The 56,356-nt window shown below is 41.6% G+C and carries 59 protein-coding genes and 8 tRNA genes (1 of these 67 cut by a window edge); 15 read left to right on the top strand and 52 right to left on the bottom strand.

Features of this window, described 5'->3' with window-relative positions:
* The 8 genes from AWH02_RS07145 to AWH02_RS07110 all read right to left on the bottom strand — a co-directional run.
* A protein-coding gene (locus AWH02_RS07145) for a bifunctional folylpolyglutamate synthase/dihydrofolate synthase (RefSeq protein ID WP_060554237.1) crosses the window boundary here: on the bottom strand, window positions 1-737 show its 5' portion. The gene continues 502 nt to the left of window position 1, outside the view; 737 of the gene's 1,239 nt are visible here — the first part of the coding sequence; it begins with the start codon at window positions 735-737; its stop codon lies beyond the left edge, outside the window.
* A gap of 251 nt (window positions 738-988) precedes the next feature.
* The gene (locus tag AWH02_RS07140; RefSeq protein WP_008809966.1) at window positions 989-1,300 is read right to left on the bottom strand and encodes a DUF1292 domain-containing protein; all 312 of its coding nucleotides are present in this window, start codon (window positions 1,298-1,300) and stop codon (window positions 989-991) included.
* A gap of 20 nt (window positions 1,301-1,320) precedes the next feature.
* On the bottom strand, window positions 1,321-1,740 hold the full coding sequence (ruvX, locus tag AWH02_RS07135) for a Holliday junction resolvase RuvX (RefSeq protein WP_012131012.1): 420 nt from the start codon (window positions 1,738-1,740) through the stop codon (window positions 1,321-1,323).
* Complete coding sequence (locus tag AWH02_RS07130) at window positions 1,740-2,006, bottom strand: IreB family regulatory phosphoprotein (protein ID WP_008809968.1); 267 nt, start codon at window positions 2,004-2,006, stop codon at window positions 1,740-1,742. The genes ruvX and AWH02_RS07130 overlap by 1 nt, the downstream gene beginning before the upstream one ends.
* A 111-nt stretch (window positions 2,007-2,117) precedes the next feature.
* Complete coding sequence (locus tag AWH02_RS07125; RefSeq protein WP_060554238.1) at window positions 2,118-2,690, bottom strand: SP0191 family lipoprotein; 573 nt, start codon at window positions 2,688-2,690, stop codon at window positions 2,118-2,120.
* A gap of 145 nt (window positions 2,691-2,835) precedes the next feature.
* A complete protein-coding gene (gene spx, locus AWH02_RS07120; RefSeq protein ID WP_008809970.1) occupies window positions 2,836-3,234 on the bottom strand; it encodes a transcriptional regulator Spx in 399 nt (132 codons plus the stop codon).
* Window positions 3,235-3,320: 86 nt separating this feature from the next.
* A complete protein-coding gene (gene recA, locus AWH02_RS07115; RefSeq protein ID WP_060554239.1) occupies window positions 3,321-4,472 on the bottom strand; it encodes a recombinase RecA in 1,152 nt (383 codons plus the stop codon).
* 58 nt (window positions 4,473-4,530) lie between these two features.
* The gene (locus AWH02_RS07110) at window positions 4,531-5,787 is read right to left on the bottom strand and encodes a competence/damage-inducible protein A (protein ID WP_060554240.1); all 1,257 of its coding nucleotides are present in this window, start codon (window positions 5,785-5,787) and stop codon (window positions 4,531-4,533) included.
* Window positions 5,788-6,056: 269 nt separating this feature from the next.
* Between AWH02_RS07110 and AWH02_RS07105 the strand changes: the two genes are divergently transcribed.
* The gene (locus AWH02_RS07105) at window positions 6,057-6,467 is read left to right on the top strand and encodes a helix-turn-helix domain-containing protein (protein ID WP_060554241.1); all 411 of its coding nucleotides are present in this window, start codon (window positions 6,057-6,059) and stop codon (window positions 6,465-6,467) included.
* Window positions 6,468-6,517: 50 nt separating this feature from the next.
* Here the strand turns inward: AWH02_RS07105 and AWH02_RS07100 are convergent, their stop codons facing one another.
* Genes AWH02_RS07100 through ruvA form a run of 3 tightly spaced genes read right to left on the bottom strand, consistent with a single transcriptional unit; the run spans window position 6,518 to window position 8,339 of the window.
* Entirely contained in the window at window positions 6,518-7,177 is a 660-nt protein-coding gene (locus AWH02_RS07100) for a CPBP family intramembrane glutamic endopeptidase (protein WP_060554242.1), read from the bottom strand.
* 4 nt (window positions 7,178-7,181) lie between these two features.
* On the bottom strand, window positions 7,182-7,736 hold the full coding sequence (locus tag AWH02_RS07095; protein WP_060554243.1) for a DNA-3-methyladenine glycosylase I: 555 nt from the start codon (window positions 7,734-7,736) through the stop codon (window positions 7,182-7,184).
* A gap of 9 nt (window positions 7,737-7,745) precedes the next feature.
* A complete protein-coding gene (ruvA, locus tag AWH02_RS07090; protein WP_060554244.1) occupies window positions 7,746-8,339 on the bottom strand; it encodes a Holliday junction branch migration protein RuvA in 594 nt (197 codons plus the stop codon).
* A 169-nt stretch (window positions 8,340-8,508) separates the two neighbouring features.
* Between ruvA and AWH02_RS07085 the strand changes: the two genes are divergently transcribed.
* Both AWH02_RS07085 and AWH02_RS07080 read left to right on the top strand, forming a co-directional pair.
* On the top strand, window positions 8,509-9,012 hold the full coding sequence (locus AWH02_RS07085; RefSeq protein WP_060554245.1) for a helix-turn-helix domain-containing protein: 504 nt from the start codon (window positions 8,509-8,511) through the stop codon (window positions 9,010-9,012).
* Complete coding sequence (locus AWH02_RS07080) at window positions 8,996-9,517, top strand: RDD family protein (RefSeq protein WP_060554246.1); 522 nt, start codon at window positions 8,996-8,998, stop codon at window positions 9,515-9,517. The genes AWH02_RS07085 and AWH02_RS07080 overlap by 17 nt, the downstream gene beginning before the upstream one ends.
* Before the next feature lie 36 nt (window positions 9,518-9,553).
* Here AWH02_RS07080 and mutL read toward each other — a convergent pair whose 3' ends face one another.
* Window positions 9,554-11,497: a DNA mismatch repair endonuclease MutL gene (gene mutL, locus AWH02_RS07075; protein ID WP_060554247.1), complete on the bottom strand. Its 1,944-nt coding sequence runs from the start codon at window positions 11,495-11,497 to the stop codon at window positions 9,554-9,556.
* Window positions 11,498-11,681: 184 nt separating this feature from the next.
* On the opposite strand from mutL, the gene AWH02_RS07070 reads away from it, so the two are divergent.
* Both AWH02_RS07070 and AWH02_RS07065 read left to right on the top strand, forming a co-directional pair.
* Window positions 11,682-12,122: a LytTR family DNA-binding domain-containing protein gene (locus AWH02_RS07070; RefSeq protein WP_060554248.1), complete on the top strand. Its 441-nt coding sequence runs from the start codon at window positions 11,682-11,684 to the stop codon at window positions 12,120-12,122.
* Window positions 12,119-12,589 carry a DUF3021 family protein gene (locus AWH02_RS07065; RefSeq protein WP_060554249.1) on the top strand — a complete coding sequence of 157 codons (471 nt, stop codon included), beginning with the start codon at window positions 12,119-12,121 and terminating at the stop codon, window positions 12,587-12,589. The genes AWH02_RS07070 and AWH02_RS07065 overlap by 4 nt, the downstream gene beginning before the upstream one ends.
* A gap of 32 nt (window positions 12,590-12,621) precedes the next feature.
* Here AWH02_RS07065 and AWH02_RS07060 read toward each other — a convergent pair whose 3' ends face one another.
* The 4 genes from AWH02_RS07060 to argR form a co-directional block, all read right to left on the bottom strand.
* The gene (locus AWH02_RS07060; RefSeq protein WP_060554250.1) at window positions 12,622-13,929 is read right to left on the bottom strand and encodes an SPFH domain-containing protein; all 1,308 of its coding nucleotides are present in this window, start codon (window positions 13,927-13,929) and stop codon (window positions 12,622-12,624) included.
* 43 nt (window positions 13,930-13,972) lie between these two features.
* On the bottom strand, window positions 13,973-14,704 hold the full coding sequence (locus AWH02_RS07055) for a zinc ribbon domain-containing protein (RefSeq protein WP_223358763.1): 732 nt from the start codon (window positions 14,702-14,704) through the stop codon (window positions 13,973-13,975).
* Window positions 14,705-14,862: 158 nt separating this feature from the next.
* Entirely contained in the window at window positions 14,863-17,406 is a 2,544-nt protein-coding gene (mutS, locus tag AWH02_RS07050) for a DNA mismatch repair protein MutS (protein WP_060554251.1), read from the bottom strand.
* 178 nt (window positions 17,407-17,584) lie between these two features.
* Window positions 17,585-18,022: an arginine repressor gene (argR, locus tag AWH02_RS07045; RefSeq protein ID WP_008809983.1), complete on the bottom strand. Its 438-nt coding sequence runs from the start codon at window positions 18,020-18,022 to the stop codon at window positions 17,585-17,587.
* 128 nt (window positions 18,023-18,150) lie between these two features.
* Here argR and argS point away from each other — a divergent pair, with 128 nt between their 5' ends.
* The gene (argS, locus tag AWH02_RS07040; protein ID WP_060554252.1) at window positions 18,151-19,839 is read left to right on the top strand and encodes an arginine--tRNA ligase; all 1,689 of its coding nucleotides are present in this window, start codon (window positions 18,151-18,153) and stop codon (window positions 19,837-19,839) included.
* Window positions 19,840-20,067: 228 nt separating this feature from the next.
* On the opposite strand, the gene AWH02_RS07035 is transcribed toward argS, so the two are convergent.
* The 4 genes from AWH02_RS07035 to hisS form a co-directional block, all read right to left on the bottom strand.
* Window positions 20,068-21,003, bottom strand: a complete 936-nt coding sequence (locus AWH02_RS07035; RefSeq protein WP_060554253.1) for a YitT family protein — start codon at window positions 21,001-21,003, stop codon at window positions 20,068-20,070.
* Window positions 20,990-22,744 (bottom strand): aspartate--tRNA ligase, encoded by a 1,755-nt coding sequence (gene aspS, locus AWH02_RS07030; protein WP_060554254.1) that lies wholly within the window; start codon window positions 22,742-22,744, stop codon window positions 20,990-20,992. The genes AWH02_RS07035 and aspS overlap by 14 nt, the downstream gene beginning before the upstream one ends.
* A gap of 131 nt (window positions 22,745-22,875) precedes the next feature.
* Entirely contained in the window at window positions 22,876-23,085 is a 210-nt protein-coding gene (locus AWH02_RS07025; protein ID WP_060554255.1) for a hypothetical protein, read from the bottom strand.
* 89 nt (window positions 23,086-23,174) lie between these two features.
* Window positions 23,175-24,455 (bottom strand): histidine--tRNA ligase, encoded by a 1,281-nt coding sequence (gene hisS / locus AWH02_RS07020; protein ID WP_060554256.1) that lies wholly within the window; start codon window positions 24,453-24,455, stop codon window positions 23,175-23,177.
* Between the two features lie 181 nt (window positions 24,456-24,636).
* On the opposite strand from hisS, the gene AWH02_RS07015 reads away from it, so the two are divergent.
* Window positions 24,637-24,978, top strand: coding sequence for a metal-sulfur cluster assembly factor (locus AWH02_RS07015; RefSeq protein ID WP_008809989.1), 342 nt, complete (start codon window positions 24,637-24,639; stop codon window positions 24,976-24,978).
* An 81-nt stretch (window positions 24,979-25,059) separates the two neighbouring features.
* Here AWH02_RS07015 and ilvD read toward each other — a convergent pair whose 3' ends face one another.
* The gene (gene ilvD / locus AWH02_RS07010) at window positions 25,060-26,766 is read right to left on the bottom strand and encodes a dihydroxy-acid dehydratase (protein ID WP_008809990.1); all 1,707 of its coding nucleotides are present in this window, start codon (window positions 26,764-26,766) and stop codon (window positions 25,060-25,062) included.
* A 241-nt stretch (window positions 26,767-27,007) separates the two neighbouring features.
* Between ilvD and rpmF the strand changes: the two genes are divergently transcribed.
* A complete protein-coding gene (rpmF, locus tag AWH02_RS07005) occupies window positions 27,008-27,190 on the top strand; it encodes a 50S ribosomal protein L32 (protein WP_008809991.1) in 183 nt (60 codons plus the stop codon).
* A 15-nt stretch (window positions 27,191-27,205) separates the two neighbouring features.
* The gene (gene rpmG, locus AWH02_RS10725; protein ID WP_001265622.1) at window positions 27,206-27,355 is read left to right on the top strand and encodes a 50S ribosomal protein L33; all 150 of its coding nucleotides are present in this window, start codon (window positions 27,206-27,208) and stop codon (window positions 27,353-27,355) included.
* 218 nt (window positions 27,356-27,573) lie between these two features.
* On the opposite strand, the gene AWH02_RS07000 is transcribed toward rpmG, so the two are convergent.
* The gene (locus AWH02_RS07000) at window positions 27,574-27,960 is read right to left on the bottom strand and encodes a hypothetical protein (protein ID WP_060554257.1); all 387 of its coding nucleotides are present in this window, start codon (window positions 27,958-27,960) and stop codon (window positions 27,574-27,576) included.
* Window positions 27,961-28,206: 246 nt separating this feature from the next.
* On the opposite strand from AWH02_RS07000, the gene AWH02_RS06995 reads away from it, so the two are divergent.
* The 5 genes from AWH02_RS06995 (at window position 28,207) to AWH02_RS06975 (ending at window position 32,485) form a co-directional block, all read left to right on the top strand.
* Window positions 28,207-29,073 (top strand): helix-turn-helix domain-containing protein, encoded by an 867-nt coding sequence (locus AWH02_RS06995; protein WP_060554258.1) that lies wholly within the window; start codon window positions 28,207-28,209, stop codon window positions 29,071-29,073.
* Between the two features lie 636 nt (window positions 29,074-29,709).
* Window positions 29,710-30,345: a hypothetical protein gene (locus AWH02_RS06990; protein ID WP_223358765.1), complete on the top strand. Its 636-nt coding sequence runs from the start codon at window positions 29,710-29,712 to the stop codon at window positions 30,343-30,345.
* A 15-nt stretch (window positions 30,346-30,360) separates the two neighbouring features.
* Window positions 30,361-31,074, top strand: a complete 714-nt coding sequence (locus AWH02_RS06985; protein ID WP_060554260.1) for a hypothetical protein — start codon at window positions 30,361-30,363, stop codon at window positions 31,072-31,074.
* A 251-nt stretch (window positions 31,075-31,325) separates the two neighbouring features.
* Window positions 31,326-31,922 (top strand): TetR/AcrR family transcriptional regulator, encoded by a 597-nt coding sequence (locus AWH02_RS06980; protein ID WP_060554261.1) that lies wholly within the window; start codon window positions 31,326-31,328, stop codon window positions 31,920-31,922.
* Window positions 31,919-32,485: an NAD(P)H-dependent oxidoreductase gene (locus AWH02_RS06975; protein WP_060554262.1), complete on the top strand. Its 567-nt coding sequence runs from the start codon at window positions 31,919-31,921 to the stop codon at window positions 32,483-32,485. Before AWH02_RS06980 ends, AWH02_RS06975 begins: the two co-directional genes overlap by 4 nt.
* A 44-nt stretch (window positions 32,486-32,529) precedes the next feature.
* Here AWH02_RS06975 and purB read toward each other — a convergent pair whose 3' ends face one another.
* From purB to purD, 8 genes are all read right to left on the bottom strand, one after another.
* Window positions 32,530-33,825, bottom strand: coding sequence for an adenylosuccinate lyase (purB, locus tag AWH02_RS06970; protein ID WP_060554263.1), 1,296 nt, complete (start codon window positions 33,823-33,825; stop codon window positions 32,530-32,532).
* Window positions 33,826-33,942: 117 nt separating this feature from the next.
* Window positions 33,943-34,635: an aspartate/glutamate racemase family protein gene (locus tag AWH02_RS06965; RefSeq protein ID WP_060554264.1), complete on the bottom strand. Its 693-nt coding sequence runs from the start codon at window positions 34,633-34,635 to the stop codon at window positions 33,943-33,945.
* 3 nt (window positions 34,636-34,638) lie between these two features.
* Window positions 34,639-34,866, bottom strand: coding sequence for a hypothetical protein (locus AWH02_RS06960; RefSeq protein WP_060554265.1), 228 nt, complete (start codon window positions 34,864-34,866; stop codon window positions 34,639-34,641).
* Window positions 34,867-34,885: 19 nt separating this feature from the next.
* A complete protein-coding gene (locus AWH02_RS06955; RefSeq protein WP_111705913.1) occupies window positions 34,886-35,152 on the bottom strand; it encodes a hypothetical protein in 267 nt (88 codons plus the stop codon).
* Between the two features lie 120 nt (window positions 35,153-35,272).
* Window positions 35,273-36,352 carry a 5-(carboxyamino)imidazole ribonucleotide synthase gene (gene purK, locus AWH02_RS06950; protein ID WP_060554266.1) on the bottom strand — a complete coding sequence of 360 codons (1,080 nt, stop codon included), beginning with the start codon at window positions 36,350-36,352 and terminating at the stop codon, window positions 35,273-35,275.
* Window positions 36,339-36,827 carry a 5-(carboxyamino)imidazole ribonucleotide mutase gene (gene purE, locus AWH02_RS06945; RefSeq protein WP_060554267.1) on the bottom strand — a complete coding sequence of 163 codons (489 nt, stop codon included), beginning with the start codon at window positions 36,825-36,827 and terminating at the stop codon, window positions 36,339-36,341. The genes purK and purE overlap by 14 nt, the downstream gene beginning before the upstream one ends.
* Window positions 36,828-36,846: 19 nt before the next feature.
* A complete protein-coding gene (locus AWH02_RS06940) occupies window positions 36,847-38,040 on the bottom strand; it encodes an ATP-grasp domain-containing protein (RefSeq protein WP_060954916.1) in 1,194 nt (397 codons plus the stop codon).
* A 54-nt stretch (window positions 38,041-38,094) separates the two neighbouring features.
* The gene (gene purD / locus AWH02_RS06935) at window positions 38,095-39,354 is read right to left on the bottom strand and encodes a phosphoribosylamine--glycine ligase (protein ID WP_060554268.1); all 1,260 of its coding nucleotides are present in this window, start codon (window positions 39,352-39,354) and stop codon (window positions 38,095-38,097) included.
* 243 nt (window positions 39,355-39,597) lie between these two features.
* Here purD and AWH02_RS06930 point away from each other — a divergent pair, with 243 nt between their 5' ends.
* A complete protein-coding gene (locus tag AWH02_RS06930; protein ID WP_060554269.1) occupies window positions 39,598-41,247 on the top strand; it encodes a GBS Bsp-like repeat-containing protein in 1,650 nt (549 codons plus the stop codon).
* A gap of 116 nt (window positions 41,248-41,363) precedes the next feature.
* Here AWH02_RS06930 and comB read toward each other — a convergent pair whose 3' ends face one another.
* From comB to AWH02_RS06820, 22 genes are all read right to left on the bottom strand, one after another.
* Entirely contained in the window at window positions 41,364-42,722 is a 1,359-nt protein-coding gene (gene comB, locus AWH02_RS06925; protein ID WP_060554270.1) for a competence pheromone export protein ComB, read from the bottom strand.
* Between the two features lie 9 nt (window positions 42,723-42,731).
* Window positions 42,732-44,885, bottom strand: a complete 2,154-nt coding sequence (gene comA, locus AWH02_RS06920) for a peptide cleavage/export ABC transporter ComA (protein WP_060554271.1) — start codon at window positions 44,883-44,885, stop codon at window positions 42,732-42,734.
* Between the two features lie 454 nt (window positions 44,886-45,339).
* A complete protein-coding gene (gene rpsD, locus AWH02_RS06915; RefSeq protein WP_008810013.1) occupies window positions 45,340-45,951 on the bottom strand; it encodes a 30S ribosomal protein S4 in 612 nt (203 codons plus the stop codon).
* Between the two features lie 265 nt (window positions 45,952-46,216).
* The gene (locus tag AWH02_RS06910) at window positions 46,217-46,939 is read right to left on the bottom strand and encodes an ABC transporter ATP-binding protein (protein ID WP_045504753.1); all 723 of its coding nucleotides are present in this window, start codon (window positions 46,937-46,939) and stop codon (window positions 46,217-46,219) included.
* Complete coding sequence (locus AWH02_RS06905) at window positions 46,939-47,940, bottom strand: ABC transporter substrate-binding protein (protein ID WP_111705914.1); 1,002 nt, start codon at window positions 47,938-47,940, stop codon at window positions 46,939-46,941. Before AWH02_RS06905 ends, AWH02_RS06910 begins: the two co-directional genes overlap by 1 nt.
* A 41-nt stretch (window positions 47,941-47,981) precedes the next feature.
* Complete coding sequence (locus AWH02_RS06900; protein WP_060554273.1) at window positions 47,982-48,734, bottom strand: ABC transporter permease; 753 nt, start codon at window positions 48,732-48,734, stop codon at window positions 47,982-47,984.
* Window positions 48,697-48,987: a thiamine-binding protein gene (locus AWH02_RS06895; protein ID WP_060554280.1), complete on the bottom strand. Its 291-nt coding sequence runs from the start codon at window positions 48,985-48,987 to the stop codon at window positions 48,697-48,699. Before AWH02_RS06895 ends, AWH02_RS06900 begins: the two co-directional genes overlap by 38 nt.
* A gap of 339 nt (window positions 48,988-49,326) precedes the next feature.
* On the bottom strand, window positions 49,327-49,986 hold the full coding sequence (locus AWH02_RS06890) for an HAD family hydrolase (RefSeq protein ID WP_060554274.1): 660 nt from the start codon (window positions 49,984-49,986) through the stop codon (window positions 49,327-49,329).
* 78 nt (window positions 49,987-50,064) lie between these two features.
* Window positions 50,065-50,922, bottom strand: coding sequence for a class B sortase, LPKTxAVK-specific (gene srtB, locus AWH02_RS06885; protein WP_045504765.1), 858 nt, complete (start codon window positions 50,920-50,922; stop codon window positions 50,065-50,067).
* Window positions 50,923-51,009: 87 nt separating this feature from the next.
* Entirely contained in the window at window positions 51,010-51,597 is a 588-nt protein-coding gene (abpA, locus tag AWH02_RS06880) for an amylase-binding adhesin AbpA (RefSeq protein ID WP_045504766.1), read from the bottom strand.
* Between the two features lie 216 nt (window positions 51,598-51,813).
* A complete protein-coding gene (locus AWH02_RS06875; protein ID WP_008810021.1) occupies window positions 51,814-52,779 on the bottom strand; it encodes a ribose-phosphate diphosphokinase in 966 nt (321 codons plus the stop codon).
* A gap of 159 nt (window positions 52,780-52,938) precedes the next feature.
* Complete coding sequence (pcsB, locus tag AWH02_RS06870; RefSeq protein ID WP_060554276.1) at window positions 52,939-54,126, bottom strand: peptidoglycan hydrolase PcsB; 1,188 nt, start codon at window positions 54,124-54,126, stop codon at window positions 52,939-52,941.
* A 99-nt stretch (window positions 54,127-54,225) separates the two neighbouring features.
* Complete coding sequence (gene mreD, locus AWH02_RS06865; RefSeq protein ID WP_045773633.1) at window positions 54,226-54,726, bottom strand: rod shape-determining protein MreD; 501 nt, start codon at window positions 54,724-54,726, stop codon at window positions 54,226-54,228.
* Window position 54,727: 1 nt separating this feature from the next.
* Entirely contained in the window at window positions 54,728-55,543 is an 816-nt protein-coding gene (mreC, locus tag AWH02_RS06860; RefSeq protein ID WP_060554277.1) for a rod shape-determining protein MreC, read from the bottom strand.
* Window positions 55,544-55,610: 67 nt separating this feature from the next.
* Window positions 55,611-55,698 (bottom strand) — tRNA-Ser (locus AWH02_RS06855).
* 10 nt (window positions 55,699-55,708) lie between these two features.
* Window positions 55,709-55,782, bottom strand: a tRNA-Ile gene (locus AWH02_RS06850).
* Window positions 55,783-55,817: 35 nt separating this feature from the next.
* Window positions 55,818-55,888, bottom strand: a tRNA-Gly gene (locus AWH02_RS06845).
* A 13-nt stretch (window positions 55,889-55,901) separates the two neighbouring features.
* Window positions 55,902-55,974 (bottom strand) — tRNA-Phe (locus AWH02_RS06840).
* A gap of 3 nt (window positions 55,975-55,977) precedes the next feature.
* Window positions 55,978-56,051, bottom strand: a tRNA-Met gene (locus AWH02_RS06835).
* A 19-nt stretch (window positions 56,052-56,070) separates the two neighbouring features.
* Window positions 56,071-56,160, bottom strand: a tRNA-Ser gene (locus AWH02_RS06830).
* A gap of 16 nt (window positions 56,161-56,176) precedes the next feature.
* Window positions 56,177-56,250: transfer RNA gene (locus AWH02_RS06825), tRNA-Ile, on the bottom strand.
* Between the two features lie 13 nt (window positions 56,251-56,263).
* Window positions 56,264-56,337, bottom strand: a tRNA-Met gene (locus AWH02_RS06820).
* Window positions 56,338-56,356 lie beyond the last annotated feature (19 nt).

Here is a 56,356-nt window from a genome sequence, read left to right as displayed (position 1 = left end):
GTCCCCGACAAGCCCAGTTCTACATCTAGCCAGGAGAAGTCACGAGCCCGAAGTTCCTTGTTTTCGAGAGAAAAATCTTGGCCATACTCATATAAGTCGATATTCAACTCCTTTGCCCGCTCTCGACAAACTTGTCGTGCAACTTCTGGCAAAGGACCGATAACAGCAGGACTGCCCACTTTAAAAATCCCTGCTTTTTGCTCTGCAATCTCCTCAAGTGTCGCTCCCAAGGTCTCCTGATGATCAAGGCCAATCGATGTAATGACTGAGACACTTCCTGTGATGACATTCGTTGTATCTAGCAAACCACCTATCCCCACCTCAATCAAGGCCACATCCACCTCTTGCTCTGCAAAATACAAAAAGGCGATTAAACTGAGGATTTCAAAATAAGAAAGTTGATCCTGGGGCAACAGTGCGTTTTGCTCCATCTTGCGCACTTGCTCACCCAACCTAGAGAAATCACTCTCCGAAATCGGCTTCCCATTTAAGCAAATCCGATCATGAACAGTTTCCCTATGAGGTGAGGTAAAAGTCCCAACTTTCTTTTGATGTTGATCAAATAAGTTCTGCAAAAAGGCCACCGTTGATCCTTTCCCATTCGTTCCAGTTACATGAATCGTTGGGTAGGCTTTTTCTGGATGACCAAGCAAACGGATTGCCTGCTCCATTCTCCCAAGCCCTGTTCGAAAATTTAGCCCAATTCGGCTGTCCAGCCAGTTTTCTATCTTCTCCATCTTTACTCCTAGTAAAAAGAGAGCCGAGTGAATGATCAACCAGCTCTCTTTTTTCAATTAATCATATAGCTTACGTTTGAGACTCCGAGTTAACAATAAACTATCTGTTTAACAAATTTAAGTATTCGTCCCTTTTAACCAGAACAAAAATTAATCTATCCAGAACATCTAAACCAGCCTCGCTCATTGAGCGAACTGAGGCAGTCTCTAGATTTGCCTTGCTTTTTTATTTGACAAAGACTGAAATACTCTTACTCTTCCATGAAGCTGTTGAAAACTTCTTCAATCATATTCCATTCTTCTTCAGCATCTTCTGGAATAGGCTGAAGGTCACCTTCAGTTCCATCTTCATTTTCTGTGAATGAGTATGCTTGAATTTCAACTTCACCATTTTCATCTTCTTCAGCATTAGCTGGTACAAGAAGTACATAATTTTTTCCAAATTCTTCCATACCGTCAATGGTCAAGAGAATTTCAAACAAGGTTTCATTGCCTTGCTCATCCACCAAAGTAATCAATTCGCGCTCTTCATGTTCGTGGTCATGGTTATGATCATGTGCCATATTCATCTCCCTCAATCTTTCTAATAATTTCTATCTAAATAATTCTGCAAAATCAGCTGGGCCGCTAATTTATCAATCACTTTCTTGCGTTTGTTCCGGCTAACATCTGCTTGCTCAATCAGCATTCGCTCTGCTGCCACTGTTGTTAAGCGCTCATCTTGATACTCAACAGGCAAGCCAAACAACTCTGTTACTTTAGCTCCGTAGGCCTGACTGGCTTCTACACGGGGACCGCTAGTATTATTCATATTTTTAGGAAGACCGATGACAAACTTATCAACCTTGTATTCAGCAACAAGCTCACCAAGGCGCTCAAAACCAAACTCTTCCTGATCTTCATTGATCTGGATAATTTCCAAACCCTGAGCTGTAAAGCCAAGCGGATCACTAATAGCTACTCCCACTGTTTTAGAGCCCACATCCAATCCCATAATTCTCATTAAAGATCGATGCCCTGCCCTTTCAAATAATAACGAACCAATTCTTCAACAATTTCATCTCGTTCATATTTGCGAATCTGATTGCGAGCATTGTTATAACGAGGTACGTACGCAGGATCCCCACTGAGAACATACCCAACGATTTGATTGATTGGATTGTAGCCTTTTTCATTCAGCGATGTATAAACATCCGTCAACGTTTCGCTAATCTCTTTTTTATTTGAATCGTCGAGATTAAAACGTACTGTTTCATCTGTAAATCCCACAATTACACCCTCTTTCGTTAGAATATTATTATTATACCATATTTCAGATCTTTTCACAAATGTTACAAATCAATATCAGCCCATAAAATAAGCAAAAATGACGGTCTTCTACTATTCTTCTTTTGCGCCATTCAAAAGTTGATTTTCAACATACTGAGCTGGATTCATCTTCAGCAGTTCTTTTAGCTTTAAAGCTTTTAAATATTCTGTTTCTGCAGCCTTATCTACATCCAAGGTTTGAAAATCCAGATTAGTCACACGCTTGAGCTCATTCTCATTTAAAATCTGTAAGGACATAGAGAAACCTGGCAAATCCTTTACTTGTCGATAATGTTCATCTGCTTCCAAGGATCTATTGAGTACTGCTTGAGCTTCTTCTACACCATATTCCTTTATCGCTTGCTTTAAATCATCCGCATTTGGACTAACCTGCTCTATACTTAAACTTAAAAATTGCTCGTCTTTATAAGTCACTACCTGCTTTTGCTGTGTGCCATTCTCAGTTTTTGGAAAGGTCAAGGTCTTTGTTACTACTGTGTTCTTTTCCGCATTTGAAATAATCGGCAAGGTTGTATCCAACTTATCCTCAGAAGTTGAAGCGGACGAAGCAGTATGTGATTTTTTCTGACCGCAGGCCGTCAGTGTAAGTAAAACAAGGCCTAACAATAGCACTATCTTTTTCATTTTTTAGCCTCCTACGCCTATTTTACCACACTCATAACTCCTGTCAATGCTAGATTCGTAAAGTAAAAAAGGTCTGAAAACCCGCCCATTCACTATTACTAGCAAATCGGCTTGTTCAGACTCCTTTTTCTTTATAATGGGCTATTTATAGAGCTGCTCTCAAACGCGCCTCTGCATTTTCAACGTTACGAACAGAACGTGGAAGAAAAGCACGAATGTCATCTTCTTTATAGCCTACTTGGAGACGTTTATCGTCAACCAAGATAGGGCTTTTCAAGATACGTGGGGTTTCCATGATAATATCAATCACTTCACTCACACTCAAATCTTCAATATCAACACCAAGACCTTTTGCATAGCGATTTTTAGAAGAGACAATGCTCGCAACGCCATTTTCAGTTTTGGTCAAAATATCTAAAATTTCTTCTTTTGTGATTCCCTCTTTACCGAGGTTTTGTTCTTTATAAGTTAATTGATGGGCATTAAGCCAGGTCTTTGCTTTCTTACAGCTTGTACAACTTGAAACTGTGTAAATTGTAATCATGTAAGGACTCCTTTCACTACCCGATACTACTATCGTAGTCTATTATACCATAAAAACCATCGGTCTTGCGACCTATTTTGGAAAAATTATTCCTCGATCTCTATAGCATCATCTAGTTCAAGAGTTACTTCTTCAATGTTTTCAGTGATTTTTCCTGCAGTTTCAGTCGCAGTTGCTTCTCCTTCTTGATCGTCTTCGATCAAGCCAAAACGGACACGGACTTGACGGTCAATTTCGTCAAAGACTTCTGGGTGATCAGCCAAATATTTCTTGGCATTTTCAGAACCTTGACCAATCTTCTCATCATTATAAGAATACCAAGCACCTGCTTTTTTGATGATATCTAAGTCAGTTGCAATCTTAATCAGCTCTCCTGTCTTAGAAATACCTTCTCCATACATGATTTCCACAAAAGCTTCCTTGAATGGCGGAGCTACTTTATTTTTTACAACTTTAATTTTGGTTTCTTTACCAACATTTGTATCTTTCGCATCACCAGTCCCCTTGATTTGAGTATTTCCACGAACGTCCAAACGGACAGAAGCATAGAATTTCAAGGCACGACCACCTGGTGTTGTTTCAGGATTCCCAAACATTACGCCAACTTTTTCACGCAGCTGGTTAATGAAAATCGCAATCGTCTTTGTTTTGTTGATAGATGCAGATAATTTACGCATCGCCTGGCTCATCATACGAGCCTGCAAGCCAACATGACTATCTCCAATATCTCCATCAATTTCAGCACGTGGCACCAAGGCTGCAACTGAGTCAATAACTACCAAGTCAACTGCACCTGAATCAATCAATTTCCCAGCAATTTCTAAACCTTGCTCCCCAGAATCAGGCTGAGACAGCAAGAGCTCATCGATATTCACACCCAATGCTGCTGCATAAGACGGGTCCAAAGCATGCTCAGCATCGATAAAGGCTGCGATTCCGCCTTCTTTTTGTGCTTGAGCAACAGCATGAAGAGCCACGGTTGTCTTACCAGAAGATTCCGGGCCATAGATTTCAATGATTCTTCCCTTCGGATAACCACCAGCACCAAGGGCGATATCCAAGGCCAAAGAACCTGAACTCATGACTTGAACCTTTTGTTCTGCTCGCTCGCCCAGACGCATAATCGCTCCCTTACCAAAGTCCTTTTCAATGTTCTTCAGGGCGTTGTCCAAAGCTTTTTGGCGCTCGTCTCCAAATTTTTTTGTAATATCATCTAGATTCTTTTGTTTCTTTGCCATTAATTTCTCCTATTTTTTCTAAAAATATCTTTTGGCTATCTTTTAATTATACCAAAAATTAACTATTTAATAAAGTCTTTCGCACTAGGTTAAAGGCGTGCAGAACAGCGATTTTTCGTACATCTCGCCGGCTACGTCCAGCAATATTGACCTTAATAGTTTCCGTTCCTGCAGCACTAGCCAAGCCAATAAAAACAGTTCCAGCTGGATGATCTTCTAGTGAATCTGGTCCAGCCACACCTGTCAGACTGACAGCCAAGTCGCTTTCGGTCAGCTTTCTAGCCTGCTCTGCCATTTTCCCAGCCGTAAAAGCTGAAACAACCCCATGTCCCTCCAGCTCTCCCAGCGGAATGTCCAGCATCCGGCTCTTTTCCTCCATGCTATAGGTGACGAAGCCACCTGAAAAAATAGCTGAAGCTCCAGCAAAATCTGCCAAGGTTGCTTGGAAGAGACCTGCTGTCAGACTCTCTGCTGCTGAAATCGTCTTTCCTTGACCCTTTAGCAAGTCAAAAGCCACCTGAGCCAAGGAATTGTCATCCCCATAACCATAGAAAATCTCTGACAGAGACTGGTCTTCAAAAGTCTTATGTGACAAAATTTCCTTTTCCACAGCCTCAAACTTGGCGTCAGCTTCTGCCTGACTCAAGGCCTTGGTGGACAGTCGTAGCGTAACCTCCCCCGTCTTTGCATAAGGAGCAATGGTAGGGTCACTTTGCTGATCAATCATCTCTGACAAAATAGTCACTAGCTGACTCTCGCCGATACCAAAGAAGCGTAACACTCGTGAGTATAGTTTTTGACCTGTGGATAAGAGGGGAACCAACTCGTTATTGACCATAGGTTTGAGCTCGCTAGGCGGACCAGGCAGAACTACATAAGTCACCCCATCAACTTCTATTAAACCACCAACAGCTAAACCAGTCGCATTTGGTAACGGAGTTGAGCCTTCAACCAGCTGAGCCTGACGCTCATTGTTGGGCGTTCGAGCATAATCAGGTCGGCTGGCAAAAAAACGATCCAACTTTTCCACAGCATCAGGGTCAAAACTCAACTCTCGACCTAAAAACTTAGCCAAGGTCTGCTTGGTCAAATCATCCTCTGTTGGCCCCAAGCCTCCTGTCAAGATAATTAGATTACTACGTCCTTTTGCAATCTCTAGGATAGAGAGGAGACGATTTTCATTGTCCCCTACAGCTGTCTGAAAATAGACATCAATCCCCAGACTAGCCAGTTTCTCAGATAAAAATTGGGCATTGGTATTGACAATCTGACCTGTCAGAATCTCGGTGCCCACAGCAATAATTTCTGCTTTCATAAAACCTCCTACCTTACTATTCGGAATTGGCTTTATTTTATCACAAAAACAAGCAAAAAAGTTGATTTTCATTTTAAGAAGTTAAATAGTTTGTCAACTTGCTTGACAGACTTGTCAACATGTTGTGGAAAACTTTTGGGAAGTTATCTGTTATGGAGAATAACTGGATTGTTAGGGAAATGCTATTGGCAAATGGTTTCATTATTTTTATAATAAAGATGAAAAAAGGAAATCATCTAAATAATTTTATTTGAAGAAAGGAGATCATCATGAAAATTTCACAAGTTCTCAAAGACATTCGTCAACAAAATCAACTCACTCAGGAGGCCTTGGCGGAAAGGCTCAAGGTTTCCCGCTCTGCCATTGCTCGCTGGGAAAGCGAAAAAGGTATCCCTGAAATTGGAAATCTCATCGCTATCAGTCGGGAATTTGATATCAGCCTGGACACACTCATCAAGGAGGACGGGCGTTTGGAGAAAAAGGTCATCGAAGACAGCAAGGCCAAGAAATGGCATTATTTAGTCATCCTCTACCTTTTTTCCATCTTGGTTTATATTGGTGTCTTTGCCTACTTCCACCATATCTTTATGGCTGGCTTCCTCATCTCCACCCTCTTTATGCTATTCTATGAACTGCGCATCTTTATCAAGGAAAAGATTTGGATGCAGAAGGAAGAATGAGGAGATATAGAGAACAACAAAAAACCTAGAGGTCTAGAACTTCTAGGTTTTCATTTATTTATGGTCAATAAGGTAATGATGAAAGCAATGATATTGTTACAACAATGGAGGGTAATTGGATACCAGATATTTTTGTCCTTTCTCAGATACAAGAGCGAGAAAAGAAGACCTGCGGCAATATAGGAAATAGCTGTCACCCACTCTGATAAGGCCCAGCTGTGCATATGAAGGGTGGCAAATAGAATGGTTGTCAACACAATACCTAGCCAGTTGGAGAATTTTGCCAAGAAAGTGCCTAGGAAAAAGCGGCGGAAGAAAAACTCTTCAACGAACGGCCCGATAAAGGAACCGAAAACCAAGATTAGAAAGGGATTTTTCAACAAGGCACCTTGAATATTGGCATCATTCTGCCCCTGCAGTGGCAAGCCCAGACTATACTTGATGAAGGCTGAAAGAAAGTTGCAGGCAATGGACAGGAGGAAAACAAAGACCATATACAAGGAAATCGTTTTTAGAAATTCCTTCTTTTTAGTCAGAATCAAGGCTAGCTGCTCCTTTAATTCTTCCCGATAAGCTAAGATTCCCAAAATAAATAAAAGGAAATAAACTGGGTAAATCAACCAATTTATTCCAATCAGCTGCAAGCCTCTACCTAGAAACAAAATAGTATAGAGGGTAATAAAAATGAGGAGAATTTTTCTTGTTTTCATTGTTCTACTTCCAATCACAATCATTTTCATGGTCATTGATAAGGCCAGCTGCTTCTAAGAATGAATAGACACAAACTGGACCGACAAATTTGAAGCCTTGCTTTTTCAGCGCCTTGGACATAGTTTCTGACAGCTCTGTCTTAGTAGGTGCTTCCTTGTAGTTCGTAATTTGATTGTCAATCGTTTTGAACTCGACAAAGGACCAGATATAGTCGTTAAAAGAGCCAAACTGCTTTTGAACAGCCAAAAAAGCTTGGGCATTAGCCCTAGTTGCATAAATTTTCATCTTGTTACGGATGATGTCGGGATTGCCCAACAAATCATCCAGATCCGCATCCGTCATCTGAGCAATTTTCTGGGCATCATAGAAATGAAAAGCTTCCCGAAAAGCCTGACGTTTATTCAGAATGGTCTCCCAAGAAAGTCCAGCCTGATAGGTCTCCATGCAGAGCAATTCAAATAATTTCTGATCATCATGGAGGGGCTTGCCCCACTCCTCATCATGATAGGCTACATACAAGGGGTTGTTCATTTTTACCCAGCCGCAGCGTTTGGTCATAGCTTTCTCCTATTTCACCAACATCTTAAGAGCAGACTTGATATAGTTTTCTGCTGTATCCGTCGTTCCTTCAAAGAATTTCTTTATTTTCTTTAGCTCAGCAGCCTTGTAACCCAGAGCCAGCATGGCTTCCATGGCTTCTTCCAGTTCTTGGTTTTCATTGCTAGCTTGCACTGTAGCCTTGGCAGAAAGATCGTCACCAGCTATTACCACCTTACCTTCCAAGTCTAGCACCATCTGCTGGGCTGTTTTCTTACCAATCTTAGGAAACTTGGTTAGGTAGGTGATGTTTTTTTGCTCAATAGCTTGTACCAAGCCAGCATTATCATCTGCAGCAATGATAGCCAGGGCAGACACTGGGCCAATACCTGAGACTGAAATCAAGCTGAGAAAGAGTTGCTTCTCCTCCTCAGTCGCAAAACCATACAGCAGCTCCGCATCTTCTCTCACCACCTGGTGAACATAGACCTTGGCTTCCTGATGAAGATGCCCTGAATAAGCATAGGGGTTGGCCACATGAAGAATATAGCCGATAGAGTTGACTTCCAATACGATGTATTTAGCTGTAATTTTACTGATAATTCCTTTAAAATATTCGTACATAATCTTCCTTCTTTTTGTATCATTTTGCCTATCTAGTATACCATATTTTCTGTCTGGAAACTGCAAACAGAAGTGCAACTATTGGTTGACAAAATGTACAGGAAGCTGTATTCTCAAGATAACTAAAAGCTGTTAGGATAGAGTTAGCAAAGAAAAGGAGGCTGTCACAATGAAACTCGCTGATAAATTATTTGAACTAAGAAAAGAAAAAGGCTGGTCACAAGAAAAGCTAGCTGAACAAATCAATGTCTCTCGCCAGAGCATTTCCAAGTGGGAATCTGGCCTAGCACTGCCAGAGCTGGAAAAAATTGTAGAGCTGAGCAAGATTTTCCAGGTGACGACAGATTATCTGCTTTTAGAAGAAAGTGACAAACCAGAAATAAAACCCGTCCTCTCAGAAGACGAAAAGAACCGCTACTACAAGGAAGTGAAATCTTATGGCTTCTGGCAGGTTTTGTATATTTTTGTCTCAGCCCTGGCTATTTTTCTCTTTTTCGCAGGTTCTAGCTTTCCAGCAAAATTCACTGCCCTGGTCTGGTTGGCCTTCTTCCTCTTGATCGCATCAGCAGTAGCTATTAACAAGGCGTTAAAGATTAAGAAAAAGTATTTGGACAAGGTTATCGGGCTTGATGATTCTAAGAAAGAAGGGGCTCAAGATGAAACTAAAAACTGATAATCCCATACCTGTCAAAACTCGTCTGAAAGAGCTGATTGGAGACTGGCTCTTCATCTCAGGCTACCTCATTGCTCTTTTTTTACTAGCTATGGGTTTTTACTATCTGGTTTTAGGAGGCATTCCTGCATTCACTGAAGTCCAGAGCCAACTTCTGGCTTTTTCTACCTCCGTCCTGCCTCTAACTATCATCTTTGCTTGGCTCGACTATCGAAAAGGTAGTTTTGGCAAGCGCTGGGCAGGTTTACAGTTGGTTTACAAGCATAGGAGCTTTGCTCACAGCCTTTTGCGCTCTGCTATCAAGTTTTTTCCTTGGCAACTTGGACATATGGGAGCTATCCGTAGTGCTTATCAAGCAGATGCTCTGTCAATTTTCTTGTCAACTTTAGCAGGGATTCTCTTCTTGATTTTTCTGCTGATGGGACTGCTTCGCAAGGACAAACGCCATCCAGCTGATTTGCTTGCTGGAACGCAAGCTCAGCTCAAACATCAAAAACAGCTCTAGTTCTATAACTAGAGCTGTTTTCTCTTCTATCAGAGTTTAGTATTTCCCCAACTCCCGTAGGCTAGTATGATTTTCCTGAATGCGGCGGAACATTTTTTCTATATCCGACTTGGTAAAGTTAACCAAGACCGGCCGGCCGTGTGGGCAGTTATAAGGATTGTCACACTGGGACAGCTGAAAGAGCAAGTCACGCGCAGAGTAGTCATCCAGACTGTGATTGGCCTTGATGGAGCGTTTGCAACTCATCATAATAGCTAGCTCTGCTCGATATTTCTTGATGGAGACTTCCTTGGTCAAGAGAAGCATATCACACATCTCATAGATGCCGGCCTCAATCTCCTCTTCCTTGAACCAAATCGGATGCTCACGGAGGATAAACTGGTTAGCTCCGTACTCTTCTAAAAAGATGCCTGCATCTTCTAACAGCTCCATCCGCTGCTTGATTCGCAGCATATCGTCTGCTGGAAATTCAAAGATATAGGGCACCAAGAGCTGCTGTTGGCTATTATCCACATCCCCAATCTTCTCCCGATAATACTCATACTTGACCCGCTCTTGGGCAGCATGCTGGTCAATAATGTAAAGGCCACCCTTGCCCTGAGCAAAGAGATAGGTGCCATGCATCTGACCGAAATATTCTAACTCTGGGAAGCTTGACTTCTCTTCTTGTTCCAACTTATCTACAGCTCGCTCCAGACTGACCTGGTCTAGCTCTGGATGGTCTAACTGGTCATAGCTGGCCGGCTTTCTCTCTGCAAATTTGACCGAAGTCGGTTGCGGTTCTGCTTTTTCGTCTGTCGCTTCATGAATAGGCTTTGCTGACTCTTCAAAGGATAACTGCTGCTCTGCCACCTCTGGTTTGAGGAAGAAGTCATTCCGCTCCTTATCGTAGTAGAGGCGATTTTCTTTCAGAGGAAGACTGGTCTGTTCGGGTTTAGTCGCACGCTTAACAGTTGATTTGGCTAGATTTTCCAAAGCATCTGGGATAAGGTCCTGCTCCTTGAGACTAGCCGCAATGGCTTGCGAAATCAAGGCCATGAGTTCCCGTTCTTTAGAAATCCGCACCTCTTGCTTGGTCGGATGGACATTGACATCGGCTAGGTAAGGATCAATCTGAATATTGATGACCGCTAGCGGAAAGCGACCTACCATAAGCTTGCTGCCGTAGCCGTCCAAAATAGCACGATTGAGCAGGAAATTCTTAATGTAACGGCCGTTGATGAGAATCGTAATATAATTGCGGTTCGCACGAGTCAACTCAGGCAGACTGACATAGCCGCTCACCTCAAAGTCCAAATCTGAAGCAGATATTTCCACCATTTTCTTAGCTGTTGCCAAACCATAGATGCCTGCAATAGCCTGACGCAGATTACCACTGCCAGCAGTCCGTGTCATTTCGCGACCGTCACTAATAAGGGTGAAAGCCACTTCTGGATGGGCCAGACTAAGCCGATTAATCACATCAACGATATGGGACAGCTCAGCCTGCTGGCTCTTCATATACTTGAGCCGGGCTGGAGTATTAAAGAAGAGATCCTCAATCTTGATTTTCGTTCCCACCGGACTGCTGGTAGGCTCATGCTCTTCTATCTCACCGCCTTGGGCAACTAGCAAAGTCCCGTGCTGGCCATTTTCTGTTGCAGTCTCAATGGTAAAACGCGAGACAGAAGCAATGGAAGGAATGGCCTCGCCGCGAAAACCCAGTGTCCGAATCCGAAAGAGATCCGCCTGTTTCTTGATTTTACTGGTAGCATGGCGGCGAAGGGCCAGAGGGACATCTTCGTGATCTATGCCCTCGCCATTATCCGTCACCTGGATAGTCTTGAGTCCGGCCTCCTCGATTTCAATGGTAATTTGGCTAGCACCCGCATCAAGTGAATTTTCCACCAGCTCCTTGACCACGCTGCTAGGTCGCTCAATGACCTCACCGGCCGCAATCTGATTGGCTAGAATTTCTGGAAGTTCGATAATTTTTGACATCATTTTCTCCGTATTTGTTCTGCTATCTATTATAACACATTGGGCTCTTTCTATCAGAAGGCAGCCTTTTCTCAACCACTCTGCTCACAAGACAAACCAGATAGACACAAATAGCTGCCACATGGTCAAAAGGGCTTGTTTTCGCTGCCAAGTTGCGGTTTAATAAAGGTGAAAGGAGGAAGTTATGAAAGTTAAGCTAAGAATCGATTCTCAAGTCACCGAAGACTCCGTCAGCATTGAGGCTCGCCTCATGACAGAAAGCATTCAGGAATTGGTCCACTTTGCTCAACATCTAGGCAAGGAGGAAAAGATTCATGTCAAGAAAGAAGACAACATCTATCTGCTGGACGCTAAGGAAATCCACCGAATCTATACAGAAAATCGTCAGGTCCGGGTCCGAACGGCAAAAGACAGCTATCGAGCTCAACAAGCTCTTTATCAGTTGCTACAGGTCCTGCCGGACTATTTTCTGCAGATTTCTCAGTCGGAGATTCTCAACAGCCGACAAATTAACCACCTCAAGCTGACTCCAAATGGTCTGATTCAAATATTTCTGAAAAACGGTGATCAGACATACTCGTCCCGCCGTTATCTCAAATCTATCAAAGAAAGGTTGCAATTATGAAAACTCGTCTTAAAGAACTCTTTTTCGGAGGGATTGGAGGGATTTTCATTGGTCTCTTCTTCTCCATAGTTGTTTCTTATTTTTACAATCCAGCTTATCTACCGCTTCACCCTCGCTCTCCTATTGGCCACTTCTTTTTGAGCCAGCATGTCCATGTTTCCCTCATCATGCTCTACTGCCTGTTTATCTGGTTTGTCATGGGAGTTATTTTCAGATGGAGTGGAAACTTCTTCCAAAGAGACTGGAGCATCCTGCGCTCCGTCGTCAGCCACTATGGCGTGATGATTCTGACCTTTGCACTTTTGGCCAACCTAGCTGGATTTTTCCCAAGAGAAAAAATACTTAGCCTGACACTGACCGCCGTCGGGGAATTCACTCTCATTTATCTGCTTATTTCAGGCGCTATCTACTGCCACACCTACCGTAAAATTCAAAAAATCAATAGCGACTTGTCTAACAAATCATGAGAAACAAAAAACAGTTCAAATTTGAACTGTTTTTATTCTACTGGCGGAATTGGAGGCATAAACAGCTCTTTCAAATCATCAACTGTATCTGCTCTCATCCATTCTGCCATTCCTGGTTTCCAGACTAAGGTCGAAGGGAGGAATTGCCCTGATAGAGACATTTGTGTTAGGGTATTTCTATCATAAGGTCCAGATGCTTGTCCATTGTCAGCAATATGGTAAGCAGTTGTTGGAATCGGAGGAGGCGAAACCACTGACTGTTGTTGGGAGTTGCCTGACATCATATTATTCATAGCTCCAGCAATATTTTGGCCTACAGCACCTCCTACTGCCATTCCTGCCATCATAGCAGCGGGGTTGAAGCCTGAATCGCCTCCCAGAGAAACTGTTCCCGAACCATTAGCGCCCATTTGCCCCAATGCATCAGCGCCAGCAATACCAACTTCGGACTGCTTTTCAACTTGAAATGCACCTAGGTTTGCAGATTGTGTTTGCTTATGTTGCGCATATTGTCCTTCTTCACGTTGGATACGTATCCGTTCAACATAGTCAGTAGTTTCAGCTTGTATTTTAGCTGTGGTAACATCCTTGGTAACCAACATAAGCTGTTGATAGCCTTGACTTGATTTATCTATCTCTATTGCAGCTATATCAAGACTTGAAACAGTGACACCAAAATTCTCCTTTAATCTTTCCATGACATCATGTTCAAGAGCTTCATTAATTTGTGAAATTTTGCTTTCAAGATTAATGACAGGAATGTTATTCTCTGTAGGAGCATTGGTTACAATATGTTTAGCATATCGGGCTACAGCATCCCGAATCTGCTTTTGAAAATCATCAAGATTAAAAGTATTCAACCTGTGTAACTTAATAAATTCTTTATAATCAGTAATTTTAAAATTAATCGTACCACGAACCGCAACAGGAACACTAAAGTCTAAAAACCTTGGATCATAGACATCAAAAAACGGTACTGCAAACTTGACTTGAATAATTTGCGCAAGATTGATGAAATAGACTTCTGCTGGAAATGGTGTGCCACCTTCATAAGCCAGACCTACTATGCTTGCTAGTACAGGAAAGTTAGAAGTCTTAATAGTCTGATCATACGGACCTACAATAAAGTCCTGTAGTGTCCCATCTTTTTGTTTATAGACAAAGACGGCAACCTCTCCGTCTTTGACCCGCAAGGATGACCCCCAACGAATGGCATTTTCTCTATCGCCTGTTCCCTGCTCTACTCCCGCAGGATGCCACTTCCATATCAAATAGGACACTTCATCACAACGGATTTCATCCATGAAGCCGCCTGTTTTGTTTCTGCTAAATAAGTTCATACTTCTCTCCTTCATCTTCTCAAGAGTAAAATATACCAATCATTTATTTTCTTTTCTTCAAAAAAATGATTAGAAAAGAAAATAAAAACAATAGTACTCCGACTAGTGAAAAGAATCCTCCTATAATTACCATAATAGATCCGAACCAATTGCTGGAATCCACTTCTCTTTCTATCGTTGAAGCAACCCCAACCAAAGTAATCCCCATTCCAAACGATAACACAAATTGCAGTATAGCCGAACTTTTTATAGTTCTCATAAAGGATTTCAGCATTTTATGTTTTTGAGCCTGACTGTATAGCTGACTGATATATTGAAATTCCTTTGTGTTTCCGAAGGAAAGTGTCGCTTTCTGATATGCTTGTTCTAATTTTGTCTTCCAAGCTTCATAATCATAATCATACGAATTCATATTTGAGGTTGCAAGGATAACAAACTCATAAATATCCTCTTTCGTATTTGGAATATAAAAATTTCGAATGATTCCAATCTTTTGTTCTACGTTCTCAGTCTGCTCTAATTTATTCGCTAACTCCTCAACTCTACTCTGTGTCCTTGCCCCTCTCAACTCATATCCACAAGTTGGACAAAAGGACATAAAGGAATCTAATCTCTCAGCACAATTCGGACATTTATATAGTTCACCATCATATACTGTTTTTCGTTGCGATGTATCAGTTTCTCCCTTAGCTGTACCGCAGTTACTACAAAAATGTGCACCTTCAGCAAATGCTTGGCCACAATTTGTACAAAATCCCATTTTCTTTTTCTCCATTCTCCCATTTAACACCAATAAATCTATGGTCGTATACTCCATATTATACTGCTTTTTTGTTACCCTGTAAATCCTAATTACTGCTTCTTCAAAAGGTTCTAAGCGCCTACAACAAGAGTACTAAAAAAGAGCTTGATTAAGTATCAAGCTCTTATTTTTTACAACTTCTTCTTCAACTCGGCTACCGCCGCCATGACTTCCAGGGGAGTCATATTGTAGATGTCCAAGTCTCGGAGTTCAGCCAGGGCTGGATGTTCCGTTTCTTCTTCAAAAAGTGACATCTGCTCAGACACCTTTTGGGAGTCCATTCTGGACACTGAAAGAGAAGTCTCTCTTTTCTCTTGATTTTCCAAATCTGTCAAAATCGCATCTGCTCGCCTTAACAAATCCGTAGGTAAGCCAGCAATTTTTGCAACATGAATCCCATAGGACTTGTCAGCAGGTCCTGCTTCAATCTTATGCAAAAATGTCACTTGGCCATCTTTCTCTAGAGTTGCCACATGGACGTTTTCTAATCGTGTCAAGCTACTTGACAGGTCTGTCAACTCATGATAATGGGTTGCAAAAAGAGTCTTGGCCTTGGTACGATCATGAATATACTCAATAATTGCTTGCGCCAGAGCCATCCCATCATAAGTCGCAGTCCCCCGTCCCAGTTCATCAAAAAGGATCAAAGAGTGGTCACTTGCTTGTCGAATGGCCCGATTGGCCTCCATCATTTCCACCATAAAGGTCGATTGACCAGAAACTAAATCATCCGCCGCACCTATTCGTGTAAAGATAGCATCGAAAATCGGAAGACTGGCGACTTCCGCTGGTACATACGATCCCATTTGAGCCATGATGACAATCATTGCTAGCTGTCGCATGTAGGTTGACTTCCCGCTCATATTTGGTCCGGTAATCAGCTGAATATCTGTTCCTTGATCCAGCTCGATACTATTTGGGATGTAGCTTTGGGCTCCCATGACTTTTTCGACAACCGCATGACGGCCTTTTTTAATCTGCAAACTACGACTGCTTGTAAAGCTTGGACGGACTAAGTGTTGACTTTCAGCCACAACCGCAAAGCTCTGTAAAACATCGACCGTAGCTAGGGTTTGAGCTAAGGCTTGTAGCCGTTGAATATATTTTCCGACCTCTTCACGAATGCGCATGAAGATCTCATATTCCAGATTAGCAGACTTCTCACGCGCCTCCAACATCTCGCCTTCAATGCGCGCCAGCTCTTCCGTACCAAAACGCTCAGAATTTTTCAAGGTTGCTTTCCGGAAAAAATGGCTAGGGACATTGCCTAGTTGAGAATTGGTGACATGGAAATAGTAACCATCCTTCTTGTTATAATCAATTTTCAGATTAGTAATACCACTTGCCTCTCGCTCCTTGGCTTCAATGTCCGCAATCCAGCTAGTCCCCTCTCTCATGACCAAACGGTACTGGTCCAAAGTCTCGTCAAAACCAGTTCGAATGATATTGCCCTCAGTAATTACTTGTGGAGCATCTGGGTCAATAGCAGAGCTGATTAGATTTTCCAGCTCAGGAATCGCATCTAGCCTTGCCACCAAACTCTCCAGAGCTGGACTTTCAATCGTTTCTAAAATTGACCGAATCTGAGGAACATGGCTCAAAGTAGAAGACAATTGCAGGAGGTCCTTGGGATTGGTCTTGCCAAATGACACACGACTTACCAGGCGTTCAATATCATAGACGCCCTTGAGACTATCTGCCAAATCACTCCGCTCAAAGAAATAATCCAGAAAGACCTGAACGACATCTTGACGCTTGATGATTCGTCCCTTATCAATCAAGGGATGCTGGATCCAAGAACGAAGCAAGCGTCCTCCCATGGCTGTTTTTGTTTCATCCATGAGCCAAAAAAGACTACCATGCTTCTTGCCCGTCCGGGCATTTTCAGTCAAGTCCAGACTGGTCTTTGTCGCATAGTCCATCTGAAGAAAATCTTTTATCTCATAATGATGGACCTTTTTGAGATGGCTGAGCTCCCGCATCTGCGTCTGAAAAACATAAGCCAGAAGCTTCCCTGCCGTCTGCTTTTCTAAAGATGACAACTCATCTCCTAAGAGCTGAACGTCCTCCATTGCTTCCTCGACTTCTGACAGGAGTAGATTCATTTGTTTTGACAAAACCTGCTGCTCATCTTCTGACAAGCAATAACCTACGACTACTTCCCGAGCTCGGAGATTTCGAATTTCTCCACAAGCTTGGTCAAAATCTGATAGACTGGTCACCTGAAATTCTCCCGTAGCCAGATCCATATAGGCCAAGCCATAAGCTTGCTCCTGCCTATCCAAAGCAACCAAAAAGTTATTTTCTCCGGCTGGCTTACTAGAATCCACTACCGTACCCGGCGTAATAACCTGGACCACCTCGCGTTTGACCACCCCCACGGCCTGTTTAGGATCTTCCATCTGCTCTGCAATGGCAACCTTATAACCAGACTCAATCAAAACATCAATATATTGCTGGGCAGAGTGATAAGGTACACCCGCCATTGGAATGGGATTTTCTGAATTCTTATTACGGCTAGTCAGGGCAATCTCGAGAATCTGTGCCGCATTAACAGCATCCTCGTAAAACAACTCATAGAAATCACCCATACGAAACAGCAGGAAGGCGTCCTGATAGTCTTTTTTAATATCCAAGTACTGCTGCATACCTGGCGATATTTTTTCTGTTGCCATAGTTTCCTCTCTCGTTGACAAGTTAGGCCTGTAGGCTCCAACTCTCTAGTCCCTTCAATCCTGAGCACTTTTTGCTATACCATGAACTCTAATGGTTACCCAAGAATCATCTTACCTGATTTTACCATAAATAGAAAAAGGTTGAAACTTTTGTCTCAGCCCTATTTCATTCTTCAATTTACATCTTTGCCAAAATCTGCTCTTCGATTTCTTTGGCAGTATCCTGATTACGGCAAATTAATAGGAGTGTATCGGCACCTGCTAAGGAACCTAAAATCCTCTCATCCCTATTCTCATCAATGATGTTAGCCAGCACTGCAGCTTCTCCCAAGCGTGTATGCAAAACCAAGGTAAATTCCGCACGGGCTACCCCTCTAAGATGGTAAGACAAAACCTCAGTCAAATCAATTCGAGCCGTTTCTTGCGCTAAAACATAATAGAGCTGGCCGTTTTTCTTGACTTTAATTAGACCAATTTCTCGCAAATCGCGGGATAAAGTCGTCTGAGTTACATAAATACCCTCTTCTTCCAGACGAGTCTGGATATCCTTTTGTGTCCCTAACTTCTCCTCTTTAATCATTTTCTTGATTAAGTCATGACGTTTCTTCTTTTTCATTTTCCCCTCGGTAGTTGTATATTTATACTCTAAATTATACCAAAAAATTGTTATGATACCCAAAAAATTTGAAGATTCCTTTAAAAATGTGATAAAATAGTAATATTAAAAGACTCAAAGGAGCACCTATGGATAATAAACAAATCATTGCCAGCGAATTGGCCAAGGTGATTGACAGCCTGGACCAAGACGCTATTTTAAATTTACTCGAACAGCCAAAAAGTTCTGATTTAGGAGATATCGCCTTTCCTGCTTTCTCATTGGCCAAAGTAGAACGCAAGGCTCCTCAAGCTATTGCAGCTGATATTGTCGAAAAGATTGACACAACTCACTTTGACAAGGTTGTTGCAACTGGACCATATGTCAACTTTTTCTTAAACAAAGCTGAGATTTCTGGTCAAGTTATTAAAGACGTAGTTAAAGAAGGGGCTGACTACGGACAACAAAATGAAGGCAAGGGCGAAAATGTTACTATCGACCTTTCAAGTCCAAACATCGCCAAGCCATTCTCAGTTGGTCACTTACGCTCTACCGTTATCGGAGATGCTCTTTCTAACATCTTCCGCAAAATGGGCTACAATACCATCAAAATCAACCACTTGGGTGACTGGGGTAAACAATTCGGTCTCCTCATGGTCGCTTATAAAAAATGGGGAAGCAAGGAAGCTGTCGAAGCAAATCCTATTGACGAACTGCTACAACTCTATGTCCGTATCAATGCCGAAATCGAAAACGACCCCGCCTTGGATGACGAAGGACGCTTGTGGTTTAAAAAGCTAGAAGATGGTGATCCAGAAGCAACTGAACTTTGGCAATGGTTCCGTGACGAAAGCTTGGTGGAATTCAACCGTATCTATGAACTTCTCGGGGTTGAGTTTGACAGCTTAAACGGGGAAGCCTTCTACAACGACAAGATGGATGAAGGAATTAAAATCCTTGAAGAAAAAGGCCTTTTGGAAGAATCAAAAGGTGCTAGCATTGTCAATCTTGATGATGTCAACCTTCCTCCAGCTATGATCAAAAAATCTGACGGAGCTACGCTTTACATCACTCGTGATATTGCAACTGCCATGTACCGGGCTCGTACCTACAACTTCGTCAAAAGTATCTATGTCGTAGGACAAGAACAGTCTAACCACTTCCGCCAGCTCAAAGCTGTACTTAAGAAGATGGGATTTGACTGGAGCGATGATATGACTCACGTAGATTTCGGTCTCGTTACTAAGAACCGCCAAAAACTGTCTACACGTAAAGGAAATATCATTCTTCTTGAGCCAACCTTGCAAGAAGCGATCAGCCGTGCAAAATCTCAAATTGAAGACAAGAATCCAGAACTTGAAAACAAAGAAGCTGTTGCTCATGCAGTTGGTGTCGGTGCGGTTAAATTCTACGATTTGAAGACAGACCGTCGCAATGGGTATGACTTTGACTTGGAAGCCATGGTATCCTTTGAAGGAGAAACAGGACCTTATATCCAATACGCTTATGCTCGTATTCAATCTATCCTTCGTAAGGCAGACTTCACACCTGATGCAAATGCTGACTACCGTCTAAACGATGCTGAAAGCTGGGAAATCATCAAGCTCCTTCAAGACTTCAGCCGTGTTGTAAAACGTGCTGCAGATAACTATGAGCCATCATTGATCGCTAAGTATGCTATTAGCTTGGCTCAAGCCTTCAACAAATACTATGCACACACACGGATCTTGGACGAAAGCCCAGAACGCGATAGCCGTTTGGCCCTCAGCTACTCTACTGCCGTAGTCCTAAAAGAAGCTCTCCGCCTACTTGGTGTTGATGCTCCAGAAAAAATGTAAGAAGCTAAAAATGCGCTCTAAAGAGCGCATTTTTAATTTGTTCAACTAGCCGTATTCTAACTGATCCAGCTTAATTTAGCATTTTTAACACAGCATTTTCTAACAATATCATCAAAGGGCGACCATAGAATAATCGACTGCTTCATTCGTCTTATTTTTATTTGTAAAACAAATGCACCTCCTAAAAAGGTGCATTTGTTATGTTATATCCAAGCAACAATTACTTGTTTATTCCTCCACAAAACGTCCTAAGATATGGACGTTCTCTGAAACAGAGACAAAGGCTTGCGGGTCGGTTTTACGTATAATGTATTTAAACTCATTGTACTCAGCCCGAGTAATTACTGTGATCAGAATTGCCTTTTCCTGATGATTGTAGGTTCCTTCTGCACCATTGATCATGGTAGCTCCTCGATGCAAGCGGTTGTGGATTTTCTCAATAACCTTATCTGGACAACTGGTAATAATCATGGCCTGCATTTTCTTTTGCTTAGTAAATACAGCATCTGTTACCCGACTGGATACGAAGATGGTAATCATCGAATAAAGTGCATAGGTCCAGCCAAAAGTCAGACCTGCAATCAGCATAATCACCCCATTCACCATGAAGGAAATACTACCGACATTACGGCCTGTCCGCTTACGAACAGTCAAACTGACAATATCCGTTCCGCCACTAGAAATATTATTTTTCAAAGCAAAGCCAACACCAGTTCCCATCACGACGCCCCCAAAAAGAGCATTGATAATAGGGTCCTGTGTTAAAACTACCTCTGGAACGATCTGAATGAAAAAGGAACTCATACTGACTGTTATGAAGGTGAAAACCGTAAACTTATGTCCAATTTGATACCAAGCCACAATCATCAGCGGAATGTTGATTAAATAGAAGGTAAGGGAAACTGGAATTGTCATCCCAATAAATCTCTCACTCAAGGCAGAAAAAATCTGAGCTAGACCTGTTGCCCCACTAGAATAAACATGCCCAGGCTGAAAAAAGAAATTCACAGCAACAGCTGAGAGAAAACCATAGACAATCGAAGCCGAGATTTTCTCATCATACTTTTCCTTAGAAATGCTCTGTAGTACTTTCAAGAGCCGAAAATTATAGGCCAATCGGCGAATCCTATAGCGTAGGATCTTATAAAACTTAGTCTTTTTCATTTACTTCCACTTGTAAATTCAGTTCATCTAACTGTTTTGCAGCCACAGGGCTCGGAGCCTGTGTCATTGGGTCAGTCGCCTTGTTGTTCTTAGGAAAGGCAATGACTTCACGGATATTTTCTTCTCCTGCTAAGAGCATCACGAAGCGATCAAGCCCGATAGCCAAACCACCATGTGGTGGGAAACCATAGTCCATGGCTTCAAGAAGGAAACCAAATTGATCATTAGCTTCTTCAGCTGAGAAACCAAGAGCCTTGAACATGCGTTCTTGAAGGTCTTTTTGGTTGATACGAAGGCTACCACCACCAAGCTCATAACCGTTTAAGACGATATCATAAGCAATAGCGCGGACCTTAGCCAAATCACCTTCTAATTCGTGAGCTGTTTCCGCTTGAGGAAGGGTAAATGGATGGTGGGCGCTCATGTAACGATCTTCTTCTTCAGACCATTCAAACATTGGCCAGTCAACCACCCAAAGGAAGTTGAATTTATCGTTATCAATCAAGTCAAGCTCTTTAGCAATACGTCCACGGAGGGCACCAAGCGTTGCATTCGCCACTTCAAGCGTATCTGCTACAAAGAGAACCAAATCCTTATCTTCAAGATCAAGCGCTGTTATCAAGTCTGCTTGGATGCTAGTCAAGAACTTAGCAACTGGTCCGTTTAATTCTCCATCCACAACCTTAACCCAAGCAAGGCCCTTAGCTCCATACTGCTTGGCTACTTCGGTCATCTTGTCGATGTCTTTACGTGAATAGTTGTCTGCAGCGCCTTTGACGACGATTGCTTTTACTGCCGGAGCTTCTGAAAAGACTTTGAAGTCTACACCTTTGACCACTTCTGTCAGGTCCTGAAGCAACATGTCAAAACGAGTATCTGGCTTGTCAGAACCATATAGGGCCATTGCATCATCGTACTTCATACGAGGGAATGGAAGCGTCACTTCGATTCCTTTTGTTTCCTTCATGACGCGCGCAATCAAGCCCTCTGTGATGTCTTGGATTTCTTGCTCACTAAGGAAGGAAGTTTCCAAGTCGACCTGGGTAAACTCAGGCTGACGATCGCCACGCAAGTCTTCGTCACGGAAACATTTAACGATTTGGTAATAGCGATCAAAACCAGCATTCATCAACAATTGCTTAGTAATTTGTGGACTTTGAGGAAGAGCGTAGAAATGGCCTTTATTGACACGAGATGGCACCAAATAATCGCGTGCCCCTTCAGGTGTTGACTTGGAAAGGAAAGGTGTCTCCACATCGATAAATTCCAACTCATCCAAGTAGTTGCGGATAGAATGGGTCACCTTAGCACGAAGTTTGAGATTTTCCAACATCTCTGGACGACGAAGGTCGAGGTAGCGGTAACGCAAACGTGTATCGTCATTGGCTTCAATGCCGTCTTTAATTTCAAAAGGAGTTGTTTTAGCGGTGTTTAGAACCTCCAGGCTTTGCACGTGTAATTCTACAGCACCTGTTGCCAATTTATCATTAGCCTGCTCTCTGGCTACCACTTGACCTGTCACCTCGATGACAAACTCACTGCGCAGACTTTCTGCTGTCTCCATCACATCCTTTGAAACAGTCTCAGGATTGATAACCAGCTGCATGATGCCTTCACGGTCTCGCAAATCAATGAAAATCAAGCCACCCAAGTCTCGTCTACGAGCAACCCAGCCTTTCAAAGTGATTTCTTGACCTACGTGCTCCTTGCGAACACGTCCAGCATACATCGAACGTTTCATTATTTTTCTCCAAACTTTTAATTCTTGTTCTATTTTACCATAAAGATAGAGGGATAAGCTTGTCCCTCAAGATTTTTTTAGAAAAATCAATTTTTGCCATATAAGAGAGCTTAAAAAGAGTCGATTCAAGCCTAGTCTGCCTTCTTGTCCTCTTCAAATAAAGCAGGTGCCAAGGCCTTACTGACCATAGCTGTTAAAAATCGAAAAAAACCCGCCGCCAAGCCAAATATAGGAGCTAGATAGCGGAAAAAGAAATCTCCCCTAATAAATAAACACAGAAGACCTGTTATGATAAATAAAGCTACTGCCTGAATAAGGGAGAGCATGACTATTTTTTTCATTCAATATTCCTTTGTAGATGATCATTTGTAGTTGCTCAAGTAAAACAGAGGGCTGGAATAGAATTCCAGCACCTGTTGCTTTCACTTGCTTAGAGTCCAATTTGGGCCAAGACATCCTGAAAATCTGCCTTAATAGCCTCGAGTGACACTGTCACTTCTTGACGTGTCTCATTATTTTTGACAGTCAGCTCGCCACTTTCCAGCTCGCTCTCGCCAAGAGTAATAATGGTCTTCGCTTGGAAGATGTCCGCTGATTTAAACTGGGCCTTAATCTTGCGGTCCAAATAGTCCCGTTCAGCCGCAAAACCTTGTGCTCGGAGAGACTGGACTAATTCCAAAGCTTTGCCATTGGCACCAGCTCCCAAAACAGCAATATAAGCGTCCAGACCCGTCTCAATCGGAAGCTCCACACCTTGCTTGTCCAAGACGAGAAGCAAGCGTTCCAAGCCCATACCAAAGCCGACACCTGGTGTCTCAGGACCACCAAAGTAGGCAACCAGCCCATCATAACGGCCACCCGCACAAATGGTCAACTGACTGCCAGCCACCTCAGTCGTAAACTCGAAAATCGTGTGGTTGTAATAATCCAAGCCACGGACCATGTTGGTATTGATAACATAAGGAATCTGTAAGGTCTCTAACATAGAGCGAACAGCCGCAAAGTAAGCACTGCTCTCCTCATCCAAATAGTCCAGAATAGAAGGCGCACCCTCTACGGCCACCTTATCCTCAGGCTCTTTAGAATCCAGCACGCGCAGCGGATTTTCCTCCAAGCGACGTTGACTGTCAGCAGACAGACTAGCCTTCAGTGGAGTCAGATAATCAATCAAGGCCTGACGATAAGCTGCTCTGCTCTCAGGATTACCCAGTGTATTTAGCTCTAAGCTGACATTGGTGATGCCAATTTCCTTGAAGAATTGAGCTGCCATAGCAATCATTTCTACGTCTGTTGCAGGATTGCTAGATCCAAAGCACTCTGCTCCAATCTGGTGAAATTCCCGCAGACGACCTGCTTGTGGACGTTCATAGCGGAACATAGAGCCCATATAGTAGAGCTTGACAGGCTTTTGAACTTCCGGTGCGAAGAGCTTGTTTTCCACATAAGAACGAACGACAGGAGCTGTCCCTTCCGGACGAAGGGTGATGTGGCGGTCCCCCTTATCATAAAAGTCGTACATTTCCTTGGTCACAATGTCTGTCGTATCTCCAACAGAACGGCTGATAACTTCATAATGTTCAAAAATAGGAGTACGAATCTCAGCATAATTGTATTTCCTAAATGTCTCACGGGCAAATTCTTCGACATATTGCCACTTGGCAGACTCTTGTGGGAGAATATCTTGAGTTCCCTTTGGTTTTTGTAATTTCATCTTCTCACCTCTGTCTTCTTTAGTACCTATATTTTACCACAAGTCCAGCATTTTTAGGAGTACAAATGGTATTTTCCAACAGTAAGAAGTAAATCCGTTTTCATTATGGAAAATATCTTGAAAAAATGTCAGAATTGTGAGAAAATAAAAACAATTCCAGCTAGTATAGAAGGAGATACCTATGAGAGACGATATCAAAATCAACGAACGAGCAGCTGCCATTCAGGATAAACTAGTAGAAAAACTCGAACGCATTTACGACCCAGACGTCGAGCTAGATGTATACAACCTAGGCCTGATTTATGAAATCAACCTAGACGAAAACGGCCACTGCAAGATTGTCATGACTTTTACGGACACAGCCTGTGACTGTGCTGAGAGCCTCCCCATCGCCATCATGGACTCTCTTAAGAAGATTGATGAGATCGAAAGTGTCTCTGTCGAAGTCACTTGGTCTCCTGCTTGGAAAATCACCCGCATCAGCCGTTTTGGCCGTATTGCACTAGGGATCAGCCCTAAATAAAAAAACGACTACTTCGTCTATCATTGAAATAAAATATTGAACCCGCTAGAAAAACTAGCGGGTTCTTTTGTTATCTATAGGTTATTTCTTACCAGTTTCTTCTGGTTTCCAGAAGTCAGTCACAGCACCTTTAGCGGCAGAGGATACCATATGGGCATATTTACCAAGTACCCCGCGACTATAAAGCGGTGGAATGGTCGTTTCTGCCTTACGTTTTGCTAGCTCTTCATCAGAGACAGCCATGGAAATTTCTTTGGTGTCTTGGTCAACGGTTACTATATCACCCGTGCGAAGGTAGGCGATCGGGCCACCATCCTGAGCTTCGGGAGCAATGTGTCCAACAACCAAGCCGTAAGTACCACCTGAGAAGCGACCGTCTGTCAGAAGGGCAACCTTGTCCCCTTGACCTTTCCCTACAATGATAGAAGAAAGCGACAGCATTTCCGGCATACCAGGGCCACCTTTTGGTCCAACGTAACGAACTACAACCACATCACCATCGACTACTTCATCGGCCAACACTGCATCAATAGCGGCTTCTTCTGAGTCAAAGACCTTGGCTGGTCCGACGTGGCGACGTACCTTAACACCAGAAACCTTGGCAACAGCACCGTCTGGAGCCAGATTACCATGCAAGATGATCAATGGACCGTCTGCACGTTTTGGATTTTCAAGTGGCATAATGACCTTTTGACCTGGTGTCAGATCCGCAAAGTCTGCCAGATTTTCCGCTACCGTCTTACCAGTACAAGTGATGCGATCACCGTGCAGGAAGCCATTCGCCAAGAGATATTTCATCACAGCAGGCACTCCACCAACCTCATAAAGGTCTTGGAAGACATACTGACCAGATGGTTTCAAGTCGGCCAAATGTGGCACCTTCTCTTGAATGACATTAAAGTCGTCCAGTGTCAGCTCAACATTAGCCGCATGAGCCATAGCTAGCAAATGCAAAGTAGCATTAGTAGAGCCACCCAGAGCCATGGTCACTGTGATCGCATCTTCAAAGGCTTCACGCGTCAAGATATCAGAAGGTTTCAACCCCATCTTAAGCATATTAACAACCGCACGTCCAGCCGCTTCAATGTCTTCTTTTTTGTCAGCTGATTCTGCAGGGTGAGAAGAGGAGCCTGGCAAGCTCATACCCAGAACTTCAATGGCTGTAGCCATAGTATTGGCCGTGTACATACCACCACAGCCACCAGGGCCAGGGCAGGCATTACACTCGAGACGTTTCACGTCCTCCTCGGACATATCTCCGTGGTTCCATTTTCCGATTCCTTCAAATACGGAAACTAAGTCAATATCCTTCCCATCAAGATTTCCAGGTGCAATCGTTCCACCGTAGGCGAAGATTGCAGGAATATCCATATTGGCAATAGCGATCATAGAGCCTGGCATGTTCTTGTCACAGCCACCAATGGCCACAAAGGCATCCACATTGTGACCGCCCATGGCAGCTTCGATAGAATCCGCAATGATATCACGAGAGGTCAAAGAAAAGCGCATCCCTGGCGTACCCATGGCAATCCCATCCGCGACGGTAATCGTGCCAAATTGCACAGGCCAAGCACCAGCAGATTTAACCCCTTCTTTTGCTAGCTTACCGAAGTCATGCAAGTGCATGTTACAAGGGGTATTTTCCGCCCAAGTCGAAATCACCCCTACAATAGGTGTTTCAAAATCTTTGTCCGTCATTCCTGTAGCCCGAAGCATGGCACGGTTTGGTGATTTAACCATGCTATCGTAAATCTTACTTCTATGACGATTTTCTAGCTTATCTGTCATGTCTATTCCCTTCCTATCAGTGGTCTTTGTGTCCTATATTATACCACACTTGCCCTCAAATGAACAGGAGAAAATTTTTAAATTTTCAGAATTTTATAAAAATAATTGCTCTGCTATTTTCAAATTAAATAAAAAAATCTGTCAAGTAACTTTACTTTACAAAAAACTTTTGATATACTGTTAAAGTTGATGTAAATCATCAAACTGAATCGAAATCATAAACTAAAAGGAGAAACAAACAATGGCAGTACCTGCACGTCGCACATCAAAAGCGAAGAAAAACAAACGTCGTACTCACTACAAAGTAACAGCTCCATCTGTAACTTTTGACGAAACTACTGGAGATTACTCACGTTCTCACCGTGTATCACTTAAAGGATACTACAAAGGACGTAAGATCGCTAAAGCTGCTGCAGCTGAATAATAGAAGGGAGATACCATGCGCGTAAATATTACACTTGAACACAAAGAATCTGGTGAACGCTTGTACCTTACTTCTAAAAACAAACGTAACACTCCAGACCGTCTTCAATTGAAGAAATACTCACCAAAACTTCGCAAACACGTTGTGTTTACAGAAGTTAAATAATTGAGATGAAGAAAAACCTATGAAACGTTGATTTCATAGGTTTTTTTCTTTTTGAGAAAATGCTATATATCACAATATAAATCAATCGAATCACTAGATTTTTATGAAATGAATTAGATGTTTGGAGACATAAAAGACAGTAGTATCAAATCTACTATCTTTTCATTTGTTAGATAAATTGTCAATAATAGTAGTAGTTATTACTATGTTACCAAAACCTAAAACAGCATATCTCCAATGCACGCAATAAGATAATAAATAAGAACCGAAAACAGAGTTATTATTACCCCAACAACGACCGTATATAATATTATTTTTGTCTGACTTAAACTACTTATAAAGTTTTTTACCCTTTCATCTGATTCTATCATTTTATACTCTTCAGTAGTTTTATCCTTTAATAAATCCGATACAGTATTTAAGTTGTTTTGCTTTTTAATTTTCTCGATCTCAAGCGATGTCTTTACAGTCCAGAAGAACAAGACTCCATAAATTATAAATCCTATTTTCCCAAAAATCATAACAGATGGAAAAATACTAAAACATGTTACTGCCATTAAAACTATAAATTTTTTAGTAAGATATGTACTTCTATCGCCCTTCATTTTGAAACCCCTTTCATCCCTTTTTACTAAATTATATACCATTGATTATTTTAAGTCAATAATTTTTATTCCATTTAAGTTTTTTTTTAATAAATATCTCATATAACATGATTTGTTTAAGATCTTGATGATTGCTAAAACTACAAATATATTTGAATTTTTGACAATATATCTCTTATGATATATACTATGTACTAGTAATTAATTTATCAATTTCAATATAAAATATTTCAAACGAGATTTAATATGCAATCAATAGGTAATAAAATTAAAACAAAAAGAAAGTCACTCGGACTTTCTCAAAAAGATTTGGCTGATGGAATTTGCGAACAAAGTTTAATTAGTAAAATCGAACGAACGAACTATTTCCCTTCCGCTGATATTCTTTATAAGTTATCACAAAAACTTCAAGTGGATATAAACTTCTTTTTCGATGAATCGTATGAGACTGTCTCTGATTTACGAAAGTTTATTACCATGTCCTCAAAGCTTTTAGAACATAGAAATTACACTGATTTAGAATATCTTTACAACCTTGAAAAAAGTAAATCAAATTCATTTAATGAGGATGAACAATCTTATTTAACATGGATTGAAGCTATTATACTCTTTTATAACTATGATAAAAAAGATAGTGCAATCGAGTTGCTTAAAAATCTTATTGACTCTTTATTCGATTATAAAAAAAATATTTTTTTAAAAGCTCTGAATACTCTAACAAATTTCTACTCAAATATAGGTTATAACGAAGAATATGAAAGAAACTACAAGAAACTTCTTCAAATCTATTCAACAAAAGATTTCCAATTAAAAGAGGATATAGAAGGATATATTCGGTTAAAATATAATTTTGCTCATCATTTAACGATTAACGGTCAATTACTGGATGCTTTAGAAACAGCATTAGAAACCATAGATTTTTGTAAAAATAATAATACAGCATATCAAATGCCTTCTCTACTTCTTCTCGTTGCTAATTCTTGTGAAAAATTTCTATCTAAAGAAGAGATTATACAATATTACACTGAAGCAAAAACACTAGCTAAATTATACGGAAATGATGTGCTCTATCTCAAAATAAAAAACTACTTAATCAATTACAATAGTGATTAAACTCTTTTTAATATATTTATTCATATGAGAAAAATTCTTATATGTTCGAATATAGAAAAGCTAGCAGAGAGATTTCGGCTGGCTTTTTTATACCTAAATTACTACTAATGCCTTTATTTAAAGACATACCACTTAAAACCAACCTTCCGAAATATACATTTTTTCCATAAAGGCAATTAGTATAAAATGATGAATAAGCAAGACTTACTTTAGATCCTTAAAGCATCTACATGACTAGAAATCTTGATTTTAAGGGCTTTTTTTGATTTTAACAAAATATCTGCATTTTATATTATCTATTCTAAACTGAAAAATCAATTTAAAGTTTTTATAATAGCTACAGTTTCTTTAATATTCAATTTATCTAGATAACAGAAATTCATCAATTTCTACTTTTAATGTAGATTCTAACTAGCTTAATTATAGGAATTACGTTATAATGAAGCCAAATAATGGCATATGTGGTGGCGAGATTATGTTTTATAAAACAAGACAAACTGGAATATCCAATGACGTTCAATAAGGTAAAGTCAAGTCCAAAAAAGTAATAAAAAATTATAACTAAAAAGGAGAATTACAATGTCTAGACAATGGAAGAAATCGATTCTTACTCTCTTCACTCTCCTAGCACTCTTCGTGATTGCTGGCTGCGGACAAAACCAAAAGACAGACAAAAAAGTCGCTCAATCTGATCAGAAAACGGCCACCCTGTCTGGAGAATGGGAATCTGTAGATGAACTTGAATCGATTCAAAAAGTGTTCATTCCCAAAGGTATGAAGGGCATCACTTTTGCAAGATTCATTGAAGCTTTCAAAGACTTTAAAATGGCACTAAAAGTTGACGGAAATACTGTTAACCTAAGTTATGATTACGATGTCACACCTTTTGCCAAAGCCTTTTATTCGATATACAAAGATAAAGATAAAACAACAGAAGCTGATTTCATTAAAGAAGTTTATAAAGGCGAGTCAAGTTTTTCTGAAGAATTCAAACAATATAAAGTAAGCATGGATAATGACAGTGGCATTTTCAGATATTCTGCAACAGGAGATATTGATAAAAGCAAACAAACCATCTCATTTAAAGAAGGGTTGTCAATTCTTAATTCCTTCCCTGCTTCTGTAGGCGATAAATTAGATCCAGTCGTTTACAATTATGAGATCAAGGATGGTATTCTCTATCTCTATGCAGACGGTACCACCACAAAGGAAGGACTCCCTGCTCACTTTGAATTCCGTTTCAAACAAGTTCAAAAACAAGAGAAGAAATAGAAAGGAGAAGCAAAGATGTTTAAAAAATATATGAAAGCATTCTTAATCGCTTGCTGCTCTCTCTTTGTACTCACAGGATGCGGAAATAATTCTAACTCTAACTCTAGCTCTAGCACTGCCAAAACCTCTACCCTTGATGGAAAATGGGAAGCTGTTGACTTTAGAAGTTCAGTTGAACGTAGTTTAGGCTATCAAGACTTTGATGAAGAAAAGGCTACGCGGCTAAACTATTCTGACGGCTGGAAAGATCTAGCACCTACATTGAATATTTCTAACAATAAGGTTGAATTTGAATATACAGCTCCTATGCGAACTTGTCTCGGTAATTTCTACGATTACTACCTAAAGACCTACTCTGCGTCAACTATTTCTAAAGACGGTTTTATAAAGGCAAGATTTCGCAAGTTAAAAACAGATTTAGCAACTTATCAATCCCGTATGAAATACACTACTTATGATTCTAACGACAATGATTACACGGTTCATTCTTTACTTAGAAATGGTAAAATCGATACTAAGAATCATACGATTACCTTCCCTGAAACACCAAATATTTTGCAATTAGTCGTACTTTCTATTGCAGATGTTACAAATGAAAAAACGTATAACTATACTATTGAAGGCGACATTCTTACATTGACTTTAGAATCACGAGATGAGGTAAATGATGTAACCGCCTATTTCAAAGTGAAATTCAAGAAAGTCCCAGACACTAAAGATAAAGAATAAAAATCAAAAGACACCCTTTAGCACATTGAGCCAGGACTCAAAAGGGTGTTTTTTTATGCTCTCTTGTCTTACTACTAGTAATATGAACTTGTATCATAGTAGCTTTTCATTTTTTAAAAGATAGGCAGCAAGAGCTTCATTGTAGATTTTGAATAGCGTGATATCCTTGCCTATTTTTATTTGACAAGAAAAAGTAGACAGTGTATACTAAAGATAGATAAGTAGACAGTGTATACTTTTGGAGGAGATACATGAAACGCAATACTGCCCAGCTGAAAGAACAGCTCATTCAAACAGGGGTTGACGAAATCGGAAAACACGGAATTGAACAGCTTTCGCTTAGGACCGTTGCCAAGGTCTGCGGTGTAACTCACGGCACTCCATACCGCCATTTTGAGAGCAAGGAAGGCTACCTCAAGGTGGTTTTGGGCCGGCTCTCGCTCTTTCTCAATCAGGAAATCAATGAAAATATTGACGTGACCAGTTCTGCGCGTGATCAGCTAAATCAGCTTGGTCTTAATTTCATTATTTTTGCCAAGACCTACCCTCATTTTTTCGAAGCTCTCTTTATCAAATTTCCTTTTAAATATATGAAGGTGACCCAGGACACCATTCTCTTGGAGTCTGATCTGCCTGGATTTGATAAATTCAAGGAGCTTGTTTTAAAGCTTCGTGAGGAGGAAAATTTTAGCAATAGCGAAGCGGAAAGTCTTTTTCACTTTTGGAGCTTTATCACAGGTCTAGCTGTTCTGGCCAACAGTCCTATCGGACAAGACCTTGATCCTCAAGACATCCAATGCACGATCGAGCACATGCTTGATATTTATATCAAAGGAGAACGATCATGAAAACCCTGATTATTTACACCCACCCCAGCCCAACTGGCTTCAATGCTGCTATTCTCAAAGAAGTTCAAAGCAACCTTTCTAAGAAGCACGAAGTGAAAACCTTGGACTTGTATGCTGAAAATTTTGACCCGATCTTGCGCTTTGACCAAGAGCATAGACGCCATGACCTGCACAAAGATCCTGAAATGGCAAAATATAGGGATTTGATTACTTGGGCAGACCATCTGATTTTCATTTTCCCTATCTGGTGGAGCGGTATGCCGGCTATTCTCAAAGGCTTTATTGACCGCGTCTTTGCGGCTGACTTCGCCTACTCTTATAAGAAAGTCGGCATGCAAGGCCATCTGCAAGGCAAGACCGGCTGGATTATCGTCAGCCACAATACACCAGGTTTTGCTCTGCCTTTCGTCCAAGACTACGGCAAGGTACTTAAAAACCAAATCCTGAAACTTTGTGGCATTTCTCCAGTCAAACTGACCGAGCTCAACGGAGTAGAACGCAAAACAGACCAACAACGCCAAGAAATGCTCAAGAAAATCGGGCAGCTGGCCAGTCAAATTTAAGAACAAGCAAATAGGCACTTCGTAAGAAGCGCCTATTTTTATATTTAATCTAAGCCCACGCGCTTGAAGATTTCATCTACGCGCTTAGTGTAGTAAGTAGGATTGAAGATTTCATCAATCTCTTCCTGAGTCAGACGGGAAGTGACTTCTGGGTCCGCTTCGAGCAAAGGCTTGAAATCCACTTGATTGTCCCAAGACTGAGCAGTCTTTGGCTGCACCAAGTCATAAGCTTGCTCCCGAGTCATGCCTTTTTCAATCAAGGTCAACATAGCCCGCTGGCTGAAGATAAGACCAAAAGTCGAGTTCATATTCCGCTTCATATTTTCTGGGAAGACGGTCAGGTTCTTGACGATATTACCGAAGCGGTTGAGCATGTAGTCGATGAGAATGGTCGTGTCCGGAGCGATAATCCGCTCAGCTGATGAGTGGGAAATGTCGCGTTCATGCCAGAGAGAGACATTCTCAAAGGCTGTCACCATGTGACCACGAATGACACGCGCCAGACCAGTCATATTTTCAGATCCGATTGGATTACGCTTGTGAGGCATAGCAGATGAACCTTTTTGCCCCTTAGCAAAGTATTCTTCCACCTCGCGCTGCTCAGACTTTTGCAGACCGCGAATCTCAGTTGCCATGCGCTCGATAGACGTCGCAATCAAGGCCAAAGTAGAGAAGTATTCAGCATGGAGATCACGTGGCAAGACTTGAGTCGAAATCTCCTGCGGACGGATGCCTAACTTCTCACAGACATAGCTTTCCACAAATGGCGGAATGTTGGCAAAGTTACCAACCGCACCAGAGATTTTTCCAGCTTCCACACCCGCAGCCGCAAGCTCGAAACGCTCGATATTGCGCTTCATTTCGCTGTACCAAGTCGCGAGCTTAAGACCGAAAGTCGTCGGCTCCGCATGCACCCCGTGGGTACGACCCATCATGATGGTGAACTTGTGCTCCCGCGCCCGCTCTGCAATGATGTCAGTGAAGCGACGCAGATCCTCACGGATGATGTCATTGGCCTGCTTGTAGAGGTAGCCGTAGGCCGTATCCACCACATCGGTCGAGGTCAGGCCATAGTGAACCCACTTGCGCTCCTCACCCAGTGTCTCAGAAACCGCCCGCGTGAAGGCCACCACATCGTGGCGCGTCTCCTGCTCAATCTCCAAGATGCGGTCAATGTCAAAGCCAGCCTTTTCACGAATCAAGGCCACATCTTCCTTGGGAATCTCACCCAACTCAGCCCAGGCCTCATCAGCCAGAATCTCTACCTCCAGCCAAGCCTTGTACTTATTTTCCTCAGTCCAAATATTCGCCATTTCGGGGCGAGAATAACGGTTGATCATTGTTTGTTTTTCTCCTGTTCCACATATTTATCTTTAAGTTCTAAGATTTAAATTCGTCTAATGATGGATTCATTTACATCTTCACCCAATCTCATCACATGTTTCATTTTACGATTGTCACTTATTTACCGCCCACTCCGCCGCTTTCTCTGCATGGATCACTGTTGTGTCGTAGAGTGGCAGGTCAGTGTCGGATTGCTTGACGAGGAGACCAATCTCGGTACAGCCCAAGATAACAGCTTCAGCGCCTGCTTTTTTCAAATCATCTATAACGGCAAGATAAGTCTGCTTTGAGCTTTCTTTGATTGCTCCTAGACAGAGCTCGTCATAAATGATTCGATTAACCTCTGTAATATCAACTTGGTCTGGAATCAGCACTTCTAACCCAGATTCTATTAATTTTTCCTTGTAAAAATCTTGAGTCATGGTGTATTTGGTCCCTAGGAGGCCGACTTTTTGAATACCGTCAGCCAACAAGGCCTGCGCGGTTGCTTGCGCAATATGCAAGATTGGAATCGTAATCTGCTCCTGTATCTGCGGAGCAACCTTGTGCATAGTGTTGGTGCAAATAACAATGAAATCCGCACCTGCTTGCTCCAGGCTCTTAGCAACATCTGCCAACAGTTGACCGCTTTTCTCCCAGTCTCCGACTGCCTGATAATGCTCAATCTCTGCAAAATCAACACTATAAAGTAGAATCTTAGCTGAATGCAGGCCACCCAGCTTTTTTTTGATGGTTTCGTTAATGATTTGGTAGTAAGATGTGGTACTTTCCCAACTCATACCACCAATCAGACCAATAGTTTTCATAGACTAATCAAACTCCTCTTTCCCAATCCATACTGATGGGTAGTGATCTAGTGTATTCAAGTTCGTATCCGTCGGTAAATCATAAATTGCTAAATAGTTTTCGGGGTATTGAGCAACTAGCTCTTCATACTTGGCTTTCACCTTTTCGTGATTGCTACTAGCATACAAGACTTCTACGACAGCTCCAGTCTTATCCTTTTCCACAAAAGCATTGACGATGATTTGAATCATAGATTTTCTCCATTAAATTCTAAAAATTTTCTTCTTCCTCAGAATCTTCATAAACACAAAATTCAATCGAAAGTTTTATAGGGCGACTTGTTAATCCAAAACTCTTTATATAATCATAGACCTCATCATCATCGCGCGTATGCTCTATAACTAGCTGATTATTTGTTATCTCTACAATATGAATGCCTTCTGCATCCGGAATTTCTGGAATGACTACATCATCCGCATAAGTAAATGTTAGAGTCGTAATATCATCTTCAAATACATCATCAAATTCTTCTATCATTTTAAAAATCAATCCCTTCTAGCAGTAGTTGGCTGGTTGCTTTTGCCGATATTTCGTCTGCGACAAGCCTAGTCAACTTTGCAGGGGTAAGACGACGGACCTTATAACTGGGGTCCTGTCTTACTCCCCAAACTCAACCACGCTATCCGGCGCATCACTAAACAAAGTCACGTGTCCCATTTTGCGGTTGTGCTTCGCTTCTATTTTACCATACAGATGGAGGTGGGCGCTTGGATTTTCTGTGACATATTTCTCAGCGGCCTCGACATGCTGGCCGAGCACGTTGAGCATGACGGCTGGTGCATGCAGGTGGATAGCTGGCAATGGTGCTCCAAGGACGCCCAGAATATGGGTGTCAAACTGCGAGAAGTCGCAAGCTTCGATAGAGTAATGGCCAGAGTTGTGTGGCCGTGGGGCAATTTCATTGACGATGATGTCATCAGCGGTCGCAAACATTTCCACGCAGAGGGTTCCAGACAGCTTGAGCTGTTCTGCGATTCGCACCGCCATGGCTTTGGCTTTCTCAGCTAGACTTTCAGAAATACGAGCAGGCACAATGGTTTTTGAAAGAATGTTGTTGCGATGGATATTTTCCTGAACTGGGAAAACCGTCACATCCTTGCCATTTCCTGACACGATGACAGAGATTTCAAGGTCGAAGTTGACAAATTCTTCCAAGACACAAGCTGCTGAATCGGCTAGCGCATAGGCTTCTTCCAAGTCTGCTTCTGAGCGAATGACCTTTTGTCCATGTCCGTCATAGCCACCAGTTGCAGTCTTGAGAACATAGTTTTTCGACAGGTCGATATCAGCCAAGTCTTGGCTAGAAGTCACAACCTTGTAGGGTGCCACAGTGACTTGTGCCTTGTTTGCGAGGAAGTCCTTTTCAAAAATGCGATTTTGAGAAATGCGGAGTAGGTTCGTTCCTTGAGGGAGCTGGCCATCCTTGATAACGGCATCCAAACCGTCGGCATCAACATTCTCAAACTCATAGGTGAGGACATCACAACGCTCAGCCAGCTGACGAAGGGCGTCCACATCGTTATAAGGCGCTACGATAATCTCTGCCACGCGAGAGGCTGGACAATCCGCCGCAGGATCTAGCGCGATAACCTTGTGCCCCATGTAGATAGCAGAAATGGCCATCATCTGACCCAGCTGACCGCCACCGATAATTCCGATTGTTTTAGATGAGCTCATTGCTAGACTCCTCAGCGATTTTTCCTTGTTCCTCTGCAAAATCTGCTAGCGCTGTTGCTAGGTCTTGGTCTTCAATGGCTAAGATCCGAAGGGCGGTCAGGGCAGCGTTAGTCGCTCCCGCTTCACCAATAGCCATAGTTGCCACAGGCACACCGCCCGGCATCTGCACAATCGAATAAAGAGAGTCCAGACCACTGAGCGCGCGTGATTTGACCGGTACACCGATGACAGGCAGGGTGGTTTTAGCCGCTACCATACCTGGTAGGTGTGCTGCACCACCAGCACCTGCGATAATGACCTTGATGCCACGACTGCGAGCTTCTTCGGCGTGCTGAAACATGAGGTCTGGCGTGCGGTGGGCAGAGACAACCTTCTTTTCGTAGGCTACACCGAAGCGGTCTAAAACTTCAGCTGTTTTTTGCATGGTAGCCCAGTCGGATTTGGAGCCCATGATGATGGAAATAATTGGTTTCATATTTTCTCCTCTGAATAAACTAATTCTTTTGCTCAATATTTTTTACAGTGGCTGACTCAACACTATAATGTTTAACAGTCTGATTAACCAGATTTTCAACGCTCTTAGGTTTTATCAATAAACGAAGTATAATTGTCACAAGAGGTATAATACTCGGCAAATCCTTCCAGACAGGTGTCAACACTTCTTCACTATCACGTCTTAAAAGCCAGTACTTTATTGTCTGCAATATTTTTCTTCTACTTTTCGTCTTCTCAGCTATTCCAATAATCAAAGCCATCAGACTATGCGTCTCAACGCCTGCTTGACCAAGAATGACCTCTGATTTAGCGTAGCTGTGACTGGCTAGTTCTATCATGATTTTTGGAAAATTAACTCCTGCTTTATAGGCGTTAGCAGGCTCTACCATTCTAGGATTACACTCTATATAGTAAAATTGGTCTCCCCTACGTATAAAATCTAGGGTTAGGCAACCATGCCATTGTATATATTGTCCTAATTTTTCAACATGCTCTCTCGTTCTTTTAGATTCTATACTTAATCTTGCCGCAGCCGAACCACCCGCGCCAGAACCTACTTTTACGCTAGAATGCACTGCGAGTAATTCTCCATGATCAAACACTGCTTGAACCTGACCATAGTCTCCAACTATGTCTTGCTGAACCATCCATTCCTCATCACTCGCTGTTAATTTGCTCGTCACTTCAGCCAAATCTTTCTTACTTGAAATCTTATAAACCGAGCGACCGGCAGTACCATAATCTGCTTTCAGCCAATAAGGATAGTCTAGCAGGATAGAGTCTGCATCTTTCACGTACTCCCACTTAGGTGTGGGAAGTCCTAATAAATCCGCAGTTTCAGCAAAAGCAATCTTTCCAGCCAACTTTTTAAACTGCTCTTTATCAGCAAGGGCGATTGGTAGCGATTGAGGCAAAAATTGTTTCCCATTTGCCAATAACCAGCCTTCTTCATGTGTTGGCAAAATGGCCTTGTAATTGGTTTTATGAAGCAACTGACTAACCTGTCTCAGATAATCTACAGGAAAACGATTCACATCAACTATCGGAACTCTATGGGTTAGACGACTGAAGTATGCAATGGAAAATCTTCTAGGAGATAACACATCAATTTTATAGCCTTCTTTCAACAAAACTGTCAAAGTTTCTCGTGAGGTCAAGCATGAACCTTCTAAAAATAGCAACCTATTTTTCATTTTTCAAACACCTGAATTCTATATTTAAGTCTCACGGCTAAAAGTTTCATTGATTTACAAAGCCTTACCACCAATGTCATGCCTATAAAAGAGGCCTGTTGTGTCTTGTTTTTTTAGTTGGTCGTAGATTCTTTCCTGCGCAGCTGAGACTGTATCTGCTGTGGTGACCAGCATGTACACTCGTCCACCATTCGACAGCAGTGCTCTGCTATTTTCCGCAAATTTAGCCCCAGCATAGTAGGTGATGATGTCACCGTCTGTCTTCTCAGGCAGAGGCAAGCCTTTCTCATAGTCCAGCGGGTAGCCCTCTGATGCGACAACCACGCCTAGGGTCACTCCCTCATCCAGCCAAGTGATAGCAGGCTCTTTCTTTTCCAAAATGTCCGTGATGTTCTGCGCAAAGTCAGACGTCAGGCGCGGCAGGATAATCTGGGTCTCTGGATCGCCAAAGCGCGAGTTGAACTCAATGACCTTAGGGCCATCTGCTGTCAGAATCAGCCCAGCATAGAGCACGCCCAGATAAGGTCGTCCCTCAGCTATCATGCCTTTGAGAACCGGCTTAATAATCGTCTCAACTGACTGATCCACCACGCTTTGTGGCAGGTGAGGAACTGGCGCATAGGCTCCCATACCGCCTGTATTGGGCCCCTTGTCCCCATCATAGGCCCGCTTGTGATCCTGGGCCGTCGGCAGAATGTAAAACTTATCGCCATTGACAAAGGCAAAGAGGGAGAACTCCTCGCCGTCCAGAAACTCCTCAATGACCACGCGCGCACCGCTGTCGCCGAACTTATTGTCCAAGAGCATCTCCTGCGCGGCCTCAACCGCCTGCTCTACTGTCTCTGCGACGACCACGCCTTTACCCAGAGCCAAGCCGTCCGCCTTGACCACGATAGGCGCTCCCTGCTTTTCGATATAAGTTTTGGCTTCCTCAAAGTCGGAAAATGTGCCATAGGCTGCTGTCGGAACACAGTACTTAACCATGATTTCCTTGGCAAAATCCTTGGACCACTCCAGCTCCGCTGCTAAACGAGATGGACCAAAAGCCTTGAGTCCAGCTTGGTTAAAATCATCTACAATTCCAGCTGCCAGCGCATCATCCGGTCCGATAAAGGTCCAAGCAATATCATTCTTCTTGGCAAATTCAATCAGTTTGGAATGTTCGGAAATTCCAATGTTCACTAAATCCAACCCATCCAAGGTCATGCCATCATTTCCAGGAGCGACAAACACCTGCTCCACACCCTGAGACTCCAACAATTTCTTGGCAATCGCATGCTCACGACCGCCTGAACCAACGACTAAAAGCTTCATAGCTAAGATACCTCTATGTTCATATCATAGGCGCTTACGCACCAAGCTAACACATCACGTAAAAATCATTGCCATTTTTACGAATTATTCATCTAAATTATATCACAATCGTTCGTTTTATGCTATTTGAAACGAAAGAAATATACTAGAAGAAGCTTGAGAATCTCTAAACTTTGATTTTTCCAATAAATTTCCCGAATAATATAAGTGGAGTTTTCCAAAAAAATATTGTAAAGGAGATGTATGAAAAAATACAAAAATTTCTTACTGCTTTCAGCAACCTTGCTGACCTCACTATCCGCTCCATTAGCTGCAGCGAATGAACAGTTTAGCCCATCCCAGCTGACGGCTATGACCAGCGAAGTTTCCGTTCAGCTTGAAGGACAAACAGCGATTGTTCAGTATCAACCGACCACTGCGCAAGAAGCTTACCCCATCCAACATGCCGTCTGGTCTGAGGAGGGTGGCCAAGACGATATTGTCTGGTATTCAGCTAATCAAAGCACGACCAGGATTGACTTGTCTCAGCACAAGGGCCAGGGCAAATTTCACATCGAGACTTATCTCAATGTAAATGGTGTCAAATATCACTTGAGTAGTAAATCGGTCTTTCTAAACAAGCCGGTTCAATCAGCCGAAAAAACTGTCCCTGAACAACAAAACAGCACTTCGTCTAACAATGCTACACCTCAAGCGCCTGCTGAGCAAAAGCCAACTAATCCAGCACCTTCTCCAGCTCCGGCCCCCGCGACCAATAGAGTTGAAAACCGTCGGAACTCCTATCAAAAAGTCGAAGATCGAAACAAATCTCTTCCTCCTCAAAAGGTAGCTCAACCAAAGGCGACACCCCCTCAGGCAAAGCCAAGCAATAACAAACCTCTGCAAGCTTCAGCTGCTAGAGTACCAGCAGAGCCTGTCAGAGACAGCAAGCCACTCATCAGTATTACCAACATTAATAAGGAAAATGGAACCTATACCGTAAGGGTCCAAGAAAGTCCTTATTCTAAGAGAATAAAAAGTGTGCAGGTGCCTATTTGGAGTACTGCTAATCAAAGCAATCTTAAATGGTATGAGGCTTCACAAATAGGCAACGGAAGCTTCTCCGTTCAATTCGATATCCGAAATCACCAGCAGCTTTACGGCGACTATATCAATCACGTCTACATTACCTATGAAGACGGTAGCCGAGCTGGCTATGTTGCTGAAAATGTCAATCTGCCTCAGCCAGCACCCCAACCACTAACTCCGAGTCTGCAAGTGGTCCATAAAGGCCAATCGACCTATCAAGTTATCTTACAAAATAGTTTCGGTGACGGCCATATTCTCTTCCCCATCTGGTCAGATATTAATGGCCAAGACGACCTCCGCTGGTATACAGCTAATTCTCTTGGTAATGGGCGCTATTCGTTAGATTTCAACGCCAACAATCATATCGGTGACGGTCTCTATCATGTCCATGTCTATCGACAATCTGGTGGGAAAGTAACGGGTGTCATGGCCTCTAATTTTCAAGTGACACGCCCAACGGTAACTGTGAGAAAACCTCTTAACCATGCAACCGACCCAAGTAACACCTACCCTGTTGGTGAATGTACATGGGGTGCCAAGGCTCTCGCTCCTTGGGCAGGAAACTGGTGGGGAAATGGTGGGGACTGGGCAGCCAGTGCTCGCCGAGCAGGATTCCGTGTAGGATCCACACCTCAGGTCGGAGCCATTGCCTGCTGGACTGACGGTGGATACGGACATGTCGGCGTCGTCACGCATGTTGATTCACATAAGCGTATCCAAATTCAGGAATCCAACTACGCTGGACAGCGCTATATCGCTAATTTCCGTGGCTGGTTTGACCCAACCATCGCTCAGGGCACGGTTTCCTATATCTACCCAAATTAACCCTATCATTTAGCACCTCCCTTATTTCGGAGGGCTTTTTATATTTCTGTAAAACATCCAGCTAAGCACAAAAAAGGGCTTTCGCCCATCTTTTATCATAAACTAAACTGCGTTCTTCAACCAAGATTAAAAAACTTCTCCATATAATAGCTGAAATAAGTCTTTTGCCCAGTTACCATGACGAATTTACCTTCCAAGCCATAGCGGAGCTTCTTAGCTTGATCTTTACTAACAGCCATTTCGCATTCTACTTTAAAGAAATTCCCCTGTTTGGTTTGGGTAGCATTGGCGTCAATACTGGAAATTTGGGATGTCAAAATCATTTGTTTGTTAGCGTCATCAGCAGTGATAAAGCGCACCTTGTCTCCATTTTTAATAGTAGATACATCCTTGGAAGAGACATATGTGACAATTTTGATTTTTCGTTCACTGGTGATTTTAGGATAAATCTGAGCCAAAGCTGTTCCTTCTGCCACCAGAGTAGATCCTTGCACTTCTGGATTTAAGTGAAGCAAGCCATCCATTTCAGCCAAAATCTGACCTCGCTTAGAGACTGTTTCTTGAAGTTTAAGATTGCTCTCGGCTTCCAAGATTTGCTGAGTCAGAGTGGTCAATTCTTGTCCTACCTTGACCAGATACTGGGCTTTCAGTGAAGCCAACTGACTGGATAAATTGCTAGCATAGGCTTGTTGGGCGCCTGCACCAGCATATTGGACACGATAAGTCGCAGCTGTTGCTTCTAATTGAGAGATTTGCCCATCTAATTGAGCTACAATCTGACTTTGAGCTGTTGCCTTATCCTCTGCCGAACTCAACTGATCACGATAGGACTGATACAAGGAGTAAAGAGGTTGCGATGCATCTATACCCACCCCACTTTGAATGGCATTTTTCAAGTTTCGATAGTCATTTAGTTTGCTATCCACATCACTGATAACACCGCCCAGTTCCGCCTGAGACTGACTGGCCGCTGCATTTTGTGAAGCAATCGTAGCATTTTGCTGATTCACAGAACTAGTCATACTCGCTACTTGATTCTGGTAGTCTTTAAAGCTTTGTTCATAGCCATAACTATCTGGCTCAGTGAATTGATTACGCCCGCTTTCTAAACTGGAACGCAAAGTTTCTAGTTTGCCCTTTTGATCTTTGAGTAAGTCAAGCTGGCTGGAAAACTTCTGTTCCTGAGCCCCCTCTCCTTCTACTGCATACTGGATTAGCAGGTCCCCTTTTTTGACCTCCTTGTTTTCTGACAAATGATTCGCAATGATAGGCTGGTTACTAGTTGACTGAATCTGAGCCAGTACTCGGCTAGCTTCTACAGAAGCACGGCTAGAAATCGTAATTTCCTTTTTAGCCAGCATGGAAAAACCAACTAGAAATACTAGTAAAATAAGACTTGGCACAATTAAACAACTAGCAAAATTATGATAACGTTTCTGATAAAACTCTGCACTTTCTAAAAACTGTTCATTCATATTTTCTCCCTAACTATTGATCAAATGGTGGTAAAAGCCTTCTTTTTCTATCAGCTCCTTATGACTTCCACTCTCAACAATCCTACCTTGATCCAAAACGACCACCTGCTCCGAACGTTCCGCAATAGTCAAACGATGAGCAATAAAAATAATCGTCTTATCAAGCGCCATCAAATTATCAATGATCCGCTTCTCCGTCAAAATATCCAGACTGCTTGTTGCTTCATCTAAGATAAGCACTGGCGCATCTGTCAAGAGAGCCCTCGCTAGAGCAATACGCTGGCGTTGACCACCTGAAATCCCTGCTCCATCTGCTGATAGCTCTGTCTGATAATTGAGAGGCATCCGCTCAATATCCGACCTAATTTCTGCCAATTCTACCGCCCGCAGAATATCTTCTTGAGTCGTGCCTTCACGCGCGCCTAAGAGTAAATTTTCCAAAATAGTCCCATTAAAAACATACGGTTGCTGGGGAAGATAGTTGATATATTGGCGCAGTGCCTGCTTATCCAGCTGATTGAGATTGACACCTCCCAGACAAATATCCCCTTGATTCGGACCATAAAAATGCACCATCATCTTGGCCAAGGTCGTTTTTCCTGAGCCGGATACACCAACAAAGCTGGTCTTACTTCCAGCAGGAATATGCAAGTCAATTTCCGATAATACATTGGCCCCATAGCCATACTTATAACTGACTCCACGAAAATCGATGTCAGCCTGAAAGTGGCTCAAGTCCTTGATAAGCTTCTCTTCTTCAAATTCAGACTGGACTAAATAGACCTCATTGAGACGCTCATTGGCCACTCGTGCAGACTGTAACTTCGTTTGCAGATTGATGATATTTTCCAAAGGATTAGTAAAGTAGACTAGAAGTGTATTATAAGTGATGAGCTGTCCCAGACTGATTTTTTGATCCATGACAAGTGTGGCTCCTAGCCATAAAATCAAGACGTTTAAAATCAAACGAGCTGCTGCTTTCAAGACTTTTTGTAAACTCTCAGAACGTCCATATGCAAAAGACTTTTTCAGATAAGTCACAAATTCCTTGTCAATCTTCTGATAACGTTGTTTTTCGCTGGTCAAAGACTTAATGGTCTCAATTCCATTGATATCTTCAATAATGGAAGACGACAACAGACTATTTGCTTCCATCGTCTCATGATTCATCTTTTCAAAAGGCTTCATAAAAAGAAAAATAATGAGCGCGTAAACGGGGATTCCTAGCAAGGTCAAAAAGAAAAGACTGCTATTTTGTGAAAAAAGAACAATCGCAATGATCGACACAATTGACACATCCAAGAAAATAGACAAGATTGTACTGGCCAAGGCATCAATAATCCGATTGGCATCCGTAAAACGAGAGACAATTTCCCCTGTCCGCCTTGTCGCGAAAAATGACATAGGTAGCTGAAAAACGTGCTTGATATAGGATAAGATCACATCAATTGATAGGCGTTGCCCTAAAACCAAAAGCAAATATTCTTGGGCATAAGACAAGAATTGCTGCAAAATATAGACAATAATCAAGCCGATAGAAATCATACCCAGCGTCGTTTTCATATGATCAGGCACATAAGTATCAATAATCGACTGAAGGTAGTAGGATCCAACAATATTGATCACCGTTACCAGCAAAGTTGCAAGCACAATATTAGTAATCAATCCCTTCTGTTTAATCAATAAGGGAATGAAGTCTAAAAGTCCATTTTTCTTTTCCTGACTAGGTTTATAGGCTGGACTAGGAGCTAGGAAAATGGTAATTCCTGTCCACTCCTGTTCGAAACGCTCTCGCGAAATCTTTGTCATCTTAACTTGAGGATCTGGGTCTGCAATATGAATCGTGTGTTTATCTTGTCCCATTACAACATAATAATGTAGGAGTTTCCCTTCCTTAAGTACATGAACGATGAAGGGATAAGATACATCTTCCAGATCAAAGATTCCCATATCAGCTTTAAAAGCCCTTGTCTCAAAATTTAAGCCCTCAGCAACTTTCACCAAACCCAAAGCAGTTGTGCCATCATTAGTTGTTTTTGCCTTTTCTCGTAGTGTAGCCAAGGAAAAATACGATCCATAATAACCAAAAACCATAGCCAGAGCTGCCACACCGCAATCCCTAGTATCAACTTGCGCTCTGTAATGCCGTTTCCTAAATTTCATAAAAACCTTTTCTCCATATGCATTTATACTTGATGAATTTATGATAATAAAAAAACCTACCTGAATGATAGTCTATTGGCGACTTGCCAAACTTTTTTTCTCAGATGTTCCTCATTTTTAATTGCTCTTTTTTAAAATGTCATGAGCTTTTTGTCAGATGACAGCTGGCTTTCTCACTAGATTCTTAAAAATGACTCCGGCATGACTCGACTCCTAACACATTTATCAGCTAATGGAAATGCTTCTTAAACATCCATTTCTAGGTGACTTCACCTCCCCCATGACTATGGATACATACCTCTCAAAAGAGAACGCAAAAAAAGCCGTATCGGTTTATGAAACAGCTTTAGGTAGCTTATAACTGAACAAATAACTGAACAAACCCAAAAATCAACGTTTTAAGACAAAACAAAAAGCCCACTGTAGTAGGCTTTTCGTAAGATATATCTTAAAATTAAAGCATTTTGTTGTAGAATTCAACGACAAGTGCTTCGTTGATTTCTGGGTTAATTTCGTCGCGTTCTGGAAGGCGAGTCAATGAACCTTCTAATTTTTCAGCATCGAAAGATACGAATGCTGGACGTCCAAGAGTTGCTTCAACAGCTTCAAGGATTGCAGGCACTTTCAATGATTTTTCACGAACTGAGATCACTTGACCTGGAGTTACGCGGTATGATGGGATATCAACACGTTTTCCGTCAACAAGGATGTGACCGTGGTTTACGAATTGACGAGCTTGACGACGAGTAGTCGCAAGACCAAGACGGTAAACAACGTTATCCAAACGACGTTCCAAAAGAAGCATGAAGTTGAAACCAAGGATACCTTCTTTGATCTTAGTAGCTTGAACGAACAAGTTACGGAATTGTTTTTCACCTACACCGTAAGTGAAACGAAGTTTTTGTTTTTCAGCCAATTGCAAACCGTATTCTGACAATTTGCTACGGTTGTTTGGTCCATGTTGACCAGGTACATAGTTACGGCGAGCCAATTCTTTACCTGTACCAGTAAGAGAAAGACCCAAACGACGAGCTTGTTTCCAAGATGGTCCTGTATAACGTGACATATAAATGTCCTCCTATAAAATATTTTTGAGGAAATAGTCACTTAGAAAGCTCTGATTCGTGCAGAACATTTTCGCCCAAACAGCTAAGGCTACTTTTATAGCTGATGTTCTGTTGACGAGCTCCATGCTTTCCTGCTGCTATTTCACACAAAGGCTATTGTACCATGAATAAAGTCAAAAGTAAAGGGTCTCAGACAAAAAATCAAGCCAAAAAGCTTGATTTTTGTTACTTGAAAACTGTTCATGAGGAATCCCGTCGCTTACTTCACATTCCCAAGAGCTTTAAAATATCCCGTTTGTAACGGAGCTTCTGCAGTTCCTTATCCTCGCTGTCTGACCAAGTCATCTGGAGATTGGCGACGATTTGCCCTGGACGATTTTTCAGAATATAAATCCTATCGCTCAAAGCCAGAGCTTCCTCGATGCTATGGGTGATGAGAAGAGTCGTCAGACCCAGCCTACGATGAATGTTCAGATACCAAGCGTGCAACTCCATCTTGGTCAGCTCATCCAAAGCACTAAAGGCCTCGTCCAGAAGAAATAGCTTGTGGCCGAACATATAGGTCCGCAGCAGAGCCACGCGCTGTCGCATCCCCCCACTCAGCTCATGTGGATACTTGTCTGCCACATCAAAGAGCCCGAACTCCTTCAAAATCTGAGTTGCCTGCTCCGTCGCTTCCTTTTTGGATACTTTTCGGATTAAGAGGGGCAAGATGACATTACCCAGCACCGTCTTATGCTCCAGCAACAAGTCCTTCTGTAGCATATAACTCACCCGGCCCTTGGGATTTTCTTGCCCATCTAGGACAATCCTGCCCGACTGGACCTCCAAAATCCCAGCAATGAGGTTAAAAAGAGTCGATTTCCCAACGCCACTAGGACCCAAGATTGCCACTACTTGGCCAGCTTCCACCTCTAGGTTGATATCTTTTAAAATTTGCTGTTCATCATAAGCATAGCTTACATTTTCAAGTTTAATTTCTGTCATTATTTTATATAATCGTTGCTAAATCCCTTGTCACTCAAGTCATTTTTTACAAGACCGTTATCCTTGGCCCATTTGTAAAAGGCATTCCAACGGCTAGCCTCAAACTGACCCCACTTGCTCTTATCTGACGCATATTGCTCAGACAAATATTTTTGAGAAGCCAAAACAAAGTCACGTTTGTTTTTCAATTCTGGTGCATTTTTGATTAAAATGTCTGCTGCTTCTTCAGGGTGCTCCATAGCATATTGGTAGCCTTTTTTAATAGCTTGCAAGACTTTTTTTGCCTCGTCCGTATTCTTCTTCAGATAGTCATTATTAGCAATGATGACAGGAGAATAATAGTCAAACTCCTTGACATAGTCCTTCATATAAAAGAAATTAGTGTCCATGCCCTGAGTCTGTGCCATGATACCATCCCAGCCATGATAAATCCATGCCGCATCAAACAAACCATTTTCAATTGGTGTGATAGAGTTAGAATCATTATTCGGAACCTTCTCTACATCATCAAACTTGCTACCTTGGCTTTCTACCAATGTCTTCAGCATGCCCAACTCCACAGGGTCATTCCAGGTGCCATATTTCTTCCCAGCCAGATCCTTGGGACCATTAATCCCTGCAGATTTCTTAGAAATGATACCTGAAGTATTGTGTTCTACAATAGCCGCAACAGCTGTGATTTCTGCGCCCTTATCCAGTTTTTTAGCCATAGAATCTTGGAAATAAATTCCAAAAGGAGCCTTGCCATTAATAATCAGGTCAGAAGTGCTATCTTCTGGTGGCAACTTAATATCAACATCCACACCTGCTTCCTTAAAGTAGCCCTTCTCCTTAGCTACATAAAGTCCTGTATGATTGGTATTGGGTGACCAATCCAGAATAAAATCAATCTTTTTGTCCTTGCTCTCAGACGTAGCTTTCGACTGACCGCAGGCCGCTAGACCAAAGAGTGATACTGCAGCCAAACCTGCAAGGAACAATTTACAACTTTTTTTCATCATAATCCTCTTTTCTTTTTTTGGAAAATAGCAGAGCTAAGCTCCTATTTCCACTTGATGACAAATTTTTCACTAATAGCTACCAGTTTCATACCCAGAAGACTGATAACTGATACTAAAACGATAATGGCAAACATGGTGTCATACTGGAAAAGCTTCTTAGACTGGATCATATAGACACCCAGTCCTTCAAAACCGCCCAGCCATTCGGAAACCACGGTCGTGATAAAAGCATAGGAAACACTGACCCTCAGACCCGCATAGAAATAAGGTAAACTAGCTGGAATCTTAAAATGCCAGAGAATCTGCCATCGATTGGCCTGCATGAGTTCAAAGAGAGTCAAGGTATCTCTATCGCAATGCCGAAACCCATCCAGAATACTGACAATAATCGGAAAAGTCGTCGTCAAAATAATAAGCACAATCTTGGGCAAAATCCCATAACCCAGCCAGAGAACCAGAATTGGCGCTAACGCAATGGTCGGAATCGTCTGCACCACAACCATCATTGGATAAATCAAATCATTGAGCCAGCTCAGACTATCCATGAGCACTGCCAGCAAGCAGGCTATAATAACTCCCAGCAGCAGACCCAACAAGGCTACTTTTAAGGTCGCCCAACTATGTATAGCCAACAATTCTGCATCCCTAACAAAAGCCTGACATATTTCCAGAGGTGTTGGCAGAATAAACTTAGGCAAGAGCTTGAGCCAGCCCATGACCTGCCAAACGGCAAGTAAACCTACCATCCCCAAAATACTAATCTGCTGGCGCAGAATATTTTTCAAGTTTCTCATCAATAGACAAAATCTCTCCATAATTTATCTTAACATTTGCAAATACGTTATCTGCTTGACTGCCAGCCAATTCTATTGCCTTTCCCAATATAGGAAACAAATCTTCCCATTCTCCTTCTAAAACCGTTTCAAAAGGAGTTACCAACTGCCTCACGGGCTGTTTCTGCAGATACTCAATTACTTCCTCTATGACTGCCAACCGTCCTTTATCAGTTGACAAAGGCAGAATTTGCAAAGCAATGCTCGCTTTCATCTCTTCACCTCCCTGCATTCAAACTCTATCTGAGAATGATGCATACAGATACGATTCCATTTACTAACCAGACCGTTCTTTCCCTAATGAAAGAGATCGCAAGCTCTCTTTATAAAAACCTTGCACTTCATACAAAAACACCTTCTCCAATATGGAAAAGGTGTAGCATGCATCAGTATCCTAAAGATAGGCGAATCGCTCGCCACTTTTAGTAAAACCACAAGGTTTTTACAAATACTTTTCCCTACGCTAGCATTACCCAGATCAGGTGCGGTCGAAGTTTACACTTCCTCTCAGACTGTACACAGACTCCCATATATGTATATTATGATAGCGCAATCAGGACTCTATGTCAAGATTTGTGCTTAATCCCACTGAACCAAACATCCCCTTAGAAAGTAATAAACAATCCAACGCCTCAATATTTTCCAATTCGCTTTTGGCCAATATTGTCTCAAAGCCCATTTCCCTTGCCGTATCTAGATTGACCTGAATGTCGTCCATAAAGACCGACTCTTCTGGTTTAAGATTATATTTCTCAAGGAGTTCCTGGTATATTTTTTTGTAAGGTTTTACTACTTTAACTTCTGAAGAGAGAATATAACCTGACAAAAGAGGAAAAATTGGCAATAATCCTGCCTGTTCAATCCTATAAAATATCTCACAGGTTGTTGATAAAATGTAAATATGATAGCCTAACTTTGACCATTGCTCTATTTTTTCTTGCAAATTTTGGTAGACATCCACAGCCTCATACCAGTGAAAAAATATTTTTTCAACTACAGCTTCAAAAGATGGATCTAGATTCTGTTGAGCTAATTTGCAAGCTTCCGACAAAGACAAGGACCCCCAATCCGTTTGGTGCCATAGGTGTGAATCAAAAATCGCTTCTCTCAGGGATTGTCGTCGCATTTCATCCGCTTCAAAATGCCTGAATATCTTATCTGGATTCCACTCAATCAAAACATTTCCTAAATCAAAAACCAAATTTTTAATCATAGTGTCCACCTCTGATCCCATTATAACATGTTTAAAAAATATAAAAAAGGCGAAAATAAATTCCGCCTCTTTAATAGCCTATCTAGTAGGAGTGTATGTCAATTCTGACCCATGTTTCGCAAGGAAATCACTCATTTCAGAATCTGGAATCTGACGTAAGTAGAGGTTAGAACGAATTGTCTCATCCTCTTCACGACAGGTTGATAACACAAGATATTTATCACTTGCTTTTACCTTAATGTCCTTATTCTTTGTCCTAGACGCTTCATAGATACTGCTCAGCTGATCTGTAAAGTCCTTATCTCCATCGAAGCTAGTCCGATAGAAAGCAGTCTCCTCTGGTACAATAACCAAGCCCATTGCTTCATAGTAGAACTTACGCTCAGGTGTTTCAACAACAACATACTTGTGCTGATCGAAAAATTCCTGATTGTCATAGAAGTTGACATCGTTAAACATACGATTGTCCGCTACTTTACTTCCACGAGCATGACCAAAGAGCCAAGTCAAGCGATCACTAAAGTCTTTCTTATTATCTGTGTCCATAAAGACTGTCCCCATGTAAGGCTCATTCCCGCCTTCAAAGGTTTTATCAAGATAAGTAGAATTGTCTTTCGTCTGTACAACAGGTTCATCTAATTTTGTACCTGGAGCATAAACATAAGCAATAGCTTCACTATTAATAGCCTTTAAATCTGCAAAGCGCTTGGCTAAATACTCTTTTTCTTCCTTGCTTGGTTGATAAGTATTCTTTGTAGAGCTTTTTGTTACTTGACTAGTAGAAGCAGTCGTATTCGACTTAGGCGCTGACTTAAATGGATTAAAAATCAGCATTGCAGTTGCAACAGCAACAACAATGATACCTAATAAAGCACCAAATAGTTTTAAATTCTTATTTGGAGCCTTCTTAGTCTGTCTTTTAGCATTTTGACTCATAATATTTAAGTATTCCCCATTTTTTCTAAGAAAATATCACTGAACCAATGGCCCAGTGATATTGTTTACATCAGTATCAATAAAGAATTATTTAACTGCTGAAGTTTTTGGAAGTGCTTTACCAGCAGCTTTACCTGCGTTTTTAGCAGCAGCTTCTGATTTTTTAGCTTCTTCTTTAGAAGCAGGAGTAGTAGCTCCTTTGTCTTCTGCAGCTGGGTTTTGGTTGTTAGCTGCACCAACACGTTTCAAGTAACGAGCGTTAGCTTGTTCAGGAGTTTCACCTTGGATGTATGTTTTGCCTTCTTGTTCTGTAGCGTTGTTGTATGTAGCTTGGAATTGTTGTACATATTTGTTACGTACAGCGTTGAAAGCGTTGTTGAATGCTGCTTCATAAGCTGCTTTAACTTCACCATAATTGTGGCTTCCACCTTCAACTGCATCAAGAGCAGCTTTAGCAGCTACTACTGCTGGATCTGCAGCAGCTTCTGCACGGATTTCACCATCATGTTGAGCCAAGTATTCGTTTACTTTATCAGCATTTGTGAATTGAGTTTGAAGGTAGTATGCGCCGTCGTTTTTACGAGCTGCATCAGTAGCTTCATCAGCAGAGAAAACTGGTGCTGCAGCTGCAAATAATGTAAGTGCTACCACGCTTGACAATAAAACTTTTTTCATCGTTTTATCTCCTTTTTCTTTTTAAAAAAATTATTCGTAACTCGGAGTTACTACCTATATTATATATATTTGCCCTATTTTTGTCAATAGTTTTTTTTATTATTTTGAAATTCATCATATGGTAGAAACGGCTTCGTTTCAATAAAAAATCCCCCTTATCTTGTGGTCAGGGGGAAGCATTTCAGAAATGTGTAATATTGTAACATTTTTATAATATTAATTTTTGCCAATTTCAAACAAAGGAGAAAGAGGACGTTTTTCATGGATACGAATAATTGCTTCTGAAAGAAGATCAGCAATAGAAATCTGCTCAATCTTATCAATTAAACGTTCTTGCGGAAGATAGATTGTATCCAAAACAACTAATTTCTTGATAGCAGATTTCTGAATATTTTCCATTGCAGGACCAGATAGGACTGGGTGAGTACAGCTAGCGTACACATCAACTGCACCTGCTTCAGCTAAGGCATCTGCTGCGTGACAGATGGTTCCTGCAGTATCAATCATATCATCAATCAAAATACAGGTTTTGCCCTTAACATTACCAATAATATTCATGACTTCACTAGTGTTCATCTTATCTACACTACGACGTTTATCAATAATAGCAATCGGTGTTTTTAGAAATTCCGCTAATTTTCTAGCACGTGAGACACCACCATGGTCAGGACTCACTACAACATAATCACTTCCAATCATTCCACGACGTTCAAAGTAATTAGCAATGAGAGGCGCACCCATTAAATGATCGACTGGAATGTCAAAGAAACCTTGAATCTGTGAAGCATGTAAATCAATTGTCAGCAAACGATCAACACCAGCAATTTCTAGCATATTTGCTACTAATTTTGAAGTAATTGGTTCACGAGCACGGGCCTTACGGTCTTGTCTAGCATAACCATAGTAAGGCATAACCACATTGATAGATTCTGCACTTGCTCGTTTAAGTGCATCCACCATAATCAAAATCTCCATCAAATTATCGTTAACAGGTGAACTCGTTGACTGCAAAATAAAAACATGCTTGCCTCGAATTGATTCTTCAATATTGACTTGAATCTCCCCATCCGAAAACTGACGTACCGTCGACTTTCCAAGCTCCATTCCTATCCCTTTGGCTACCCGCTTGGCCAACTCTTGGTTAGAAGAAAGAGCAAAGAGCTTTAAATCAGAAAATGACATGTTTGCCTCCGAAAATTTATTCCATTTACATTTTAACCCTTTTTAAGGAATATTTCAATTTAGAATAAAGCGTTTTACAAAAAATATTTGAATAGTCTTACAAATACTTAATCTTGTGCTAAATATAAAAAGGTTGGAAATTCCAACCTTCTAAATTTATTAATTTGGATAAATGTAACTTACTGTACCTTGTGCAGTTGTTGGGTCAAACCAACCACGGTAGTTACCAATTGATTGTTGACCAAGATAGTTAGCTTCTGATACTTGAATGCTAGTTGAAGACTGAACTGCTGTTACTACAGCCACGTGTCCATAACCACCATCAGTCCAACATGCAATCGCTCCAACTTGTGGTTGAGAACCTACACGGAAGCCTGCCGCTGCTGCACTTGCTGCCCATTGACCACCATTACCCCAGTAGTTACCAGCCCAAGGTGCCAATGTTTTAGCTCCCCAAGTACACTGACCAACAGGGTAAGTAGAAGCGTCTGAAGAATAAGATACATTAGACACTGCCGCTGCTGGTGCAGGTGCTGCTGCAGCAGGAGTACCTCCAGAAACAGCTTGTATTTGTGCTGAGAGGTTTGTATTACCAGATGCTTGAATTGCTTGAAGCTGAGAAGCTTGTTGTGAACGGTAAGCTGCTTCAGCTGCTGCTGCTTCAGCTGCTTTTTGTGCTGCTGCTTTTTGTTCTAAAAGAGAATTTTTCTCACCTTCGGCACTTGCTTTTTCAGCTGCAAGATTGATTTGTGCAACCTTCAATTCAGCTTCTTTAGTTGACAACGCTTGAGCATCATCAGCCAAGGTTTGTTGGTTAGCAATAACTGTGTTGATTGCTTCGTTATTAGCAATTTGTTTCTCAGCAATTGCTTCTTTATCCGCTTTTTGTTGTTCCAACATTTTATTGTTTGCGGAGATGATTTCATTCATAGCTGTCACACGTGAAATTGCTTCAGTGATAGAGCTTGAGTTAACAATCGTATTAATATAGCTTGTAACAGTTCCACTTGTTTGAGCGCTACGAGCTTGGTTTGCTAATGACTCATTACGTGCTACAATGTTTTTTGACAATTCATCGATTTCAGCTGAAAGTTTTTCAGATTCTGCTGTTAACTTTTCGTTTTCAGCTTGAAGCTTTTCTTGTTGTGATTTAATTGCTGATACTTGACTTTGAATTTGATCAACTTGAGCTTGTGCAGCTTGTTGTTGAGCATTTAAGCTATTAATTTTATTGTTCTGTGCAGCGATCTTGTCATCTGTTGTATCGGCATGCACATTCACTAGACTAGCACCTTGAGTAAGAACCAAAGCACTTAATAACATCGAAGTGATAATTTTTTTCTTCATAAATAATTCTACTCCTATCCAATAAGATAATAATAAGTATAACAGAAAAAGACGTAGAATATGTTACGCCTTTATTACATTTTTATTTCTTCTTTTTTATCATAAATAAACTTTTTCCAAAACTGGTTGCAAAATTAGTAAAAGCAGGGAATTAAGCACCATTGTCGGAGCTAAACTATACACTATAAAAGTACTTATTTCCATACTAGTTAAAGAAACTAGATTAGCTAATAAAAAAGAAACAAATTCAAACAAGAATACCAGTATTAAAACGGACAAGAATCTAGTGATTTTATTGCCCATCATAATTGTATTATATTTATTGACTAATACACTCAATAGAGGAAGTAATAATGTGGCAATTCCAATTACATGAAAATAGTAAGCATCATAAAGAATACCTATCACTAAGAATATTGTAAATGCTGTTACATCAGATACTTCTACTGAAATAAATAGCAGAAAAATCAACACCAAATGGCAAACTAAATGGAATCTTATAGGTAAAAAAGAAGCAATTAGGGTTGAAATCTGGCCATCTAATAACATTAAAAAAAGCAATAAGAGCGGTATACCCACATGTTGTCTAAAAAGTCGCATATCAGTTCCCCACCAATGTTACAACACGAATGTCAGAAAAATCAGCACTTGGCTTAATATATACCTCTTTTATCAAATAGTCACTACTTGAAGCTACAGAAGATACCTTCCCAACAGAAATATTCGCAACTGTATAAGATCCCAAGCCACTTGTAACCACTTTTGATCCCTCTTTGATCTCATCAGAAGTATTCAGCTGACTAACAATAAATGCTGACTTTTTTTCGTCATAACCTACAATAATACCATAAATTGTTTTTGAGCCACTTTGTATTCTAACAGATATATTTTCGTTATTTTTTTTATTCGTTAATAAACTAATTCGACTAGAATGTTCATTCACTTGATCAACACTTCCAATCAAGCCACCGTTAGCAACAACAAGCATAGTTGAAGCTACTTTATTTTCTGATCCTACATTAACTGTCAACTCATTAGACCATGAAGCTGGAGTACGAGCAATAACATCAGCGGATAGTTTCACATCACTTTTAATAGAATTCTTCATATCAAGCATTTCTCGAAGTTGAGCATTTTCTTCCTTTAAATCTGAAACTTCATTTGACGCTGAATCAATTTCATTTAAAGTAGCTTTTAACTCTTCATTCTCATGATAAGTATTAACCAAATTTTCTAAATCACTTTTCACATCACTAAGTAAATGAAATGGCTTTGACAAAACATTATCAACAAGGCTTAAAACATTTGATGTTCCATTTACAAACCAAGTAGAATAAGTAGAAAGTAACAAAGCTGAAGCAGTTAAAATTAACACAATGATCATTACAATTAATCTTGATTTTTTAAATTTTTTCATCTCAATACCTACAAAATCACAACAAAGTACAAGAAAAGGAGATAGCAAATGCTAAACTCCCTATTGACGGAGAATGGGGGATTCGAACCCCCGCGCCAGTTACCCGACCTAACGATTTAGCAAACCGTCCTCTTCAGCCTCTTGAGTAATTCTCCAACTATAAAATGGGCACGAGTGGACTCGAACCACCGACCTCACGCTTATCAGGCGTGCGCTCTAACCACCTGAGCTACGCGCCCAAGTTATAAAAACTTGGTATGAACCTTTCGTTCAAAGCGGGTGACGAGAATCGAACTCGCGACAACAGCTTGGAAGGCTGTAGTTTTACCACTAAACTACACCCGCTTATTCAAAAATATGGCGCGAGACGGAATCGAACCGCCGACACATGGAGCTTCAATCCATTGCTCTACCAACTGAGCTACCGAGCCTTATTGCGGGAGCAGGATTTGAACCTACGACCTTCGGGTTATGAGCCCGACGAGCTACCTAGCTGCTCCATCCCGCGATACTATTATTCAACTAAAAGGAGGATGTGGGATTCGAACCCACGCACGCTTTTACACGCCTGACGGTTTTCAAGACCGTTCCCTTCAGCCGGACTTGGGTAATCCTCCAGTATACAAAAAAACATGGACCTTGTAGGACTTGAACCTACGACCACTCGGTTATGAGCCGAGAGCTCTAACCAGCTGAGCTAAAGGTCCAACAAGATCATTATAGCGGCGAAGGGGATCGAACCCCCGACCTCCCGGGTATGAACCGGACGCTCTAGCCAGCTGAGCTACACCGCCATACAATCGGGAAGACAGG

The sequence above is a fragment of the Streptococcus gordonii genome, from assembly GCF_001553855.1.
GTDB classification, from domain to species: Bacteria; Bacillota; Bacilli; order Lactobacillales; family Streptococcaceae; genus Streptococcus; species Streptococcus gordonii.
Note: the sequence above shows the minus strand (reverse complement) of the source record. Positions and strands in the feature narration are given on the sequence as shown.

What these genes read in the sequence shown, in the direction of transcription:
- AWH02_RS07140 (WP_008809966.1), bottom strand. Translation starts at nt 1,300, where the DNA reads ATGGCACATGATCATAACCATGACCACGAACATGAAGAGCGCGAATTG.
- ruvX (WP_012131012.1), bottom strand. Translation starts at nt 1,740, where the DNA reads ATGAGAATTATGGGATTGGATGTGGGCTCTAAAACAGTGGGAGTAGCT.
- AWH02_RS07125 (WP_060554238.1), bottom strand. Translation starts at nt 2,690, where the DNA reads ATGAAAAAGATAGTGCTATTGTTAGGCCTTGTTTTACTTACACTGACG.
- spx (WP_008809970.1), bottom strand. Translation starts at nt 3,234, where the DNA reads ATGATTACAATTTACACAGTTTCAAGTTGTACAAGCTGTAAGAAAGCA.
- recA (WP_060554239.1), bottom strand. Translation starts at nt 4,472, where the DNA reads ATGGCAAAGAAACAAAAGAATCTAGATGATATTACAAAAAAATTTGGA.
- AWH02_RS07110 (WP_060554240.1), bottom strand. Translation starts at nt 5,787, where the DNA reads ATGAAAGCAGAAATTATTGCTGTGGGCACCGAGATTCTGACAGGTCAG.
- AWH02_RS07105 (WP_060554241.1), top strand. Translation starts at nt 6,057, where the DNA reads ATGAAAATTTCACAAGTTCTCAAAGACATTCGTCAACAAAATCAACTC.
- AWH02_RS07100 (WP_060554242.1), bottom strand. Translation starts at nt 7,177, where the DNA reads ATGAAAACAAGAAAAATTCTCCTCATTTTTATTACCCTCTATACTATT.
- AWH02_RS07095 (WP_060554243.1), bottom strand. Translation starts at nt 7,736, where the DNA reads ATGACCAAACGCTGCGGCTGGGTAAAAATGAACAACCCCTTGTATGTA.
- ruvA (WP_060554244.1), bottom strand. Translation starts at nt 8,339, where the DNA reads ATGTACGAATATTTTAAAGGAATTATCAGTAAAATTACAGCTAAATAC.
- AWH02_RS07085 (WP_060554245.1), top strand. Translation starts at nt 8,509, where the DNA reads ATGAAACTCGCTGATAAATTATTTGAACTAAGAAAAGAAAAAGGCTGG.
- AWH02_RS07080 (WP_060554246.1), top strand. Translation starts at nt 8,996, where the DNA reads ATGAAACTAAAAACTGATAATCCCATACCTGTCAAAACTCGTCTGAAA.
- mutL (WP_060554247.1), bottom strand. Translation starts at nt 11,497, where the DNA reads ATGTCAAAAATTATCGAACTTCCAGAAATTCTAGCCAATCAGATTGCG.
- AWH02_RS07070 (WP_060554248.1), top strand. Translation starts at nt 11,682, where the DNA reads ATGAAAGTTAAGCTAAGAATCGATTCTCAAGTCACCGAAGACTCCGTC.
- AWH02_RS07065 (WP_060554249.1), top strand. Translation starts at nt 12,119, where the DNA reads ATGAAAACTCGTCTTAAAGAACTCTTTTTCGGAGGGATTGGAGGGATT.
- AWH02_RS07060 (WP_060554250.1), bottom strand. Translation starts at nt 13,929, where the DNA reads ATGAACTTATTTAGCAGAAACAAAACAGGCGGCTTCATGGATGAAATC.
- AWH02_RS07055 (WP_223358763.1), bottom strand. Translation starts at nt 14,704, where the DNA reads ATGGAGAAAAAGAAAATGGGATTTTGTACAAATTGTGGCCAAGCATTT.
- mutS (WP_060554251.1), bottom strand. Translation starts at nt 17,406, where the DNA reads ATGGCAACAGAAAAAATATCGCCAGGTATGCAGCAGTACTTGGATATT.
- argR (WP_008809983.1), bottom strand. Translation starts at nt 18,022, where the DNA reads ATGAAAAAGAAGAAACGTCATGACTTAATCAAGAAAATGATTAAAGAG.
- argS (WP_060554252.1), top strand. Translation starts at nt 18,151, where the DNA reads ATGGATAATAAACAAATCATTGCCAGCGAATTGGCCAAGGTGATTGAC.
- AWH02_RS07035 (WP_060554253.1), bottom strand. Translation starts at nt 21,003, where the DNA reads ATGAAAAAGACTAAGTTTTATAAGATCCTACGCTATAGGATTCGCCGA.
- aspS (WP_060554254.1), bottom strand. Translation starts at nt 22,744, where the DNA reads ATGAAACGTTCGATGTATGCTGGACGTGTTCGCAAGGAGCACGTAGGT.
- AWH02_RS07025 (WP_060554255.1), bottom strand. Translation starts at nt 23,085, where the DNA reads ATGAAAAAAATAGTCATGCTCTCCCTTATTCAGGCAGTAGCTTTATTT.
- hisS (WP_060554256.1), bottom strand. Translation starts at nt 24,455, where the DNA reads ATGAAATTACAAAAACCAAAGGGAACTCAAGATATTCTCCCACAAGAG.
- AWH02_RS07015 (WP_008809989.1), top strand. Translation starts at nt 24,637, where the DNA reads ATGAGAGACGATATCAAAATCAACGAACGAGCAGCTGCCATTCAGGAT.
- ilvD (WP_008809990.1), bottom strand. Translation starts at nt 26,766, where the DNA reads ATGACAGATAAGCTAGAAAATCGTCATAGAAGTAAGATTTACGATAGC.
- rpmF (WP_008809991.1), top strand. Translation starts at nt 27,008, where the DNA reads ATGGCAGTACCTGCACGTCGCACATCAAAAGCGAAGAAAAACAAACGT.
- rpmG (WP_001265622.1), top strand. Translation starts at nt 27,206, where the DNA reads ATGCGCGTAAATATTACACTTGAACACAAAGAATCTGGTGAACGCTTG.
- AWH02_RS07000 (WP_060554257.1), bottom strand. Translation starts at nt 27,960, where the DNA reads ATGAAGGGCGATAGAAGTACATATCTTACTAAAAAATTTATAGTTTTA.
- AWH02_RS06995 (WP_060554258.1), top strand. Translation starts at nt 28,207, where the DNA reads ATGCAATCAATAGGTAATAAAATTAAAACAAAAAGAAAGTCACTCGGA.
- AWH02_RS06985 (WP_060554260.1), top strand. Translation starts at nt 30,361, where the DNA reads ATGTTTAAAAAATATATGAAAGCATTCTTAATCGCTTGCTGCTCTCTC.
- AWH02_RS06980 (WP_060554261.1), top strand. Translation starts at nt 31,326, where the DNA reads ATGAAACGCAATACTGCCCAGCTGAAAGAACAGCTCATTCAAACAGGG.
- AWH02_RS06975 (WP_060554262.1), top strand. Translation starts at nt 31,919, where the DNA reads ATGAAAACCCTGATTATTTACACCCACCCCAGCCCAACTGGCTTCAAT.
- purB (WP_060554263.1), bottom strand. Translation starts at nt 33,825, where the DNA reads ATGATCAACCGTTATTCTCGCCCCGAAATGGCGAATATTTGGACTGAG.
- AWH02_RS06965 (WP_060554264.1), bottom strand. Translation starts at nt 34,635, where the DNA reads ATGAAAACTATTGGTCTGATTGGTGGTATGAGTTGGGAAAGTACCACA.
- AWH02_RS06960 (WP_060554265.1), bottom strand. Translation starts at nt 34,866, where the DNA reads ATGATTCAAATCATCGTCAATGCTTTTGTGGAAAAGGATAAGACTGGA.
- AWH02_RS06955 (WP_111705913.1), bottom strand. Translation starts at nt 35,152, where the DNA reads ATGATAGAAGAATTTGATGATGTATTTGAAGATGATATTACGACTCTA.
- purK (WP_060554266.1), bottom strand. Translation starts at nt 36,352, where the DNA reads ATGAGCTCATCTAAAACAATCGGAATTATCGGTGGCGGTCAGCTGGGT.
- purE (WP_060554267.1), bottom strand. Translation starts at nt 36,827, where the DNA reads ATGAAACCAATTATTTCCATCATCATGGGCTCCAAATCCGACTGGGCT.
- AWH02_RS06940 (WP_060954916.1), bottom strand. Translation starts at nt 38,040, where the DNA reads ATGAAAAATAGGTTGCTATTTTTAGAAGGTTCATGCTTGACCTCACGA.
- purD (WP_060554268.1), bottom strand. Translation starts at nt 39,354, where the DNA reads ATGAAGCTTTTAGTCGTTGGTTCAGGCGGTCGTGAGCATGCGATTGCC.
- AWH02_RS06930 (WP_060554269.1), top strand. Translation starts at nt 39,598, where the DNA reads ATGAAAAAATACAAAAATTTCTTACTGCTTTCAGCAACCTTGCTGACC.
- comB (WP_060554270.1), bottom strand. Translation starts at nt 42,722, where the DNA reads ATGAATGAACAGTTTTTAGAAAGTGCAGAGTTTTATCAGAAACGTTAT.
- comA (WP_060554271.1), bottom strand. Translation starts at nt 44,885, where the DNA reads ATGAAATTTAGGAAACGGCATTACAGAGCGCAAGTTGATACTAGGGAT.
- rpsD (WP_008810013.1), bottom strand. Translation starts at nt 45,951, where the DNA reads ATGTCACGTTATACAGGACCATCTTGGAAACAAGCTCGTCGTTTGGGT.
- AWH02_RS06910 (WP_045504753.1), bottom strand. Translation starts at nt 46,939, where the DNA reads ATGACAGAAATTAAACTTGAAAATGTAAGCTATGCTTATGATGAACAG.
- AWH02_RS06905 (WP_111705914.1), bottom strand. Translation starts at nt 47,940, where the DNA reads ATGATGAAAAAAAGTTGTAAATTGTTCCTTGCAGGTTTGGCTGCAGTA.
- AWH02_RS06900 (WP_060554273.1), bottom strand. Translation starts at nt 48,734, where the DNA reads ATGAGAAACTTGAAAAATATTCTGCGCCAGCAGATTAGTATTTTGGGG.
- AWH02_RS06895 (WP_060554280.1), bottom strand. Translation starts at nt 48,987, where the DNA reads ATGAAAGCGAGCATTGCTTTGCAAATTCTGCCTTTGTCAACTGATAAA.
- AWH02_RS06890 (WP_060554274.1), bottom strand. Translation starts at nt 49,986, where the DNA reads ATGATTAAAAATTTGGTTTTTGATTTAGGAAATGTTTTGATTGAGTGG.
- srtB (WP_045504765.1), bottom strand. Translation starts at nt 50,922, where the DNA reads ATGAGTCAAAATGCTAAAAGACAGACTAAGAAGGCTCCAAATAAGAAT.
- abpA (WP_045504766.1), bottom strand. Translation starts at nt 51,597, where the DNA reads ATGAAAAAAGTTTTATTGTCAAGCGTGGTAGCACTTACATTATTTGCA.
- AWH02_RS06875 (WP_008810021.1), bottom strand. Translation starts at nt 52,779, where the DNA reads ATGTCATTTTCTGATTTAAAGCTCTTTGCTCTTTCTTCTAACCAAGAG.
- pcsB (WP_060554276.1), bottom strand. Translation starts at nt 54,126, where the DNA reads ATGAAGAAAAAAATTATCACTTCGATGTTATTAAGTGCTTTGGTTCTT.
- mreD (WP_045773633.1), bottom strand. Translation starts at nt 54,726, where the DNA reads ATGCGACTTTTTAGACAACATGTGGGTATACCGCTCTTATTGCTTTTT.
- mreC (WP_060554277.1), bottom strand. Translation starts at nt 55,543, where the DNA reads ATGAAAAAATTTAAAAAATCAAGATTAATTGTAATGATCATTGTGTTA.